This is a genomic window from Campylobacter concisus, from assembly GCF_002913745.1.
In the GTDB taxonomy this organism is placed as follows: domain Bacteria; phylum Campylobacterota; class Campylobacteria; order Campylobacterales; family Campylobacteraceae; genus Campylobacter_A; species Campylobacter_A concisus_R.
Window position 1 is genome coordinate 1 of record NZ_PPCG01000031.1, and the last position, 43,121, is coordinate 43,121.

A 43,121-nucleotide genomic window follows, 5' to 3' on the forward strand; every position below is an offset into this window, starting at 1 on the left:
ATTTTTAGCTTCACATTCACCCTTTAAAACTTTAGAAATTTTTAATTATTTTATTTACAAATCGCTTTTAAATAGATAAAACAAGAGATAGTTTTCAAAATATCACTATTTTTTCTCTTTTTAGAATTTCGCAAACGAATTTTGGCTAAAATCAAGCAAAATTTTAAAACTAACGAGGATAAAAATGCAAAATTTAGATATAAGAAAGGCATATCTTGATTTTTTTAAATCAAAAGGTCACGAAGTAGTAGCTTCTGCACCACTCGTGCCAAACGATGCAACACTACTTTTCACAAATGCTGGTATGGTGCCATTTAAAAGCATTTTCACAGGCGAAGTGCCACGCCCAACACCACCTATCCGCACTAGCTGTCAGACCTGCATAAGAGCTGGCGGTAAGCACAACGACCTTGATAACGTAGGCTACACAGCGCGTCACCACACATTTTTTGAGATGCTTGGCAACTTTAGCTTTGGCGAATACTTCAAAAAAGAGGCGATCGCTTACGCTTGGGAATTTGTCACAGAGGTGCTAAAACTACCAAAAGATAAGCTTTATGTAACCGTTCACGAAAGCGATGATGAGGCATTTGAAATTTGGAGCACTCACATCGCAAAAGAGAGAATTTACCGCTTTGGCGACCATGATAACTTCTGGCAGATGGGCGATACTGGACCATGTGGCCCTTGCAGTGAAATTTTTTACGATCAAGGCGCTGAACACTTTAACACGCCTGAAGACTACATGGGCGGCGATGGAGATAGGTTTTTAGAGATATGGAACCTTGTCTTCATGCAGTATGAAAGAAGCGCAGATGGCAAACTAAGCCCACTACCAAAGCCAAGCATCGATACTGGCATGGGGCTAGAGCGCGTTACTGCTATCTTGCAGGGTAAATTTAGCAACTACGACAGCACACTTTTTATGCCACTCATTAACGAAGTAGCAAAGCTTTGCGGCAAGCCATACGTCTATGAAAGTGGCGCTAGCTACCGCGTCATAAGCGACCACATCCGCTCAGTCACATTTTTGCTAGCTCAAGGCACGACATTTGACAAAGAAGGTCGTGGCTACGTGCTTCGCCGTATCTTACGCCGCGCGATCCGCCATGGATACTTGCTAGGCATAAAAGAGCCATTTATGTATAAGCTTGTCGATAAAGTTTGTGAGCTTATGGGCGGACACTACACCTATCTAAACGATAAAAAAGCAGCCGTAAAAGAGCAGATCAAGCTTGAAGAAGAGAGATTTTTAGCGACTATCGCTAGTGGTTTAGAGCTATTTGAGAGTGAGCTTAAAAATACAAAAGAAATTTTTAGCGGAGAGGCTGCGTTTAAGCTCTATGATACATTTGGCTTCCCACTTGATCTAACGGCTGATATGCTTAGAGAAAAGGGCTTAAAGGTCGATGAGGCAAGGTTTGATGAGCTTATGAGTGAGCAAAAAGCACGTGCAAAAGCTGCTTGGAAAGGCAGTGGCGACAAGAGTGCGAAGGGCGACTTTAAAGAGCTACTTGAGAAATTTGGCGAGAATAAATTTATAGGCTATGAAGAGCTTAAGAGTAAAAGTAAAATTCTAGCCTTGCTTGATGAGGAATTTAAAAATATAGATAGCCTAGATGCTGGCAAAGAGGGCTGGGTGATGTTTGATATCACTCCATTTTACGCTCAAAGTGGCGGTCAGTGCGGCGATGGCGGTAAGATAGCAGGCAAAGCAAATGTGCTTGATACGCAAAAATTTCATGGGCTAAATTTATCTTTAGTAAAAACTAGCGCGGCGCTAAAAGTTGGCGACGAAGTTGAGCTTGAAGTGGGCAGCGATAGAGCAGAAACTGCACGTCATCACAGCGCTACACACTTGCTTCACGCAGCCCTTAGAAGCGTGCTTGGCACACATATCGCTCAAGCTGGCTCAAACGTCGAGGCAGATAGGCTAAGGTTTGACTTCTCTCATCCAAAGGCGCTTACTAGCGAAGAAATTTCAAAGGTCGAAAACCTTGTAAATGAGTGGATATTAACTGGTGCAAATGCAAAAACGCAGGTTATGGAGCTTGAAGAGGCCAAAAAAAGCGGAGCGATCGCGCTATTTAATGAAAAATATGCCGACAAGGTAAGAGTTGTGAGCTTTGGCGATGTCAGCAAAGAGCTTTGCGGCGGCACACACGTAAAAAATATAGATGAGATCGGATCGTTTTTCATCACAAAAGAGAGCGGCGTAAGTGCTGGAGTTAGGCGTATAGAAGCTGTTTGCTCAAGAGCTGCGCTAAATTTAGCAAGGTCATTTAGAGCTGAGCTTGAAGAGCTAAAAGATGAGCTAAAAAGCGCCGAGCCACTAAATGCTGTTAAAAAGCTAAAAGGCGAGATAAAAGGCTTAAAAGATAAGCTAAAAAATGCTAAAAGCTCTGAGGAGCTAGCCTTTATAAATATAAATGATACCAAGCTTTGTGTGGCACACATCGATGGTGGCGACATAAAAACTTTGATAGATGAGTTTAAAAACGGGCACGAAAAGGCTGCTATTTTACTGATCCAAACAGATGAAGAGGGTAAAATTTCTCTTGCAGCTGGCGTGAAAAATGCTCCACTAAAAGCTGGCGCTTGGGTTAAATTTGCGGCGCAAATTCTAGGCGGCAATGGCGGTGGAAAAGACGACTTTGCAACAGCTGGCGGCAAAAACGCTCTAGCCATCGAAGACGCCATAAAAAGCTCACTTGAGTATGCAAAACAAGCTTTAGAAAAATGATTCATCAAGAGATCGCTTTTTTTAAATTTGATCAACTAATCATCTTCTTGCACATTAGTTTCGTAGCTCTTTTTATAGGGCTACAAGCTGGTTTGGTGCTTACTGGAAGCTATTTTATAAAAAATAAATTTGAAGATAAAGAGCGCTATCACATCTTGCTTCACATCATAAGACGCTTTGGACTAGCCATCTTTGCGCTAGTTCTTGGCATCGCGCTAACTAGCCTGATAATGATCTTTTGCTTTGATGATGGCAAAATGCAAAATCCGATGGCAAGTGCCATAGTAGCGACCAAATGGGCGATAGAGCTATTTTTACTCTTAAATTTAAGCTACATCTTTTATAGATACAAAAAGGCTTTAAAAACACTAAGATCACACGAGATGATCGAGCTAAACGAGAGCCTAATCGTCATCATCTACTACTTCACGCCTCTAAATTTACTAGCCTCGCTTGCGGCTGTCTATCTTGGCGTGAGCTATATGGGCTTTTTATGATCACACTTGCTTCTAGCTCGCCAACAAGGGCAAATTTACTAAAAAACGCCGGGATAGAATTTAAACAAATTTCTTGCAGCTTTGATGAGAGCATGATAGCAAAAGAGCTAAAACCTGAAATTTACGTCCAAAACGTCGTAAAAGCTAAAAAAGAGCAGTTTTTAAAGGCAAATGGCAAGCTTACAAATTTACTCTTTGCAGATAGCTGCGTGGCTTGTGGGGATAAAATTTTAGGCAAGGCAAAGGATGAAAACGAGGCACTTGCTATGCTAAATTTACAAAGCGGCAATGAGTGTAGCGTCTATACGGCGATGATATTTTTAGGCAAATTTGAGCTTATAAATGTGAGCAGAACCACATATAAATTTACTAAATTTGGCGAGCAAGAGCTAAAAAGCTACCTAGAAAGTGGCGAGTGGCGAGGCAAGGCTGGAGCCATGACAATAGAAAATTTTAATAAAAAATACATCATCTCCCAGCACGGCGAAACAAGCACGGCAATGGGGCTAAATTTAAAAATATTAAAGGCATTTTTATGAAATATATCTTGGCATTTATCTTTGTAGTTGCCATCGCACTTGGTGGAGCGTTTTTATACTTTTATTCGCAGGTGAGATTTGACGCTTATACCATCATCGACTACAAGCCAAAGCTTGCGACACAAATTTTTGATAGAAATAACGAGCTTATCGCAAATATCTTTGAAGAAAATAGAATTTACGTAAAATATAACGATATCCCGCCACGTGTCATCGAAGCGCTCGTGGCTATCGAGGATACGAGCTACTTTGAGCATGGTGGTATCAACGTAGAAGCCATGGCAAGAGCAGCGATAAAGGATATCAAAGCTAGAAAGCTGGTAGAAGGCGCATCTACGCTAACTCAGCAGCTCATAAAAAACCTAGCCTTAAGCCGCGAGAAGAAATTTACAAGGAAGATAAAAGAGGTTGTGCTCGCTATGAAGCTTGAAAGCGAGCTTAGCAAAGAGGACATCATCGAAAGATACCTAAATCACGTATATTTTGGGCATGGCTACTACGGCATCAAAACGGCTGCAGAGGGGTACTTTAGAAAAGAGCTAAATGAGCTAAGTATAAAAGAGATAGCGATGCTAGTTGGCATGCCAAAAGCGCCAAGTACTTATGATCCTACAAAGCACCTTGACCTCTCGCTTAGCCGCGCAAACAGGGTTCTTGAGAGGATGTATAGCATCGGCTGGATAAACGAAGACGAGTACCGAAAGGGCGTGCTTGAAGAGCCAGCAGTCTTTGACGATACGCTCACACGCAACAAAGCCCCTTACGTGGTCGATGAGATCATAAAAGAGGCTTCAAAGAAATTTGACGATATAAAAACTGGCGGCTACAAGATACAAAGCACAGTCGATCTAAACGTGCAAAAGATCGCTCAGGACGCTTTAGTCTATGGCTACAATGAAATTTTAAAAAGAGATAAAAAGGCAAATCCAGAGATGCTAAATGGCGCTATCGTCGTCACTCATCCACAAAGCGGACAAATTTTAGCACTCATCGGAGGCATCGACTACGCAAAAAGTAGCTACAACAGAGCGACACAAAGCAAGCGCCAGCCAGGATCTAGCTTTAAGCCATTTATCTATCAAATAGCCCTTGATAGCGGCTACTCAGTCGTCTCTCAAGTAGCTGATATCGCTAGGACGTTTGACATGGGCAATGGCAAAGAATGGACGCCAAAAAACTATAGCGGTGGTTTTCAAGGCTACATCACGATAAAATCAGCCTTAACCCAGTCTCGCAACCTCGCAACCATAAATTTACTAAACGATCTTGGTCTTAGCTCAGTTCGCAAACAGCTTACGGATATGGGCTTTAACGACATCCCTGAAAATTTATCAATCGCACTTGGTAGCTTTGGGATTTCGCCACTTGACTTTGCGAAATTTTACTCGATGTTTCCAAACGATGGCGAAGTGGTCGAGCCTACACTCATTAAGCATATAGAAAATAGCTTTGGCGCGTCGATGGACTATGAGCCTCAAAAGAAGCAGGTGCTAAAACCTGAGCAGGCATTTTTGATGACTACCTTGCTTCAAAATGTCGTAAATAACGGCACAGGACGCAACGCAAAGGTAAATGGCATCCAGATCGCTGGCAAGACTGGCACGACAAATAACAACATCGATGCTTGGTTTTGCGGCTATTCGCCTGATATCGAGGCCATCATCTGGTACGGAAACGACGATAACAGCCCTATGAAAAAGGTCGAGGGTGGCGGCAGGACAGCTGCACCGGTCTTTAAGAAATTTATGGAGGGCTACATCAAGCTCTACCCTACCCTAAGACGCGCGTTTGAGCAGCCTGATGGCGTCTATAAAGGATACTATAACGGCGCTGATGAGTACTACACAAACGACTCACCGTTGCCGCAAAATACGCCAACAAACGACATCATTCAAGATCAAGAAAACGATGGATTATTATTTTAGGAGATAAGATGAAAAAATTAAAAATTTTACTTTGTCTAGCGCTTGCAAGCCTTGCATACGGCGCTGATCTAAACACAGCTAGTAAGAGCGAGCTAATGAGCCTTGGGCTAAACAAAAACCAGGCACTAAACGTCATAAAATATAGAAAAGCTCATAAATTTACAAGTGTCGAGGAGCTTGAGAAGGTTCAAGGCATCGGCTTTAACGACATGCAAAAGGTCAAAGAAAAGCTTAGTGTAAAAGATAGCCAAAAGGCGAAAAAGGCTGAGCCTGAAAAGAAGTCAAAAAGCAAGAAAAAGAAAAAATAGTTTTTCTCTTCTAAATTTCTAGCCATTTACATTTTAGCTCTATCATTACGCCCCTGAAAGAAGGTGGCTAGAAATGCTAAACATCGACAAAATAAGACATATAAGCTTTGTTAAATTTTTAATTTTATTTGTAGCTTATATGTTTTTCATAAACTACATATTTTTATTTAAGGGTGTATTTTTAGGATTTTTATCGGGCGACACTTTGTCTTTTTCTATACTGCTTTTGCTCTACTTAGCATATTTTTTCTTTTGCTCTTTGCTGGAGTTTTTTGCATTTTGCTTGTGCCATTTTTGCTAAAACCTCTTGCTATCTTTCTCATCATGATTAGCAGCATCTCTGCTTACTTTATGCAAACTTATGGCGTCATTATAGATAAAAGCATACTATTAAACGTCTTGCACACTGACACAAGAGAGGCATTTAGCTATTTTAATGCCAGCTTAGCTATTTGGCTTATTTTTGTAACCATCCTGCCTTGCATATATGTAGCGCTTGTAAAGATTAGCTATGGCGGTTTTAAAAATGCGCTTAGATCAAGGGTAAAAATAGCCCTTTGCACTTTAGCAAGTGCAGCTATAATCTTTACTCTCATGTCTAAAATTTTTATACCATTTTTTAAAGAGCCACAACGCCTCAACCATAAGCGTTTTACTCCCATACTATCCTATCTACTCTAGCATAAGATTAGCAAAGTCTTTGGCACAAAAACCGCTCCCTTTTACCTACGTGGCAGATGACGCAACGCTCACAAATGATAAAAAGAAAATTTTAGTTTTGATAGTTGGCGAGACACAAAGGAGCAAAAACTACTCGCTAAATGGCTACGCTAAAAACGATACAAACAAATTTACCAAGCAAAAAGATGTGGTAAGTTTTACAAATTTCTACTCATGTGGGACTGCTACAGAGACTAGTGTGCCTTGCCTATTTTCAGACTTAAAGCGAGAAAATTTTAGCAACCGCGAAGCTAAAGCTCGTGAAAATTTAGTTGATATCATCAATAAACTTGGCATAAAAACATACTTTTTTAGCAACAATAGCGGCGGATGCGAAAAAAATAGGAGTAGTGGTTTGCGACAAGCTTGATCAAAACCACACTTCAGAGCACAGAGCAGAAGGTTTTGATGAAGTGATATTTGATGAGGCAAAAAAGGTCATAAAAGATGCAAATTCCACTACCTTTATCGTGCTACATTTGCAAGGCTCACATGGCCCTATCTACTACAAAGGCTACCCAAGTAAATTTAAAGAATTTACCCCAATGCGACACTGCCGAGCTAAACAAATACATGCCAGATGAGATAGCAAACACCTATGACAACACCATTTTATATGAGGACTATCTGCAAAGCGAGCTGATAAACGCCCTTGAAGCAAGAAAAGATAAATTTGAGGTTGCCATGTTCTTTTTCTCAGATCACGGAGAGAGTCTAGGCGAAAATGGCATATATTTACACGGCCTGCCTTACTCCATCGCTCCAGATGAGCAAAAACACATCCCAGCCATCATCTTTTCAAGCGATAGCGAGCTTTTAAAAAGGCTAAAAACTAGAAAAGACGAAAGTCTTTCGCATGATTTTATCTTTAGCTCAGTTCTTGGATATTTTGGGGTAAAAACTAAGGCTTACGAGCCAGAATTTGATATTTTTAGGGAGTAAATTTAAAAGCCAGCCTAGGCAAAGCCCAAAGCTGGCGCAAATTTAAAAGCTGATCTCTTTTATATCAGCTACTTTTAGTATCTCGCTATAAATTTGACCGATGATTGCGACGCGGTTATTTCGCACTTTCTCGTTTTCAACGTTTATCATAACTTTGTCAAAAAACTCATCTATATGCGGCTTTAGTGCAAATAGCGCTTTTAGCCTTGGCTCGTATGCCAAGCTCTTATCAACCGCCTTAAATGCGTCATTTAAGGCCTTTTCAGCATCTATCTCAAAGAGGCTCTCATCGACCTTGCTAAATTTATCATCTTTTATGATGTTTGCAAGGCGCTTAAATGTCGAGAAATTCTCCCTAAAATTTGGCTCACTTGAAATTTTAGCAAGTGCCTCTATTATCTTAGTTAGCTCCAAGATGTCCTTTTCGCCGCTTTTTATGCAAGCTTTTACAATAGAAGCGTTTGCATCAAAGAAGGTGTAGAGCCTATCAAGGATGAAATTTATAAGCACTTCAACGTCAAATTTCTTATACTCTTTTGCGATATCTTCTAAAATTTCTTTTACGTTAAATTTCAAATTATGCGCCAAAATGATCTTTATAACGCCATTTGCCGCGCGCCTTAGAGCGTATGGGTCTTTCGTGCCGCTTGGGATTTTGCCGATGCTAAAGAGCCCCATTAGCGTATCAAGCTTATTTGAAAGCGCTACAACCGAGCTAAAGACCTTGCTTGGGCACTGCGCCTCCTCGCCGTCTGGCAGATACTGCTCTTTAATGGCTAAAACGACGTTTTCGTCCTCATTTTTAGCCTTTGCGTAGTAAGCGCCCATAATGCCTTGAAGCTCGGTAAATTCATAAACCATCTGCGTTGTAAGATCAGCCTTACTTAGCATCACAGCTCGCTCTAGCTTAGCCCCGTACTCACCAGCTTCTTTTTTAAGTAGCTCATCATAGTTGCTAGCTAGTTTTTTAGCCACTTTTAGCTCTCTAAGCTCTTTTTCATAGATACTTCCAAGCTCTTTTAGGTAGGTTATATTTTTTAGTTTTTCTGGGCTAAATTCGGCCTTAAGGTCGCTTTGCCAAAAGAACATCGCGTCACTTAGTCTTGCTCTTAGCACCTTTTCGTTGCCTTTAATAATGAGTGAGTAATCTTGCGTTATGGCGTTACTAACGACAACAAAGCCATTTGCGAGCTTGCCATCTTTAAAGACTGGGAAATAGCGCTGATTTTCTTTCATAGAAGTGATGATGACCTCGCTTGGCACCTCCAAAAACTCCTCTTCAAACGAGCCAAGAAGCGCTGTTGGATACTCAGTGATCGCCACTACTTCAGCTAGCAAGTCTTTATCGATCTCGATCTTTAGCCCGCTTTTTTGGCTGATCTTTTCAAATTCATCAAGGATTATCTTTTCTCTTTCGTCTGCCTCAAGCACGACGCCACGGCTCTTTGAGCCATCAAAATACTCTTTTATATTTGAAATTTTTATCTTGTCGTAGCTGATGCTTCTATGAGGATAGGTAGAGTTGCTACTCTCTACGCCAAATTTGTTAAATTTAATGACCTCATCGCCCAGCAAACACAAAAACGATCTTATCGGACGTATAAACTCAAATTCGCCGTTGCCCCAGCGCATAGACTTGCCAAAGCTAAGGCTCTTTAAAAACTCCTCGACCATGTCGCCCATTATCTTAGCAACCGGCTCGCCCTTCACCTCTTTTTCGTAGTAAAGCACCTCTTTGCCGTCTATCTCTTTAAATTTAAGCTCACTCTCGCTTATGCCACATTTATTTGCAAAGCTAAGCGCTGCCTTTGTAAAAGCTCCGTCTTTTAGCGCTACTTGCTTTGGCGCGCCAACGAAGCTAGCCACACTATCTGGCTGAGCTAATGGGAATTTCTCATGGAAAAAGACCAAACGGCGCGGCGTGTAGTAAAATTTAAACTCGCTTTTGATGTTATATTTTTCAAGCACAGCCTGCCATTTAGCGTTGATGTTTGGCAGCTCCCTTAAAAATGGTATCGCTGGGAGCTCCTCGACTCCGATCTCTAGTAATAGTTCTTTCATATCTCACTCTTTTTATTAAAATTTTCTCTTTTTTCTCTTATCATCTCTCTTGCTTTCTCCTTCTCTTGCGCCTGCAAAATGACGCCTCTTATCATAAATATCACAAACAAAACAAACGCTGCGATCATAAAAATATCTAAAATTTGCACCATCTACTCCACAACGATCTCTTTTTCGTTTTTATAAATTTTCACCCTCGCTCGCTCAAAGCTATACTCGCCATCTTTTAGCCTTTTTTTGCTATAAACCCTGATCTTACCATGTGGTGTATGCAAGTAGCCACTCTCCAGCTTGCCTGAAATTTTAGCGATCACGTCGCCACTTCTAGCCTCACTTAGTTTTGAGCTATCAAGTAAATTTTCACTCACATCTTTTGTGCCATGCTCATTTATGATCTCATAAGAGCTCACTTCAAGCGCCTCTTTGTAAAATTTCACTCGCCTAATCAAAATGTCAAGCTCATCGCCCACGCCGACACTATTTTTAGGATCAAAAACGTAAATTCCACGGCGATTTTTCGAGACGATAAAGCCATGTTTATCTTTTAAGATGACAACGGCTCTTTCAACTAGCGCTGGCACATCCTCAGGATTTGCAAAAATCGCGTCAATGTCAGCTTTTTTATAGTTTTGATCCTCTACTTTTTTAGCTTCTTTTTTCAAATTTTCATTCGCAAGCATACCACTTTTAGCGGGACTTGGTTTGGTTGAGATTTTAAATTTAAGCGCAAAGTGATCTGAGTAAAGATCGCTATTTGCAAAGCCATGCTCATCAACCACAAAGCTTGGCTTAAAGACCTCAAAACTGCCATCAATGTAGCTTAGATCGCCGTTTGCCATAAAGCTAGGCGAGAGCAAAACGTGATCAATGGCTCGCTTTTTGCCATGAACTGCATGAGAGTATCTATCTTTTGGAGCTAAAAAGCTATAAAGATCGTAAAAACCACGAGTTGCGATGATACCATTAAGGATAGATTTTTGTCCATAAGGTGAGTTAAAATCGCCCAAAACAATAGCATTTTGCTCATCGCCAAGAGCAACCCTTAGCGTTCTTTCAGCCTTTTTTTGCATATTTATGCCGTTTTTATAAGCTGGGAAGTGATTAACAAAAACGCTAAATTTCTTACCCTCCACCTCAAAAACGACCTTTAAAATGTTTCTAGTTTTTACATTTGGCACTTCAAAAATTTCACTGCCACTTGGCTTTATCTTTGACACAAGAGCCAGCCCAACTGGAGAGTTTTTTGCCTTGCTAAAGGCTATAAATTTATACTCACCGCCATCAACCAAAGCCCTTAAAACCTGCTCGTTTTCAACCTCTTCAAGTGCGATGATGTCGGTATCTATGGCATCTATAACCTGTCTTGTCCTTTTTAGTTTTGAGCTAGCCGCCTCGCAGTCCCACTTTGAAGTGCCAGATTTAAAGTCAGGATATTCGCTGCCATCATCCTTGCAGTCAAATAAATTTTGCACGTTATAAGTTGCGATGCTTATCTCACTTGCAAACGCTATCAAAACGGCGAAAACTAATGCAAAGAGCGCTCTCAAACCTCACTCCTAAAGTCAAATTTAGAGATGTTTTGTCTGATCGCCTCATACGCGATGATGCCAGCACTCATGGCTAAATTTAAGCTCCTGCCCTCTTTTCCCATCGGGATCGTTATGGCATTTTTAAAATTTATATCCATAAATTCTCTTGGCAGTCCCGTGCTCTCTCCGCCAAAAAATATAAAATCCCCTGGCTCAAATTTAGCGTCATAGTAAAGCTTATTTGTTTTTGTCGTAGCAAAGAAAAATCGCTCTTTGTGGCTTAAATTTGCCACCAAAAACTCGTCTAGGCTTCCCCAAATTTTTGGATCTAAAATTTTCCAATAATCAAGCCCTGCCCGTCTAACCGCCTTTTCGCTCAGGTCAAAGACCGTTGGCTTAACGATGTGCAGCTTTAAATTTGCATTTACGCACATTCTGCCGATAGCTCCGGTGTTTTGCGGTATCTGAGGATGGACTAGGACTATGTTAAACATAAATTTATTTTTGCCTTAAAAAGTGTTATAAACTAGCTCATTTTAGCCAAAATGGGCTTTTAAGAGTTTTAAAGATTAAGATTTCCTAAATTTGCGCTTGCTAAGATATCTTGAAATTTCAAGCTCCTGAGCACGTTTTATCTCAGCGGAGATCAACTCATTTTTAAAGCCAGCCGATAAAATCTTACTCACATCGACCTTTGCGTCAAATTTAGCCTCATAAACTCCAAGCTCTTTTGCACGCTCTATGCGCTCTTTATTATAAGCTCCAAGCCATGATTTTAAAGGCATATTTAGCGCGATTTGCATCATCTCTGCGTCACTTGGCATATCTTTAAAATATGGCTCTTTTAAGATAGAAAAATAACTCTTTGGCAGGCGCATTTTCTCTAAAATTTCCTTTGCGTCAAGCTCAAATTCTCCAAAAAGCATATACAAAAACAACCTCTCGTCATCTACAAATTTCCTAGCACTCTTTAGCTCAGCCAAAAAGTCATCACTTTCGCAAATCTCCACGCCAAAGATTTCTTTAAAAAGCTCAAGCACAAAAAGATAAAACGCCCCTTTTTCAAGCTCTTTTGCCCTAAAAAATTTAATGAGCTCTGTATTTATCCTATCACGGCTTAGATGCGCTAAATCAAGCGTTTTCATAAGCTCTAGCGTCTCGTTAGCTATGCTAAAACCAAGCCTAGCGCTAAACTGCACGCCTCTAAGCACCCTTAGCGGATCTTCTTTAAATTTCTCACTATCGATGTGCCTTAGCGTCTTGCTCGCAAGGTCCTTTTTGCCACCGTGAAAATCTAAAATTTCGCCGTTAAAGATATTCATCATCATGGCATTTACCGTAAAATCACGCCTAAGACTTGCAAGACTTGGATCATTTATGTAGCTTACGGCAAAGTCTTTGTGCGAATTTCCGGTCTTGCTCTCGCTTCGTGGCAAGCCAAGATCGTAGTTTTTGTATTTGTAGATGAAGTAGCTTTTGCCAACGCCACTAGCCTTTATGCTAGCCATCAGCTCGTCAAATTTAGCAGGCTCTATATCATAAACTTCGATGTCATAATCATAAATTTCTCGTCCCAAAAGCGCGTCTCTTACGCAGCCTCCGACTAGATAGACACGCTTGCCAAAAGGGGCAAATAGCGACCTAAAAAAGTCTAGCTCGCTATTTTTGTAAATGCTTGTACCAGTTTTTGCCTCAAATTTATTATTTTGAGAGATTTTGGAGTCTATTTTCGATGTTTGCAAGGGTAAATTCTAAAAATTTAGTCGTTAGCTCGAGCCTTTGGCTAAGCTCTTGCTCGCTAGTTTGCTTAAGCCCTTCAAAAAGCACCTCTATACGTTCAGCAAGGTTTGCCAAGAAAATTTCCTCCTCGCTTATCTCCCTGCTATTTGGCGAAATTTGCGCCACCTTTAGCTCTGGCTCGCTTTGCAAATTTACCTCTATCTCTGGCTCATCGGCCGTCTCTTGCTCCCTAGCCTCCATAGCCAAAAGCTCTTTTTTTAAATTTTCTCGCTCAAGCTCTTCTTGCTTTTTACTTTGTAACGCCTCTATCTTCTCAAGCTCGGCACTAACCTCACTAATAGCCATCCTAGCGATATCATCAAGCTTCATAATCTTATCAACCACCTTTTAAATTCATTTATCTCTTCGTCACTTTTCATCCTGATAAAAAACTCTTTCATCTGCTCATTTTTTATCGCGCGCTCTTTGCGAAGTCCGCTAAGGCGGTTTATCGCGCTAAGGGCGTCCTTGTTTGACGGGTCTTGTTTTAAGATGTTCTTGTAAATTTCAAGCGCATCGTCTTTTAGCCCTTGAGCCTCGTAGATCAGTGCTTCAGTGATTGTGTTTTTCATTTTTGATAAATCCTGCTATCACGTCGCCTATCTCGCTTGTTGAGCAAACCTCAACTGCGTTAAAAGCGGCGATATCTTTTGTTCTATATCCCTTTGCAAGAGCTGTTTTTACGGCATTTTCTATAGCATTTGCCGCCTCACTCTCGCCAAATGCGTATCTTAGCATCATCGCTGCGCTTAAAATGGTCGCGATCGGATTTGCTATGCCCTGCCCTGCGATGTCTGGAGCTGAGCCATGAATAGGCTCATAAATTCCCACTTTGCCGCCCATGCTAGCGCTTGGTAAAAGTCCTATCGAGCCACAAACCATGCTCGCTTCGTCACTTAAAATGTCGCCAAATAAATTTTCAGTCAGTATGACGTCAAAATTTGCTGGCGCCCTTACTAGCTGCATCGCTGCGTTATCGACATACATAAAGCTAAGCTCTACTTCAGGATAGCCCTTTGCCACCTCGCTAGTCACCTCGCGCCAAAGCTGGCTTGTCTCAAGGACATTTGCCTTATCGACCATGCAGACCTTTTTCTTGCGAAGCATAGCCGTCTCAAAGGCGATCTTTGCGATGCGCTCGATCTCAAATTTAGAATAAACCATCGTATTAAACGCTCTATCTTCGCCTTTTTCTCTAGGCTGTCCAAAATAAAGCCCACCAGTTAGCTCGCGAACCACGACAAAATCAACGCCCTTTAAAACCTCTGGCTTTAGCGTGCTAGCATCCACTAGCTCGTCAAAGATGATGGCTGGGCGTAAATTTGCATAAGCTTCTAGCTCTTTTCTGATCTTTAAAAGCCCGCTCTCTGGCCTTAGGTGTCTTGGTAGGCTGTCCCATTTCTCGCCGCCGATCGCTCCAAAAAGCACAGCGTCGCTACTAAGTGCTGAGCTTAGCGTCTCATCTGGCAGTGGCTCGCCAAAAACGTCGCAGGCTGCGCCGCCCATAAGCTTGTAGTCATACTCAAATTTGATACCAAACTCGGCACTTACGACATCTAAAACCTTTATCGCCTCGTCGATGATCTCAGGACCGATACCATCGCCTTTTATAACGCAAATTTTATAGTTTTTCATCGCCGCTCCTTAGTTCATCTTCGCTTTTGCGTACTCAATAAGGCCGCCAGCGTTTAAAAGCTCTTGCATAAATGGCGGGATAGCGTTAAATTTATACTCTTTTTTTGTGCTTTCATCTACGATGACACCGTTATCTACGTCGATCTTTAGCGTGTCGCCCTCGTTTATCTCATCAGTTTCTTTTATCTCAAGTATCAAAAGCCCTGTGTTAAAGCTATTTCTATAAAAAATCCTCGCAAAGCTTTTAGCCACAACAGCTGCTATGCCAGCCTCTTTTAGCGCTAATGGGGCGTGCTCTCTTGAGCTGCCGCAGCCAAAATTTTCGCCAGCTACGATGATGTCGCCTTTTGCTATTTTTGAGCTAAATTTAGGATCAGCGTCTTCCATGATGTGTTTTGCTAGTTCTTTTTCGTCTGAAGTATTTAAATATCTTGCGGCGATGATGATATCAGTGTCGATATTATCGCCAAATTTCCAAACTTTGCCTTGTTTCATTTTTAACCTTTAGTTTTGTAAATTTGGGCTGATTTTAACCAAAAGAAGCTAAATAAATAATCAAAACTCGGCAGCTATCGGTTAGTGTGGGTAAATTTAAGGTATTTTAAACGATGTGCATGAGCTAAGAATTTAAGTCTTACTAAATTTAGCGGCAAAATGGCTAAAAAGCAAAAATAAAAACATGCACCGCCTAGTTTAGCAGTTTAATGTCTATGCTCAGTTTTATCAAGCCAGCTAGCCTCCGCCAGCAGGATTGTAAATTTAAGAGCGGTTATTTTATTCGTAGTATTCGTAGCTGATTTGTAGCTTTTTGTATAGGCCGATCTCTGTTATGTCGCCGTTTTCGTAGTATTTGTCCGCTGGCTTAAATTTGACCGAGGTTTTATGCGTCAAATTTCCCCGCCCGTCCCTGCTTATATCCTTAAACTGCAAGATTTGCCAGATTTTTGCCTCAGAGCCGAAGTAATTTACCGACGTATACTCCATTTCATCGCCATTTGCGGCGTAGTAATAAACCCATTTTGAGTTCGGAGTTTGCGTGATTTTTTCGTATTCGCCGTTTGGCTTGCGCTCGAAGCTTATCTCTATGCCGTGCCGCGGCTCCATATTATCTTCTATCCGCGTTAAAGTGCCCTTTTCGTCGTAGACGTAGCTATCGTCTATCACTAGTTCCCTGCCCGAATACACAGCCCGAGCGATCATTTTGCCGTCCTTGCCGTAAGTAGTTTTCTCCGTGCGCGGGTAAAATCTATCCTCGATATACTGCTCTTTAGCCGTCGCGACTAAATTTTCGCCGTCAAATTCGTATTCGTAGAGATAAACGGCGCTATCTTGATATTTTTTGCGCACTAGTCCGTCTTTGCCATACTCAAACAAAACCGAGCTATTTGGTACGCCGTTTATATGCTCGGTTTCTTGCACTATATAGCCGTTTTCGTTAAACTCCGTCCGCTTCACGCGCGTATTTTCTAGCGTGCCAGAGCCGTCTATAGAGTATTCGTACTCCGTAGCCGTCATGCTTTTGACCTTGCCTTTTAGATCCTTTTTGCTCCAGTCGCTTTGCGGTAAAATGGCCGAATTTAGAAAGCAAATCGCTGATGCCGCCACTAAAATAGCCTTTAAAATTTTCATTTTTATCCTTTTTAAACCATGCGTATCATACTCAAAAAGCGGCATAGTCAGTAAAATTCTGGCTTTTATGAGCTTAAAAATGCACTTAAACTGGCTTAAGTTTTAAGCAAGTCTGAGGTGAATTTACATTTTTTGGGGTTTAATAAATTTAAGCCTTGGCCTTTTGTAAAATCTCTTTCATCTCATCTTCACTAAGTGGCTCAACAAGCACGTTTGCAGCGTCAATGAAGCGGTATTTCTCTTTTGGTAAATTTGCCATGAAAGCTCCATATTCGCACTCATCAAGCACGTGCGCGTCACTATCATCCACGCCCACAACTAGCGTAAGCACCCAGCGCGAGACCTTGCGATCTCCAAGCGCCTCTTGTGCCTGCCACGACGGAGATGGAGCATAAGGCAAAATGGTCGGTAAATTTTCACTAAGCGTATATGTGCCAAGAATTTCGTTGCCGTCTTTGTCTTGATAGAGGTGCTCTTTTGCGCTATATGCGTCAAGATACTGCACCTGCCTCATCATCTCATCAAATTTAGCCGCAGGGCTGGCACTAGCAAAAATTTCATCTACCATAACCGCATCAAACGCCACGTCTCGCTCAACGCCAGAGATATAAAGCGTTTGATTTTTCTCTTTTGCATCTTTTAACGCCTCAAGCCCCCACATGATGTCAGCCTCGTAGTCAAATTTTAAAATTTGCTCACTATCATAAATTTTTTCGTTGTCGCACTCTATTTTTGAGCCAGTTTGGGCTGAAAGTTTTGACAGTAGCTCAAGTGCGATCTGCCAGTCTCCGACGCCACTTGGAGTATAAACTCGCACGATATACTCGCCATCTTCGTAGTTTAGCTCAAAGCCACGAGCACTCTTTTGCCACACGCCTGCTATCATCACGTCAGCACCCAGTTCACTTGCCCTTGGCTCCTCTTGCTCACTGTTAAAAAAGAAAAGTCCCTCAACAAGAGCTGAAATTTCACGCTCACTTAGCGCCTTTGCGTATCCGCCAAGCAGCTTCTTTTTATTTTTTACACTAAATGTCAAACTCATAAATTCTCCTTTTTGCTCTAAAATGTCATCACCTGATCGCACTCTCTCACCCACTCGGACAAGATATCCATGCTGCCTTTCACCTCAGCCTCAAAATAAGGCTCTCCCACATGCAAACCGCACCTTGTTTGGCAGCTACCACAAACCTTAAGCATCGCGCCACCAGCGTATAGCTCTTTTAGCATCGCTACTAGATCAACGTCGTAGTTTTCTGGCTTTTTGGTGCTATTTCGCGCAAGATCGACTGCGTCGTTCATGAGAAAGATCCTAACATCTTCGCCCTTTTCTTTTAGCGCTCTAGCCAGCCTTAGTGCGTTGTAAGCGTTATCCGTACCGCTATATGGCTGATTTGTAAATATAAATAGAAATTTTTTCATCTATTATCCTTTTGCTAAAAATGTAGTGCAAACTGGACAAATTTTAGCCAAGCTAGGTAAAAAGGGGATAAATTTATCTAAAAAGCAAGAGCATGCCGATCGTGCAGACGATGATGGCAGTGCAAATTTCAAGTAGCCTTAGGTGTATTTGTAAAAATTTCTTTAGCATAGCTCCGCCAAGTGCGTAGATATTTAGCGCGCAAAACTCGATGAAAACGAGCGTTACGGTGATAACGCACATGCGAGTGAGACTAAAAGGGTCATCTTTATCCAAAAATGTAGGCAGCAAGGCTGAGAAAAATATCCACGCCTTTGGGTTTGAGACGCTAACGATGAGGCCATTTATAAACATCTGCTTTTTGCTTGGCAAATTTGAGACATTTGTGATGCTAAGTTCGCCCTTGCCAAAAAAGAGCATCACACCAAGATAGAGCATATAAAGGCCTGCGATGATATTTAGCGCCTTAAATGCGTATTCAAAATGATGCAGCACCGCTCCCACGCCAAGCATGCAGCTAAACGAGACAAACGTGATCGCTAAAAGCTGCCCAGCCATCACGAAAAACGAGTGCTTGTAGCCAAAGCTCATACCAACGCTCATCGCATAAGTCATGTTGATGCCTGGCATCAGAGAGATAGGTGCAAGGGTGATAAAAAATAGCAGGAAATTCATGAGATGCCTTGAAATTTTAGTCAAATGCTAAATCAAAATCTATAAATTTATGATAAAAGAAGGCTTTATTAGCAAATTTAGCTTGCTTTTGGACGTGAGAAATTTGGCTTTAGAGCTAGGACATTTTTATCTAGAAAATTTAATAAATTTAGTGCAAAAACAAAGGCGATTTTGTATCTGTTTCGCAACCTAGATGGCAAATTTATCTTTTGCCACGTAGGCACTCTATAAATTTAATTGCCTTTAAAGCTGGCTAAATTTAAACCACAAAATAGCCCACTAAAAATTTAGAAATTTAGGCTATTACTGTTATCACGCCAAGCCCTTTGTCGGCGGCATTTTGATAAAAATTTAAAAGCCCAGCGAAGTGCTCTCTTAAGCTCGCCATTATATCTTCAAATTCGCTCTCGCTCCCAAAGATATCAGGATAAGTGTTTGAACTAGCAAATTCTTTTAAATTTATATTTGCTAAAAGTGCGCTAATCTCAACATTTTTCATCGCCCTAGCTACCTCTTTTACATCCGAAACGTTAGTATAAGAGATCATCTCGCTTAGCTCTTCGTTTAAGGCACTTCGCCCAAAAATTGCCCAGCTAAAAGGCTCATTTGAGCTAAAAATATCGCCAGTCTTAAGCCTCTGCTTGAAATTTTTACCAGTTAGCATCTTACACATCGCGTCCCAAAAATTATTCAAGTCGTATTCGTCCAAAAGCTCTCCGCCGCCGCCATTTTTGATCTTTTCTATATCATCTTGCAAGTAGGCGTAGTAGTGCGCGCTGATACCCATTTTAGAGCCTTAAATTTTAGTGTGAATTTTAAAAAAGAGAGGGCGGAGCTATAAATTTAACAGCTCCGCACAATAAAAAGCGGATATCGTGAGATGATTTTAAATATTACGCGTAATTTTTCTACCAAATGAGAAAAATCAAAGCTCACTTAAAAGCACTCGCGATATCTCCGCTAAAATTAAGCTTAGTGAGTTAAGAAAAACTCTTGAATTTTAGCTTTGTCGCTTGTTTTTGTAAGAGCAAGCATCAAAAGCACCCTAGCTTTTTGAGCGTTTAGGTTGTCGCTTGTTAAAAAGCCGTATTTTGCGTCATCAACTTCGCCATTCATAGTTGTCTCGCCGCTTCCCACACGTGAGTCACGAACTACCACTACGCCAGCTTTTGAAGCCTCGCCAAGTGCGTCAAGTACGCTAAAGTAAGGGTTGCCGTTGCCAAGACCAGCGCTAACGATACCTTTTGCGCCGTTTTTAACAGCCACATTTACAAAGTCAGGGTTGTCATTTGCGTGAGAGTAGATGATATCAACCTTTGGAAGCTCTTTTACGCCAGTTAGATCAAAAGCTGAGCTTGCTGTGTGTTTTCTGATCGGATTCATATAGTATTTTACGTTGCCGTAAAAGACTGTGCCTATTTTGCCGCTGTTTGGTGATTTAAATGTATCAACGCCTGTAGTGTTAGTTTTTGTCACCTCACGAGCCGCGTGAATTTCGTCATTCATAACAACTACAACGCCCTTACCTACGCTATCTTTGCTGATAGCAACGTTTACAGCGTTAAATAAATTTAGCGGGCCATCTGCGCTTAGTGAGCCACTATTTCTCATCGCACCTACAAGCACAACTGGTTTGTCGCTTTTGACGACTAAATTTAGAAAGTAAGCTGTCTCCTCCATAGTGTCTGTGCCGTGAGTAACGACGATACCATCGGCTTTGCCGCTGTTTAGAAGCTCATTTATTCTATTTGCAAGCTTAAGCCAAACTTCGTTGTTCATATCTTGTGAGCCGATATTTGAAATTTGCTCGCCTTTTATGGTAGCGATCTTGTTGATATCTGGCACGGCTGCGATAAGTTTATCAACCGTAACAGTTCCAGAAGTATAGCTAGAGTCAAGCGAGCCTGAGCCGCTTCCTGCTATCGTTCCACCAGTAGCTAGGATGTAGATGGTTGGCTTAGCAACCGCTAAAGTAGCACCTAAAATCATGAGTAACACCGCCTTAAAAATTAAACGCATTTTAGCTCCTTTGCATTAAAATTTGCTAGAGCATTATAACGTCATATATTTAAAAAATTTATTAATTTTCAAAATTTATATTTATTTAAAAAATTCTTATCAAAAGCATATAAATTCCAGTCGAAACGACTATGCTAAGAAGGGCATTTTTGAATTTCAAATGCACCAAAACAGCCGTAAAAACCGCCACTATCTCGCTTAAGCCATATGGAAACTCACTAAATTTCGTATCTTTTAGCCCGTAACAGACCAAAACGACCATTATCATCATACCCATGTGCTTCTCAATGGCGTCTAAATAAGGGTTTGGCTTATAGTTTCTTAACGCATAAAACGGCGTCGCCCTCGTTATAAAAGTAGCCAAGGCGCTTAAAAGCACCGCTACAAAAAGCACCATCTCGCTTGAACTTACACTTATCAAATTTTATCCTTAAACAAAAGCAAAAATACAAAACAAAGCGCCATCGAGCCAACCAGCACAAATTTAGCTGGAAACAGGCTCACTCCAAGCACGCCAAAAAAGGCTGCTGCAAAGAGCACGCGGTAGTTTTTATCACTTTTAAACATCTCGATGACGACCACTATAAAAAGCGAGGTCAAACTAAACTCAAGTCCCCTTGTATCGGTCTTTATAAAATCGCCAAGTATCGCACCAAGTAGCGTTCCAGCCGCCCAGTATGACCAAGATAAAAGATTTAGCCAGGTAAAGACAAAACTTCGATCACTTGCATCTTTTAGCCCCAAATTTTTAAATATCGCAAAGGTCTCATCTGTTAGCAAAGCGATGTTTAAAAGCCTAAATTTAATCCCGCTATACTCTTTTAAAAGTGAAATTCCATAAAAAGTGTGACGCAAATTTACAAGATAGCTCACGATAAAGACCTCAACATAGCTCGTGCCCACACTAAAGAGCGAGAGCATCATAAACTGCGCTGCTCCGCCGTATCCAAGCATGCTAAGCGCCATGGCGATAAATACGCTCACTCCCATGCTCTTTGCCAGCACGCCAAAGGCGACACCAAGCGGAAAATAGCCCATAAAGATAGGAATGGATAGTTTAAAAACGTAGTTAAATGTCAAATTTTACCTTCATAAAAAGCCAAAATATTAGCAAAAATTTAAAAATTTAAATTTAAAGAGGCGTTTTTGCTTTTATAAATTTAACTAATTACTCGCATTTTAAAACTAAATTTTATAAAATAACAACAAAATTTATAAAGAAAATTTCTATGAAAAAGATAGTTTTACTAATATTTTTAACACTAAATTTAATAGCCTTAACAACAAATCCAAAGATCAAAATCCCTCAAGCAAATAGCTGTAATATCGAGGATAACTGCATTGATTTTAGTCGCAGATACAGCGATGATGAGTATAAAAGGCTATTTGGAATTTACAAAAGTGAGTGCGAGGTTAAAAATTTAGACGCATGCATCTATCTGGCTGAGTTTTATAAAAACGGACTTGGCGTAAAAAAAGACGCGACAAAATCACTAGAAATTCTTAACAAAGCTTGCGATGAGAGCAATAAATTTGCCTGCCACAACCTTGGTGTTGAGTATCAAGAGATGAAAGAATACAAAATGGCTTTAGATGCTTTTAAAAAGGGCTGCGATCTTACGCTTGTTCAAAGCTGTTTTAACATCGCAGTTTTATATAATAACGGCAGCGGAGTAAAAATAGACTACAAAAAGGCTGCTAAAATTTACAAAGAAGTTTGCGAGCAAAATTTCTATGAAGGGTGCTACAACCTAGCGGTTTTATACCACAACACCCCTGGCGTAAAGCGCGACTACAAAGAAGCGATAAAACTTTACAAAAAGGCTTGTGATAGCGACTTTAGCATCTCTTGCTACAACCTAGCGAGCTTATATCAAGAGCAAAAAGAGTATGAAAAGGCCAGTAAGCTCTATTTTAAAGCTTGCAAGCTTGACTTTGCCGATGCTTGCAATAACCTAGCCAGCCTTTACGACGACGCACTTGGCGTAGAAAAAGATGATGAAGTGGCGTTTAGATACTACAACAAAGCGTGCAGGCTAGATAGCGCAAGTGGGTGCAAACATCTTGCATACTTTTGCTATCATGGCATAGGCACAAAAAAGGATAAAAAGTTGGCAGAAAAAGAGCTTAAAAAAGCTTGCAAACTAGGCCTTAAAGAGGCTTGCGAGATCGTTAGATATTTTCACTAAAGAGCGTTTATGAAAAATTTGATTTTGTTTTTATCCCTCATTATGCTTTTAAATGCAGAAAATTTAGACGAGATGTGCCAAAGCGAGGGCGATATAAGAGCAAATTTAACGAGCTGTTACAAGGCCGCTGTAAAAATTTATAACTCATCAAGCAATGATAAAGATTTTAAAAAGCTACAAAAGATATTTTTACTAGCTTGCGAAAATGATATAAAAGAGGGTTGTTACAGCGCTGCGCTCATCTATCTAAATGGTTACAACGACGTGGGTAGCGAGCTTAATCAAACTATCATATTAAATAGATATGCAAGATTTTTAAACTACGCGCTTTTAGATAACGGCAAAAAAGAGGACAAAACGACTGCCAAAAGCTACTTTCAAAGATCATGCGAGTTAGGCTTTAAAAAGGGCTGTGATATGAGAAATTTACTAGATAAGCTTGGGTATTAAATTTGATATTTACTATAAATTTAAAGCTTTTTATCTAAACTTATTTAAATTTTTAAAAAGGCAAGCAATGAAAAAGGTCGTTTTATTTTTAGCCTCTGCGGTGCTTTTGTGGGGCGTAAATTTAGAGACAAAAACGCTTGAGTCTAGGTGCGAAAACAACGACGCTAAAAGCTGCTTTGAGCTTGGTAATAAATTTCAAGAGGGCAAAAACTACCAAAAAGCGGGCGAGTTTTACAAAAAAGCTTGCGAGCTAAAACACGCAGGCGCTTGCAGTAGCGTAGGCGTGCTATACGACATGGACTACATAAAAGATGTGAATAACAAAAATGCAGCCAAATTTTACCAAAAGGGCTGCGAGCTAAACGACGGCTTTGGCTGCGCAAGGCTTGGCTTTGTCTATACGCTAGATAAAAACTATCAAAAATCAAAAGAGCTATTTTTAAGAGCTTGCGAGCTAAAAGATGGCGACGGATACTACGGCCTTGGGCTTTTATACTATGACGGAAATGGCGTAGAGCAAGATGCCAAAAAGGCAAAAGAGCTTTTTGAAAAAAGCTGCGATCTGGGCCACCCTGCTGGCTGCAATAGCCTTGGTATGATGCTTCATAGCGGAAAATACGTAGAAAAAGATCAAAAAAGAGCTAGCAAACTCTTTGCAAAAGCTTGCGAAATGGGCTTTGCAGATGCTTGCCACAACCTTGGGGTTATCTATTTTGAAGCAAAAGGCGATAAAAATTTAGCCAAAAAGTACTTTGGCAAGTCCTGCGAGCTAGGCAACGACGAAGACTGCCAAATTTACAATGCTCTATAAATTTAATGCACCTGACTTTTGGGGCCCTTGCCCTTTGGGGTCTTATGTGAAAAGTAAAAAACATCAAGCGTAAAAGCAACGAGTATAAGTCCAACAATAGCCAAAGTCGCGTCCATATCACCTACCTTTTAAGTCCATTTACTATCTCTAACATCGAATCGCTCGTAGTTATCGCCTTTGAGTTCGCCTCGTATGCGCGCTGACCGGTGATGAGATCAGTCATCTCTTCAACAAGCTGCACGTTACTCATCTCGACAAAGCCCTGTCTAATGGTGCCAAGTCCGTCAAGACCTGCTACACCTACCACCACGTCGCCGCTAGCGCTTGTTTGAAGGTAGTTGTTATCGCCCATCGAGTGAAGACCGGCTGGGTTTATGAAATTTGCTAGCTCGATCTGACCTATCTGAGCCATATCGGTTTCGCCAGCTTGAAGCACTGAGACGGTGCCGTCTGTGCCTATTGAAATTTGCGTCGCATTTGCAGGGACTGTGATCTGAGGGATGAGCTGGTAGCCGTCGCTATTTACGATCGTGCCATTTGCGTCAAGCTTAAATGCGCCATTTCTAGTGTAAGCCGTCGTGCCATCAGGGAGTTGAATTTGAAAAAAGCCGTTGCCAGCTATGACCATATCTAGGTTGTTGCTAGTCTCTTTAAAATAGCCCTGAGAGAAAATTTTATTTATCGCTGTTGGGCGCACGCCAAGGCCTACTTCGATGCCTGTCGGGCTTGTAGTAGTTTGGCTAGTAGCCGTGCCTGCGTACTCCATGACTTGATACATAAGGTCAGCAAATTCAGCTCTATTTTTCTTATATCCATAGGTATTTACGTTTGCGATATTGTGTGAGGTTACGTCTATCTGCGTCTGCTCGGCGATCATGCCAGTGGCCGCAGTGTAAAGTGATCTCATCATAGTTTTATCCTTTTATTAAGCTTTTAGGGCTAGTTTTTGAACAGCATCTTGGTTAAGGTCAGTCATGTGGCTTGTCATAACCTTTTGATACATATCAACTAAGCGCTGGGTTTCTATTAGACCCACCATTTCTAAGACTGGATTTACGTTTGACATTTGAGCATATCCTTGCATCACGCTGTCAGCCTCGTCAAGCTCGGTTATGTCGTCAAAATTTCTACTCTCAAAGAGATTGTCGCCGACCTTTTTAAGGTCTCTTATCTCTCTTGGCTGAGCGATGTAAAATTTAGAAAATTGATTGTTATTTGAGTATAAATTTCCATTTTTATCAACAGTTAGCACCTCGCCTTGTGGCACTTGGATGCCTCTTTGACCTGGATTTTGCGCTTCATAGCCACTTGGCAGCACCCTGTAACCCTCTTTTGTGACGATATATCCGTCCGCGTCAAGGCTAAAAGAGCCATTTTTGCTAAGTTTTACGCCATTTGGAGTATCGACTAAGAAAAATGCGTCCTCTCTTTTTATCGCAAAGTCAAGCGTGTTTGAGCTATATTTAAAGCCACCAGCGCTAAAGTCAGTATATTCTTCGCTCACTTGTGGTACGCGGTCAAGCGTTCTATTTAGAAATTTAGCTCCGTCTTTTGTGTGATTTTTAAGCGGAAGCTCATCTTGCGTCTCTTTAAAAATTCTCGCAAAGTCGCCGATAACTACGTCGTTTCGCTTGTAGCCGATCGTATTTACATTTGCAAGGTTGTTTGAGATGACATTTAGTCTGTTAAACTGCGTTACCATGCCAGCAGTGGCTTGATAATAACCATTTTGCATAAATTTTCCTAATCAAAATTTGATTTTTTAGAATTACTAAGCAATCATCGTTCCAACTTTCTTTTTATACACTTTTAAAAAATTTTGGGTATAATCCACTTTCTTTTAACCAACGCTTAAATCACAATGATACGATTTGAAAGGAAATTTATGAGCGCCGCAAAAGACTCTTTTTCTCAGATAGAAGAGCTTTTTGTTGAAAATGCAAAAGGCTTTTTGACATACGAAAAATTAGTAAAATTATTAGACAAAGCTCCGACGGCTACGGTAGTAAAAAAGATAGAACAACTAGCAAAAACAAACAAAGTCCAGCTCATCACGTCTGCTGAGGCTGCAAAACTTAGAAATTTAGCTGATGCTAAAAAACGTCAAGAAAATGCTCAAAGAAGCGACCAAGATATCGACGAAGATCTCGATCTTTCAGGTGAGAGCGACCTTTTAGAGTGGTCAAGATCAGATAGTCCAGTAAGGATGTATCTACGAGAGATGGGTCAGATCGCACTTCTTACAAAAGAAGAAGAGGTCGAGATCAGCAAGAGGATCGAGCTTGGCGAAGATATCATTATCGATGCATTTTGTTCGGTGCCATTTTTGATCGATTTCATACTTGATTACAAAGAGCCACTTATCAATAGAGAGCGCCGCGTAAAAGAGCTTTTCAAAAGCTTTGAAGACGAGAGCGAAAATGAAGATGGCGAAGAGGATATAGACGAAGAGGATGAAGAGAACGAAGAGAACGAAACTCCTAAAAAATCAGCCAAAAACGACAAACGCGCAGAAAAAGTTATAGAGAGCTTTAAAGCCCTTGAAAAGGCTAAAAAAGAGTGGTTAAAGACCGCAAACAAGCAAGATAAAGTAGAAAGCGACGACACAGCTTCAAAGATGACGCTTGCGTTTAAAAAGAAAATTTTAAAAGAGAAGCTAATGGATCTTGGTCCAACAAGCAAACTCATCAGCGAGATCGTAAAATCAATGGAGACGGCTCTGAAAAGCGATGATGAATTTGACAGAGAGCTAAAACGCTTGGAGTATCGCTTGCCGATGTTTAGTGACGAGCTAAAGAAAAATCACAAAAGCATCTTAAAAGATATCATCAAGCTTAGCAAAGAAGAGATCGCAGCTCGCGTGCCTGAGGCTACGATGGTCTCAACTTACGTCGAGATCAAGAAGCTTTTTACGACAAAAGAGGCGAGCAAACAAGGCTTTGACCTTGAGCCAGCAAGACTAAAAGAAATTTTAGAGCAGATCAAACGCGGAAAGAAAATTTCAGACGAAGCAAAAGCTAGAATGGCCAAGTCAAACCTCCGTCTAGTCGTAAGTATCGCAAAACGCTACACAAACAGGGGCTTGCCGTTTCTTGACCTCATTCAAGAGGGTAACATAGGCCTTATGAAGGCGGTTGATAAATTTGAGTACCGAAAGGGCTATAAATTTTCAACCTACGCCACATGGTGGATCCGCCAGGCTATCTCGCGCGCGATCGCCGATCAGGCAAGGACGATCAGGATACCTATCCACATGATAGAGACGATAAACCGTATCAACAAAATCAACCGAAAATACCTCCAAGAAGAGGGAAAAGAGCCTGACGTAAGCGTCATCGCAAAAGAGGTCGGACTAAGCGTTGATAAGGTAAAACAGGTGATAAAGATCACAAAAGAGCCTATCAGCCTTGAAGCTCCTATCGCAAACGAAGAGGATGGTAAATTTGGAGATTTTGTTGAAGACAAAACTTCACTATCACCGATAGATCAAATTTTAAAAAGTGACCTTAGAGAGCAGATTGACGATGTGCTTTCACAGCTAAATGAGCGCGAAAAAGCGGTTATTTCGATGAGATTTGGTCTGCTTGAAGATGAGAGTGACCGCACACTTGAAGAGATCGGCAAAGCGCTAAACGTCACTCGTGAGCGCGTCCGCCAGATAGAAAGCTCGGCTATTAAAAAACTAAAACACCCAAAAGTTGGTAGAAAACTCAAAAACTACATAGAGGGCTAATAAGCCCTGTCCTTTTTGGGCGTCCGCATCTAAACTATGCAAATTTCTGAAATTTACTTTCTAGTCTATAATTAAGTTATTTTTGCGACCCAAGTGTTGTGAAAAAGGCTGGTAAGGAATTTAATGTTTTTGTATGTGTCTATACCCTATTTTGGCATATATATGCTCTTTGTTTGGATGGCTTTTTATCTTTGAGAAATTTGTTAGCGTCTATACCCTTTAAAGGACTTTCTCTTTGAAAAATTTATAGCATCTGTACCCAAAAATTGTTTTAAACATTACATATGGCTATCATCTTAAAACATAATTAATTTAACCTTCGTTTTGAGGGTACACTTGCTATAAAAATAGATAAAAAAGGGTGCACTTGCTACAAAATTTCAATCAATTTCCAAAAACAATAACCAAAAATTTTAATTTACAAATATGTTTTATAAGTTAAAAAAGTAGAAATAAAAAAAAGAGAGAGTTTTACCGGCCAAAGACCGGTAAAAATTTATTCGCCTAGAAGTTTATCTAGTTTTGCAGCCAAGCTCGTAGTGTCGTGAGCTTTAGCTAAAGAGGCAGCATGTAGCTTTAAATTTGCTTGTAAATTTTCTTCCAAGCTCTTTGCGATGTCGCTGCTATCAAGATTCTCTACGCTATTAGCATTTGCTACGCTTCTAGCAGCTAGAGCGTTCATACCTCTAAATACAGCATTTTGTGTTGAGCCGATCTCTGAGCGAAGTGAATTTATATTTTTCAAAATTTCACCTGAATTTGAGCCGTCCTCTTTCACGTCTAAAAGAGCATTTGTGCTTAAATTTATATTTTTTGTACTCTCGCCTGTGAAAAATCCAAGCTCAGCGTCAAAAACGTTTTTACCGTTAAATTTAGCCTCTTTTACGCTGTCGCTCATCGCATTTTTTAGCGCATTTATCTCGCCTCTTATGCCCTTTTGCTCGTTAGCTGAAAGAGCTGGGTTTGAAAGCTTGCTTGATAACTCACCGATCTTATCCGCACTCTCGCTTAAATTTAAAAGCGTTGAGTCAGCGATCTGGAGCATGCCGATCATATCGTTTGCATTTGCCATGCCCTCGTTTAGGACATTTGTTTGCGAAAGTAAGCTCTCTGCGATTTGCAAATTTGCACCTGATGCTTTGATCTCGCTATTTGCAGAGATGGCGTTTAGCGCCTTTTTCTCGCTATTTTTAGCTTGATCTAAATAATAGTTTCCTGAAGCCTGGTTTGCAGTATAAGTTCCTAACTTCATATCAACTCCTTTTTTAGTAGTTTCGTGATGGATTTTACTATAAATTTCATAAAAAGTTGCAAAAATATTTCTTAAAGCAAAAAATATTATAAAAAGAATTTAGAAAAAAGCCATTTTTCCTAAATTCTTTCCCCTTTTTAGTCTTCTAGTCTCACTGCGATTGATTTTTTGTGGGCTGTTAGTCCTTCGGCTTCAGCTAGCTGCATGCATGGTTTGCCAAGGTGCATGATGCCTTTTCTGCTAACTGAGATGATAGAGCTTCGCTTCATGAAATTTTCAACTCCAAGCGGTGAGTAAAATCTCGCACTTCCGCCAGTTGGCAAGGTGTGGTTTGGTCCAGCTAAATAGTCGCCCATCGCTTCAGGCGTGAAGTGTCCAAAAAATATCGCTCCAGCGTGTTTTACCTCGTCCATATAGCTCAAAGCGTCGTTTGTAGCGATCTCTAGGTGCTCCACAGCAAGCTCGTTCATCAGTTTAAAGCACTCCTGCAAATCTTTTGCAACGATGATAGCGGCTTTGTTTCTCATGCTAGCACTTGCGATAGGCTCACGTTTTAGTGTTTTTAGCTCGTCCTCTATATGTCCTTGCACTGCCCTTGCAAAGGCCTCCACTGGTGTTATCAAAAAAGCACTTGCGATCTCGTCGTGCTCGGCTTGTGAGAGCAGATCAATCGCTATGTGGCGAGGGTTCGCGCTATCATCAGCGATCACGCCTATCTCGCTTGGGCCTGCGATCATATCGATATTTACGTCGCCATAAACTAGCTTTTTAGCAGTCGCTACATAGATATTGCCAGGTCCTGTGATGACATCCACCTTTGTCACGGTTGCTGTGCCGTAAGCCATCGCTGCGATCGCACTTGCGCCGCCTATTTTAAAGGCTGTTTTGATGCCACATAGATGCATCGCAGCAAGAAGTAGAGGATTTACCTTGCCCTCTGGCGCTGGAGTGCAAACTACGATCTCTTTTACGCCTGCAACGATTGCTGGGATAGCGTTCATGAGAAGCGAGCTAGGATATGCTGCCTTGCCGCCTGGGATATAAAGGCCAGCGCGATCAACTGGAGTGTATTTAGCGCCTAGCAAGATGTCGTGCTCGTCTTTGTAAGTCCAATCGCTTGGCTTTGTGCGCTCGTGATAGCTTTTTATCCTGTCGTGGGCTAAATTTAGAGCCACCCTTAGGGCGTTATCTAGCGAGTTATAGGCTGTTTCCATCTCTTTTACGTCGATTATTATGTCGTTTTTGCTTGTGACATTAAATTTATCAAATTTGGTTATCTGCGAAAAAAGCGCGCTATCGCCATCTTTTTTTATCTCGTCTATGATGCCTGCAACCACTGGCATCACGGCACTCATGTCATTGTCGCTTCGTCTAACAAGCTGCGAAAATCTACTCTCAAAGTCAGCGTCGCTGCTGTGTAAAAATTTCATTTATGATCCTTTATTTTTAGTTTTCTCTCATATCTTTGTTTTTGTGTAATGTTACCCAAAATTCCGCCTTGGTGGATATATAAAATTTCGCTCCCAAGCTTATCTAAATTTGCAAAAAGCGTCATAAAGCCCACTGGGTCGTAAATCAGCTCAAATTCAACACCACTTTTGCACACTTCAAGCCAAATTTCATAAAGCTCTTTGTATAAATTTCCAAAATGATACTTCTTTGGGGGATTTAAAATTTGCACTTTGCTGTTTTTATCTAGCTCATAAATTTGCTTTTTGAGATAGTCGCTGTCTCCTACACAAGGAGCTGTAAAAACCCTAAGATCAGTGTGCTTTGCTAGGTAGCATGCGCTTGTGCCTGTTCCTGAGGGCAAGAAAATATCAGGACTTATGCCATTTTTTTTGCTCCACTCATTGATCTCATTTGCTTGCGTGATAAAACCAAGCTCAGCCTCACTCTGCGCCACGCCCTCGTTTATAAAGAGCGCATTTTCGCTCTTTGCTAGCTCTTTAGCAAATTTCTCACGCTCCTCTTTTACAAAAATTTCCATGCCATTTTCAAGTGCAAATTTGAAATTCCCAACTGGATCTTGCTCTAAATTTGAGCTTAGATGAGAGATGGCGTAGTAAAATTTAAGCCCTTTTAGCTTGGCAAAAAGACTTAGGCTATACATGGCATTTGACTGGCTTGAGCCGTGAGATACGATGGCTTTGACGCCGCTAAGATCGACCTTTAAAAAATACTCCAGCTTTCTTGCTTTATTGCCGTTAAACTCGCCTAGCAGATCATCTCTTAAAAGCCAAAATTCTCGCTCTCTTAAGCGAATTTTATCAATCACCCTTAAACTCCAAAAATTTCTCTATCTCGTTGATAGCCTCTTTGTTTGAGAGTGAAAATTTGATCTCTATGCGCCTTGAAGCGTCCTTGTCCTCGGCTCCGTCTTTAAAAACTAGCTCGTTGTAGCTTCGGCCACTTGCGACAAGCAACTTTCTAAGGCGCGCATCATCGCTAAATGAGTTTATAAACTCCATCACCGCGTAGGCTCTTTTTTGTGAAAGCTCTAGGTTGTAAATGTAGCTTCCGTCACTATCTGTAAAGCCCTCTATGACGATCTGATCGATGTTTGAGGCGATCTCCTTATCATTTAGAAGCACATCAAAATACTTACTAAGCGTGGCCTTTAGCTCCTCTTTGACCTCTTCTTTTAAGACCGCACTTGCCTTATCAAAAAGCACTGAGGAGCTAAGCTTTAGCGCGCCTGAGTTTGGGTCGATCTCGATGCTATTTCCTAGCCTATCTTTTAAGGCGGAGATCACTTTTACCCTTATGCCAGTTATGTTTTTGACCCTGTCACGAGTGACGTTTAAGTCCCTTAAAAGCTCGTCATATCTAGCCTCTCTTTGGCTTACTTGCTCGATTAAAAAGGCGATCTTGGCTAAATTTTTCTCGCCGCTTGCATTTGCGTCGCTAAGCGCTCTATCTTTTGATGAAATTTCATCATTTAGCACGATCATCTTTTGATTTAGATCAAAAATGCTCGCATTTAGCTCTTTTATGCTCGCATTTGCGTCCTTGTTTTCCTCTATGAGCTGGGCTAGTTTTTCTTTTAGGGCGTCTATTTGTATGACAAAAATTTCATTTGATTTTTTTAAATTTATGTTTTCGTCGCTTATCTTTGAAAGCTCGCTTTTTAGGGCGTCATTTAGCTCTTCAAGGGTGAAATTCTTGCCCTGAGCGTCTTTTAAATTTGCTAAAGCTGCGATGATGGCTTGCTCTTTATTTTCAAGGGTGTTTTGAGTTAGGACGTATTTTACGACGACAGCGCCTATTAGCAGCATAAAAACAAAGAGCAGACCCGCCATCAAGTCTGCGTACGAAACCCAAAAGCTCGATTGATCCTCGTTATTTTTGTTTATTTTCATTGCACTAGATTTTCGATTTTTTCTATTACAGAATTTGCTTCTTTATCGATCTCGTCTATGTTCTTCTTAAGCTCAGCAATGAGGCTCTCGCGCTCTTTTTCACGCTCCAAGCTCCTGCCCTCTTGCTCGTAGGCTGCCTTAAATATCGTCGCACTCTCTACAAGCGAGGCTCTAAATGCCTTTAACACCTCGTTTTGCTCTTTCATCAAAGAGAGAGAAAATTCTTTTAAAATAGCATCAAAACTCTTTATAGTCTGCTCAAATTTAAGCTGGCTCTCTTTTGTAGCGTTTAAATTTCTGCTAAAAATTTCGCCAAGTTTTGCATGCTCGGTTAAAAGCTTAACCTCCATATCTTTAAAAGCGTTAGAAAACGCGCCAACTGCCTTTAGTATATCGGAGTGGATTTTTACAAATTCATCTTGTTTTAGCCCAGATTCATTTAGCATTTTTAAACTTGCGCTAAGCTCGGCTTTGCTTTGGTTTATGATATTTTTCTCGACCTCGCAAAGCTCTTTTAGGCTGTTAAATTTCTCATTTACCTGCTCGTTTAAATTTCTTATAAATTTATCGTCAAGCACCATTTTAAAGGCATCGTGACTATCTTTAAAGTAGCCAACACTTGCTTTCATGAAATTTGCATTTAGCTCATTTCCCTGCCAGAAAAACTCACGACTAAGCTCTTTTTGCTCGCTATAAAATTTCTCAAATTTACTAATGCCGATCTTTTCAAAAAACATCCACCAAAGCGCTAAAAATATACCATAAATCGATACATAAAACGCCGTAGCTACGCCGTTTAGCAGTATAGCGATCTCTTTTTCAAGTCCGTTTGCAGTGCTTGAGCTAAAGCTTGGCATGGAGATAGCGATACTGATAAATGTGCCTAAAATTCCAAGCATAGGAAAGACTGCTTGGCCGATGTTTGCTAGGTTGTCATTTCTAAAATTTCTTGTATAGCTCTCGAAAAAGTCTTCAAATTTAGCGTTTGCCTTTTTAACGCCTGAAATTTCAAAGAGATGAGAGATGATAAATTCTTTTAGTCTTATCTTGTAGTCTTTGGCATTTGCTAAGAAATTTGAGTAAGCGACCAAGGCGCTGTGGCGTGAAAATATAAAAGCGACGAAGAGTATAATACCCATCATCACGATGGTGTGAAGCTTCATCTGAAAATTTATAACGCCAAGATACGCTAGTATTGCCAAGATGTAAATAGCTAAAGGGATAAAGATAACTTTAAAAAAGACAAAGAAAGAGTGAGCTTGGCGCTCTTTTGGCACGCTTAGCTCACTAAAATCATTTTGATTTTGCATAGGATTAGTTCCTATTTAGGCAGTTTAAGTCGCTAAAAGCAGTCTGAAGACGCTTAACCATGCTCTCCTCGCCACTTCTTAGCCATTTCCTTGGATCGTAGTATTTTTTATTTGGCTTATCATCGCCCTCTGGGTTGCCGATCTGACCTTGCAAGTATGCTCTATTTTTAGCCTCATACTCGCGTACGCCGTCCCAAAATGCCCACTGCGTATCGGTGTCAATGTTCATCTTGATAACGCCGTAGCTTACAGCATTTTTGATATCTTTTAGCTCACTGCCACTTCCGCCGTGAAATACAAAATTTACAGGCTTGTCGCTTTTTGTATTAAATTTCTTAGCGACGTAAGCTTGTGAGTTTTTAAGAATTTCTGGTCTTAGCACAACATTGCCCGGTTTATAAACGCCATGAACGTTACCAAAGCTAGCTGCGATGCTAAATTTATCGCTTATCTTACTTAGTCTTTCATAAGCAAGCGCGACGTCCTCTGGCTGGGTGTAGAGAAGCGCGTTATCAACGCTTGTGTTATCTACGCCATCTTCTTCGCCACCAGTGACGCCAAGCTCGATCTCTAGGCTGATACCAAGCTCGCTAAGCTCTTTTAGATACTTCTCGCATGTGCTTAAATTTTCGTTGATATTCTCTTCGCTAAGATCAAGCATATGAGAGCTAAAAAGTGGCACGCCGTGAGTTTTTTTATACTCATGGCTTGCTTTTACTAGCTCATCTATCCAAGGCAAAAGCTTTCTAGCGGCATGGTCAGTGTGTAAGATGACTGGCACGCCGTAAGCCTTGGCAAGCAGATGAACGTGCTTTGCTCCAGCGATCGCACCAAGAACGGCTGCGTTTTCGCAGGCTTTACCAGCGTAAAAACCTGCACCGCCATTACTAAACTGAACGATAACAGGCGAATTAGCAACCTTTGCCGCTTCTAAAACAGCATTTACTGAGTCGCTGCCTACGACATTTACAGCAGGTATTGCAAAACCTTGCTCTTTGGCATAAGCATAAAGTTTTGTTACATCATCTCCGCTTAAAACACCAGGTTTTACGATATCTAAAACGCCCATTTTATCCTCCAAATTTTATTTGTATTCTATCTTTGCTTTTTGGCGTAGAGCTTCACTTTTTTGTCTAACAGCAGCTTGGAATTTCTCCATTTTTACAGCTTGCTCGATCTCTGGTTTTGCTTGCTCAAAGCTTACAGTACCAGCAGCTTTACCATCTTCTTTTAAGATAACATGGTAGCCAAACTGAGTTTTAACTGGCTTAGTTGAAACTGTGCCATTAGCCATTGAAAATGCTGCGTCCGCAAAAGGTTTTACCATTTGGCTTTGACCAAACCAACCAAGCTCGCCACCGTGTGCTGCTGAGCCTTTGTCGATTGATTTTTGGCTTGCTAGCTCTGCAAATTTCTTAGTTAGAGCCTCACCTTTTAAATTTTTAAGTTGAGCGATGATGTCATTTGCTGTTTTTTCATCTTCAACTAAGATATGTCTTGCTCTTGCTTGAGCTGGTTGGTTCATGCTAGCTTTGTTTTTGTTATAAAAATCTCTTAAATCGCTATCACTTACTTTTATACCGTCAAATAGTTTTCTCATATAAAGCTCAACTGCGATGCCCTCTTGTGCAGCTTTTACAGCCTTGATGTAATCAACATCTTTTTCAATGCCTGTCGCTTTTGCGTCTTTTAAAAGAAGTTTTCTGTTGATTAGATCGTCGATTATACGTTTTTTCTCATTTGGTTGAAGCTTGCTAGCGTCAAATCCTGGCATAGCTGCTGATAAAAGTGCTGAGATATCGCTATCATTTATAGCATCGCCATCAACTGTTGCAACTACTGCTGCGTTTAGAGTGACAGCTGCAGCTAAACTTAAAACTGCTGGAAACAAAAATTTTTTCATATAAATCCTTTAAAAAATTGATTTTATGGGCAAGATTATATCAAATAATGCGGTAACTTTTCGTTTAACTTGTAATTTTAGGTAAAATAACCAAATGAGAACAAAAAAAGATATTTTAGAGATAAAAAGAAGACTTTTAGACGAGTTTAAGGACGCAAAAAGCGAGCTTAAATTTAGAAATTTATATGAACTTCTTGTTTGTGTCATGCTCTCAGCCCAGTGCACCGACAAAAGGGTAAATTTGATCACACCTGCCCTATTTGAGGCATATAAAGATGTTTTTGAGCTAGCAAGTGCAAATTTAGCCAGTTTAAAACTCATGATAAACTCATGCAGCTTTTTTAACAACAAGGCTCTAAATTTGATCAAGATGGCAAACAGCGTGGTTGAGCTTTATAACGGAGAAATTCCACTTGACGAAGAGAAGCTAAAAGCCCTTGCTGGAGTTGGGCAAAAGACCGCTCACGTCGTGCTTTTAGAGGCTACAAATGCAAATGTAATGGCTGTTGATACCCATGTTTTTAGAGTATCACATAGACTTGGTTTAAGCAGTGCAAAGACGCCAGAAGCGACTGAAGATGATCTAAGTCTTGCCTTTAAAACCGACCTTGGCAAGCTTCATCAAGGCATGGTGCTCTTTGGACGCTACACCTGCAAGGCTAAAAAACCGCTTTGTTTTGAGTGTATACTAAGCGATCTTTGTAAGAGCAAGGATAAGGCTATTTAGATTTTCTCAAGCTTTGCTATGAAATTTTTAGCATTTATAAAGCCGATCGTTCTAAGTGTTTTTTGCTCTTCGCCGTTTTTAAAAAGTAGAAGTGCAGGCGGATCGATGAGCCCAAAATTTCTTAACATCTCATCATTTTGCGCTCCGCCACTTGTTACGTCGATGCGAATAAGCGTAAAATTTGCTAAAGCATTTTTCACGCCAGCGTCTTTAAAAGTGATATGCTCTATCTCTTTGCAGCTTGCGCACCACTCAGCGTAAAAATCCACCAGCACTGGCTTGCTTGAGCTTTTTATCATCTCGTTTAGCTCGTTTAAATTTCTGGCTTGTTTGAAATTTAGCTCGCTCTCGTTTTTGGCTAAATTTAGCCCAGAAAGCGGCGAAAAGGCATCTTTTGAGCCCAAAAATGCGCCAATTATTAGCATGAGCGAGTAGATAAAAACTAGCACGCAAAGCGCTTTTTTAAATTTAGCCCAGCCGCTATTTGCTGCCTCAAACGCTCCAAGATAAATGGCCGCAAAGACACCTATGACGCCATAACCAAGCAGCTCAAAAAATGCTCCAAGCACGCGTGCTAAGATCCAGACAGCCATGATGAGCATCAAAAAGCCAAAGAGTTTTTTAACTTCATCCATCCAGCCACCAGGCTTTGGCAGGAGCTTGCCAGAGCTTAGCCCTATCACAAGAAGCGGCGCGCCCATGCCTAGCCCCATGACAAAGAGCATGATGCCCCCATAAATGGCATCTCCGCTTTGCGCGATGTAAAGAAGTGCGCCTGCTAGCGGTGCTGCCACGCAAGGCGAGACGATGAGCGCTGAGGCAAAGCCCATGATGAAAACGCCGATTAGGCCTGAGCTGTTTTGTGACTTTTTGCTGATTAAGTTTTCAAATTTTGACGGCAGTTTGATGTCGTAAAAGCCAAACATACTAAAACTTAAGATGACAAAAATGGCCGCAAATGCGCCAAGTACGTAGATGTTTTGCAAGGCCCCTGCAATGCCAAAGCCAAGCAGACTTGCCCCAACGCCAGCAAGCGCGTAGGCAAGGCTCATCGCGACGACATAGACTAGCGAGAGCAAGAAGCCTTTTTTGGCATTTAGGCTGCCGCCCTTTGAGACGATGATGCTTGATAAGATCGGTATCATCGGAAAGACGCAAGGCGTGAGCGAGAGTAGGAGGCCGTAGCCAAAAAATGTCGCAATCGAGATAAAAAAGTTTTTGCTGCTTAGCTCGTTTGCGATGCTTTGATCTTCTGAAAGCTCGGTAAATTCAGGATTGGTTTCATCTTTTTGCTCTTTTTCAAAGGCTATGATGCTAAATTTGCCAAATTTCTCAAAGATGTCATAAATTTTAGTTTGCGGGCGGTAACAGATGCCATTTTTAGCGCAACCTTGATAGTTTAAATTTAGCCTAGCATTGCCGTTTTTAAGATGCTCTTTTACTAAATTTAACGGGATAAATAGCGAAAAATCTTTTGGGTAAATTTCATATTCGCCGGTGTTTTCACTTTTTGGCATATTTAAGAGGCTGTTTATCTTCTCTTCGCCAAGTTTAACCTCAAAGCTATCTTTGTAAAGGTAGATATTTTCGCCAAATTTAAACTTGATCTCAACGCCTTGTTCGTCGATACTTGGGCTTAAAACAAATGCCTTGCTAACATCTAAAACCTCGGCAAAAAGTGAACTTGCAAACAAAATAAGAGAAAAAATAAATTTAAAAAACATGCTAATCCTTGCTAAATCAAAAGAGATGATTTTAGTCTAAATTCTTAAATTTATTCTATTTTATAGTAAAATCTTGAAAATTTTAGAAGGAGAGAAGATGTCAAAGGATAAAAAACACCAAAAAAGCGATAAACTTGGCTACGAAGAAGAGCTAAGACTGCTTCAGATAGAACTTTTAAAATTCCAAAATCATGTCAAAGACAAGGGACTTAGAGTGCTTATGCTAATGGAGGGGCGAGACGCAGCCGGCAAGGGCGGCACGATAAAGCGCCTAACAGAGCATTTAAATCCACGTGGTTGCCGTATCGTGGCGCTTACAAAACCAAGTGATGTCGAGAAGACGCAGTGGTACTTTCAAAGATATGTGACGCATCTGCCAAGCGCTGGCGAGATCGTCATCTTTGATAGAAGCTGGTACAACAGAGCTGGGGTTGAGCCAGTGATGGGTTTTTGCACGCAGGCTGAGCATAAGGAATTTTTGCGCGAAGTGCCAAAATTTGAAGAGATGATCATAAACTCAGGCATCATTTTTTTTAAAATTTACCTCTCGATCACAAAAGAGGAGCAAAAAAAGCGCTTTAAAGAGCGTCTAAACGACCCGCTAAAGCAGTTTAAGATCTCTCCAGTAGATCAAAAAGCACAAGAACTTTGGGATCAGTACTCCATCGCCAAATACTCGATGCTGCTAGCCTCTCACAATAGCATCTCGCCGTGGGTGATCGTCTCAAGTGACAATAAAAAAGAGGCGAGGTTAAATGTCTTTAAATTTATCCTAACTCACGTCGAATATCCAAAAAAGATAGATGAGTATCTAAAATACGACAAAAGCGTCGTAAGAGATGGAAGCGAGGAGATCAAGCGCATAGAAGAGGGGCTTAATAAAGATAAGCTAAAAAGTATCGACTGAAAATTAGACTTGGCTGCAAATTTGGGTTTAAATTTACAGCCAAATTTTACTGCTAAACCCACCACATAAATTTAGCCAAAACGACCATTATCAGACAAAGTACAAGGGCTATAAGGTGTGAAAATTTATCAAATGGATCTGGCTTTTTTAAGATAGTGACATTAAAAACGGAGATGAAAGTGATAAGACACATAAGAAGCAAAACTGCGATCTTTGCTAGCAATAGCTTTTGAAAGTCGCTTTGCCACCAACCATGCTCGCCTCCAAGATAGTCCTTTGCCATATATGCCCCACTTATCAAAAGTAGTAAAAATGCCGTGCCAAAAACCTTTGCACTACCTTTTGTATAGGCTTTTTTGACAGCTTCAAGAGTTTGTGGACTTATCGTTTTTTTGGCAAATGGATATATACAAACATCAAAAAATACATATCCTATAAAGATAATGGCGCAAACTAAATGCGTAATGAGAGAAAAAAGATACATTTTTTGCCTTTTTTGTTTGGCATTATATAGATTTTATTTAAAATGATTACTGACATAAATTAAGGCATGGATGTGAGAAATTTAAAGAGCAAGGTTGACTGCCTTGCTCTAGGAGTTTTACTCGACTTCAGCGTCTATTACGTCGTCGTCTTTTTTGTTGTTGCCGCCGTTTGCGCCAGCATTTTCATCTTTTTTATACATAGCTTCTGCAAGTTTGTGGCTAGCTTTGCTTAGAGCTTCTACTTTTGCATCGATCTGCTCTTTTGAAGAGTTTTCGTCTTTTAGAACCTCTTTTAGATCATTTAGCGCAGCTTCGATGTTGCTTCTATCATCAGCTGGGACTTTCTCGCCAAGCTCGCTCATGCTCTTTTCAGTTTGATGAACTAGTGCATCGGCTTGGTTTCTAGCTTCAACTGCATCTTTGCGTTTTTTATCCTCTTCTTTGTGAAGCTCAGCGTCTTTTACCATGCTATTTATCTCATCTTCGCTAAGACCGCTTGATCCTGAGATAGTGATATTTTGGGCTTTGCCAGTCGCTTTATCTTTTGCTGAAACGGTTAAAATTCCGTTTGCGTCGATGTCAAATTCGACTTCGATTTGAGGCACGCCTCTTGGAGCTGCTGGGATGCCCTCTAAGTTGAAGTTACCAAGTGATTTGTTATCCCTTGCAAACTCACGCTCACCTTGTAAAACCATGATAGTAACGGCACTTTGGTTATCTTCTGCAGTTGAGAAAACTTGACTTTTCTTAGTTGGTATAGTTGTGCCTTTTTCGATGATCTTAGTCATCACGCCGCCAAGTGTCTCGATACCAAGGCTAAGTGGAGTAACGTCAAGAAGTAGCACGTCTTTTACGTCGCCTTTTATAACCGCACCTTGGATCGCAGCACCGATAGCTACGACTTCATCTGGATTTACGCTCTTATTTAGCTCTTTGCCAAATGCTTTTTTAACCTCTTCTTGAACAAGTGGCACACGAGTTGAACCACCGACCATTACGACCTCTTTGATGTCGCCCTTGCTTAGACCTGCATCTTTGATGACTTCATTTATCTTAGTGATAGTCTCGCCCACAAGTGAGTCGATCATGCCTTCAAATTTAGCACGAGTTAGCTTTTTGACAAGGTGTTTTGGACCAGTCGCATCAGCTGTGATAAATGGTAAATTTATCTCAGTCTCTTGAGCTGAGCTTAGCTCTTTTTTAGCATTTTCAGCGGCTTCTTTTAAGCGTTGAAGTGCCATGATATCGCCTTTTAGATCGATACCAGTTTCGTTTTTAAACTCACTTACTAGCCAGTCGATGATCTTGTTATCAAAGTCATCGCCACCTAAGAATGCGTTACCGCCAGTTGCCAAAACCTCAACGATATTATCGCCAGTTTCTAGGACTGTAACGTCAAATGTACCGCCACCTAGGTCATAAACTAAAATTTTCTCAGCCTCTTTTTTATCAAGACCATAGGCAAGTGCCGCAGCTGTCGGCTCGTTGATGATACGAAGTACGTTTAGACCAGCGATTGTTCCAGCTTCTTTTGTAGCCTTTCTTTGGCTATCGTTAAAGTATGCAGGCACAGTGATAACCGCGTCTGTCACGCTCTCGCCAAGATATGCTTCAGCATCTTCTTTTAGTTTGATAAGAATTTTTGCTGAAATTTCTTGCGGAGTATAGACCTTGCCAGCTATCTCAACCGCGCAAGCGCCATTTCTATCTACAACATGATATGGCAAGCGAGCCTTTGCCTCTTCAGCATTTTTTTCATTGCTCATCAAACCCATGATACGTTTGATAGAATATATCGTTTTTTCAGGGTTTGTAACTGCTTGACGTTTTGCAACATCACCTACTAAAATTTCACCTTTGTCTGTAAAAGCAACAACAGATGGAGTTGTGTTTTTACCCTCTTTGTTTGGGATAACCTTGCTCTCGCCGCGCTCAAAAACGCTCACACAAGAGTTTGTTGTACCTAAGTCTATACCTATAACTTTTGACATATTTTTCCTTTATTAGATTTATTTTTTAAATTTAGTTTGCCACACTGACCATGGCTGGGCGCAAAACCCTACCATTTATCATATAGCCTTTTTGTAAAGCTTGCACGATCTGACCGCTTTGCTTCTCCTCGCTATCAACCCTTAAAACGGCATTATGCACATTTGGATCAAACTCGGCATCAGTTTCGATCTCACTCACACCATGCTTTTCAAAACATTTCTTAAACTGATTTATCGTTATCAAAATGCCCTCTTTGATCTTTTTAGCAAATTCATCATCCTCTGGGTCAAAATTTGCAGCGATCTCGAGCGCATCGATGACTGGTAGCAAGTCCCTTGCAAATTTCTCATTTGCATAGCTTGCAACATCTGCTTTCTCTTTTTCATAACGCTTTTTAATATTTTCAAACTCAGCATTTGCTCTGTAATATTTATCAGTGATCTCGCCAAGCTCTTTTTCGAGCTTCTCAACTTTTGAGATATCGCCAAGTACGTCTAAATTTACGCTATCGCTAGCTGCCTCTTGCACTGGCTCGACCTCAGGTAGATTTTGCTCTTTTACTTCTTCGCTCACGCGGCCTCCTTTATTAGATTTATAAATTTCACATAATCAGTATAAACACTGCCAGCACAGATCATCTGCGCCTCGCTACCAAGGTAGTTTGCTTTAAATTTAAGCCCCATGTAATTTTCATCAAACATAGGAGAAAATGTAAGTTCTTCATCCATCTGCAAGCTAAAACTTGGGTCAAAAACCATCTTAAAGCGTCTATCCTTAAACATATCAAAGGCTAAAATTTCATTTTCTTGGAAGTAAATTTTAGTCCTTTTAAGCTCTCTTATCTTGTTTTTTAGTTCGCTTAAGCCAACTTGAGAGCAGATAAGCTCAAGCTTGTCTAAACTAACTCCAATAAGGTTGTTTAAAAATTTATACATCCTAGCATCAAACTTGATGACGATCTCATCGCCACTAAAATTTAAAACCAGATATCTATCATTTAAATTTAAAATTTCTAGCAACTCCTTGTCGATCGTGCCAAAAATCATACAATAAAGCTCAAATTCATCACAGAGCATCTTTAAGCTTCTTGGATCATTTATCTCTAAATTTATGTCGTTTTCAGTAAAAATTTCACTCCAATATCTCCTCATCGCAGCGATAGTTGGGATCCTACCGCCACTGATGTGAAGCTTTGTGATCTCGCCCTCATCTGAAAGCTTTTTGAAATAAACACGTATCGTAGACGCCGGTATCGCCATACTCATGCGAGAGCCAAGCTCGTTTGAGCCAATAGGCATATTGTTCTGCAAATAGGCTTCAATGATAGAATTTAGTATCAAATCGCGTTTATTTGTTTTACTCACTTTTAGCACTCTTTCTTTTTAATTGCTAAGCGGATTATACAACTTTAGTTTATCAATGTCAAGTATATAAGTTAAAAAAATTTATTTATATATATTTAGCCTATATAACTAAAGTTTTCTAATGCCTATAATATAAGCTTTGCGTAAAAAGAAATAAAATTTAAAACAAAATAAGAAATTTAACTTCAACATAAAAACCCGAAATTTCTAATTTTATTCAAAAATTTAAAAAATTTTTATACGTTATAACGTATATTATAAATAATTTTTAGTATATTTAATACTATAATTTGATATTTATATACTATTTTACATTATTTATATAATATTTTAGGTATATTTAATGAAATAAAACGTATAATTCTTCAATGATTGAAACAAGTGACATATTTAATTTACTTCACAATGCAGTTGAAGCAAAAAATATCGGGAAAAAAATTTCACAAGCAAAGATGGCAGAGGATCTTGGCGTGCCGATGAGGACATATCAGGAC

Annotated in this window: 45 protein-coding genes and 2 pseudogenes; 15 read left to right on the forward strand and 32 right to left on the reverse strand. The window is 40.5% G+C overall.

Going from position 1 to position 43,121, the window contains the following annotated elements:
• Positions 1-184: 184 nt before the first annotated feature.
• From alaS to CYO90_RS04135, 5 genes are read left to right on the forward strand one after another with little or no spacing between them, the layout of a single operon-like run.
• Positions 185-2,743: an alanine--tRNA ligase gene (alaS, locus tag CYO90_RS04115; RefSeq protein WP_103578557.1), complete on the forward strand. Its 2,559-nt coding sequence runs from the start codon at positions 185-187 to the stop codon at positions 2,741-2,743.
• Entirely contained in the window at positions 2,740-3,240 is a 501-nt protein-coding gene (locus CYO90_RS04120; RefSeq protein WP_103578558.1) for a 3-isopropylmalate dehydratase, read from the forward strand. Before alaS ends, CYO90_RS04120 begins: the two co-directional genes overlap by 4 nt.
• Complete coding sequence (gene maf, locus CYO90_RS04125; protein ID WP_103578559.1) at positions 3,237-3,779, forward strand: septum formation inhibitor Maf; 543 nt, start codon at positions 3,237-3,239, stop codon at positions 3,777-3,779. Before CYO90_RS04120 ends, maf begins: the two co-directional genes overlap by 4 nt.
• Positions 3,776-5,704 (forward strand): transglycosylase domain-containing protein, encoded by a 1,929-nt coding sequence (locus CYO90_RS04130; protein WP_021087919.1) that lies wholly within the window; start codon positions 3,776-3,778, stop codon positions 5,702-5,704. The genes maf and CYO90_RS04130 overlap by 4 nt, the downstream gene beginning before the upstream one ends.
• Before the next feature lie 8 nt (positions 5,705-5,712).
• On the forward strand, positions 5,713-6,012 hold the full coding sequence (locus CYO90_RS04135; RefSeq protein WP_103578560.1) for a helix-hairpin-helix domain-containing protein: 300 nt from the start codon (positions 5,713-5,715) through the stop codon (positions 6,010-6,012).
• A 215-nt stretch (positions 6,013-6,227) separates the two neighbouring features.
• Here the strand turns inward: CYO90_RS04135 and CYO90_RS10460 are convergent, their stop codons facing one another.
• A complete protein-coding gene (locus tag CYO90_RS10460) occupies positions 6,228-6,350 on the reverse strand; it encodes a hypothetical protein (RefSeq protein ID WP_258030652.1) in 123 nt (40 codons plus the stop codon).
• Here CYO90_RS10460 and CYO90_RS10465 point away from each other — a divergent pair.
• The 3 genes and pseudogenes from CYO90_RS10465 to CYO90_RS10475 all read left to right on the forward strand — a co-directional run bounded on the left by CYO90_RS10465 (position 6,298) and on the right by CYO90_RS10475 (position 7,674).
• The gene (locus tag CYO90_RS10465) at positions 6,298-6,693 is read left to right on the forward strand and encodes a DUF1705 domain-containing protein (protein WP_258030651.1); all 396 of its coding nucleotides are present in this window, start codon (positions 6,298-6,300) and stop codon (positions 6,691-6,693) included. The genes CYO90_RS10460 and CYO90_RS10465 overlap by 53 nt on opposite strands.
• Before the next feature lie 19 nt (positions 6,694-6,712).
• On the forward strand, positions 6,713-7,102 hold the full coding sequence (locus tag CYO90_RS10470) for a sulfatase-like hydrolase/transferase (protein WP_258030648.1): 390 nt from the start codon (positions 6,713-6,715) through the stop codon (positions 7,100-7,102).
• 43 nt (positions 7,103-7,145) lie between these two features.
• A pseudogene (locus CYO90_RS10475) lies at positions 7,146-7,674 on the forward strand (sulfatase-like hydrolase/transferase).
• A gap of 42 nt (positions 7,675-7,716) precedes the next feature.
• Here CYO90_RS10475 and glyS read toward each other — a convergent pair.
• From glyS to CYO90_RS04220, 17 genes are all read right to left on the reverse strand, one after another.
• Positions 7,717-9,735: a glycine--tRNA ligase subunit beta gene (gene glyS / locus CYO90_RS04145; protein WP_103578561.1), complete on the reverse strand. Its 2,019-nt coding sequence runs from the start codon at positions 9,733-9,735 to the stop codon at positions 7,717-7,719.
• Entirely contained in the window at positions 9,732-9,884 is a 153-nt protein-coding gene (locus CYO90_RS10195; protein ID WP_162141910.1) for a hypothetical protein, read from the reverse strand. Before CYO90_RS10195 ends, glyS begins: the two co-directional genes overlap by 4 nt.
• 3 nt (positions 9,885-9,887) lie before the next feature.
• The gene (locus CYO90_RS04150) at positions 9,888-11,282 is read right to left on the reverse strand and encodes an endonuclease/exonuclease/phosphatase family protein (protein ID WP_103578562.1); all 1,395 of its coding nucleotides are present in this window, start codon (positions 11,280-11,282) and stop codon (positions 9,888-9,890) included.
• Positions 11,279-11,758 carry a tRNA (cytidine(34)-2'-O)-methyltransferase gene (locus tag CYO90_RS04155; protein ID WP_103578563.1) on the reverse strand — a complete coding sequence of 160 codons (480 nt, stop codon included), beginning with the start codon at positions 11,756-11,758 and terminating at the stop codon, positions 11,279-11,281. Before CYO90_RS04155 ends, CYO90_RS04150 begins: the two co-directional genes overlap by 4 nt.
• 75 nt (positions 11,759-11,833) lie before the next feature.
• Positions 11,834-13,006, reverse strand: coding sequence for a CCA tRNA nucleotidyltransferase (locus tag CYO90_RS04160; RefSeq protein WP_103578564.1), 1,173 nt, complete (start codon positions 13,004-13,006; stop codon positions 11,834-11,836).
• Complete coding sequence (locus CYO90_RS04165) at positions 12,966-13,388, reverse strand: CiaD-like domain-containing protein (protein WP_258030650.1); 423 nt, start codon at positions 13,386-13,388, stop codon at positions 12,966-12,968. Before CYO90_RS04165 ends, CYO90_RS04160 begins: the two co-directional genes overlap by 41 nt.
• Entirely contained in the window at positions 13,370-13,615 is a 246-nt protein-coding gene (locus tag CYO90_RS04170; protein ID WP_021089560.1) for a hypothetical protein, read from the reverse strand. Before CYO90_RS04170 ends, CYO90_RS04165 begins: the two co-directional genes overlap by 19 nt.
• Positions 13,596-14,678, reverse strand: coding sequence for a 3-isopropylmalate dehydrogenase (gene leuB, locus CYO90_RS04175; RefSeq protein ID WP_103578566.1), 1,083 nt, complete (start codon positions 14,676-14,678; stop codon positions 13,596-13,598). Before leuB ends, CYO90_RS04170 begins: the two co-directional genes overlap by 20 nt.
• A gap of 9 nt (positions 14,679-14,687) precedes the next feature.
• A complete protein-coding gene (locus CYO90_RS04180; protein ID WP_021092243.1) occupies positions 14,688-15,173 on the reverse strand; it encodes a 3-isopropylmalate dehydratase small subunit in 486 nt (161 codons plus the stop codon).
• A gap of 279 nt (positions 15,174-15,452) precedes the next feature.
• Entirely contained in the window at positions 15,453-16,307 is an 855-nt protein-coding gene (locus CYO90_RS04185; RefSeq protein WP_103578567.1) for a hypothetical protein, read from the reverse strand.
• A gap of 148 nt (positions 16,308-16,455) precedes the next feature.
• On the reverse strand, positions 16,456-17,349 hold the full coding sequence (locus CYO90_RS04190) for a DUF4299 family protein (RefSeq protein ID WP_103578568.1): 894 nt from the start codon (positions 17,347-17,349) through the stop codon (positions 16,456-16,458).
• Positions 17,350-17,366: 17 nt separating this feature from the next.
• Positions 17,367-17,726, reverse strand: coding sequence for a DsrE/DsrF/TusD sulfur relay family protein (locus tag CYO90_RS04195; RefSeq protein WP_103578569.1), 360 nt, complete (start codon positions 17,724-17,726; stop codon positions 17,367-17,369).
• 73 nt (positions 17,727-17,799) lie between these two features.
• A complete protein-coding gene (locus CYO90_RS04200) occupies positions 17,800-18,399 on the reverse strand; it encodes a LysE family translocator (RefSeq protein ID WP_103578570.1) in 600 nt (199 codons plus the stop codon).
• Positions 18,400-18,694: 295 nt separating this feature from the next.
• Positions 18,695-19,186 carry a DUF1877 family protein gene (locus tag CYO90_RS04205; RefSeq protein WP_103578571.1) on the reverse strand — a complete coding sequence of 164 codons (492 nt, stop codon included), beginning with the start codon at positions 19,184-19,186 and terminating at the stop codon, positions 18,695-18,697.
• A gap of 185 nt (positions 19,187-19,371) precedes the next feature.
• Positions 19,372-20,418: a type II asparaginase gene (locus CYO90_RS04210; protein WP_103578572.1), complete on the reverse strand. Its 1,047-nt coding sequence runs from the start codon at positions 20,416-20,418 to the stop codon at positions 19,372-19,374.
• Between the two features lie 85 nt (positions 20,419-20,503).
• Complete coding sequence (locus CYO90_RS04215) at positions 20,504-20,839, reverse strand: branched-chain amino acid transporter permease (RefSeq protein WP_002942137.1); 336 nt, start codon at positions 20,837-20,839, stop codon at positions 20,504-20,506.
• Positions 20,836-21,498, reverse strand: a complete 663-nt coding sequence (locus CYO90_RS04220) for an AzlC family ABC transporter permease (RefSeq protein ID WP_103578573.1) — start codon at positions 21,496-21,498, stop codon at positions 20,836-20,838. Before CYO90_RS04220 ends, CYO90_RS04215 begins: the two co-directional genes overlap by 4 nt.
• 149 nt (positions 21,499-21,647) lie before the next feature.
• Between CYO90_RS04220 and CYO90_RS04225 the strand changes: the two genes are divergently transcribed.
• The 3 genes from CYO90_RS04225 to CYO90_RS04235 all read left to right on the forward strand — a co-directional run bounded on the left by CYO90_RS04225 (position 21,648) and on the right by CYO90_RS04235 (position 23,868).
• Complete coding sequence (locus tag CYO90_RS04225; RefSeq protein WP_103578574.1) at positions 21,648-22,607, forward strand: SEL1-like repeat protein; 960 nt, start codon at positions 21,648-21,650, stop codon at positions 22,605-22,607.
• Positions 22,608-22,616: 9 nt separating this feature from the next.
• Positions 22,617-23,057 (forward strand): sel1 repeat family protein, encoded by a 441-nt coding sequence (locus CYO90_RS04230; protein ID WP_103578575.1) that lies wholly within the window; start codon positions 22,617-22,619, stop codon positions 23,055-23,057.
• Between the two features lie 67 nt (positions 23,058-23,124).
• Entirely contained in the window at positions 23,125-23,868 is a 744-nt protein-coding gene (locus CYO90_RS04235; RefSeq protein WP_141090536.1) for a tetratricopeptide repeat protein, read from the forward strand.
• A gap of 121 nt (positions 23,869-23,989) precedes the next feature.
• Here CYO90_RS04235 and flgG read toward each other — a convergent pair whose 3' ends face one another.
• Positions 23,990-24,778: a flagellar basal-body rod protein FlgG gene (gene flgG, locus CYO90_RS04245; protein WP_002942100.1), complete on the reverse strand. Its 789-nt coding sequence runs from the start codon at positions 24,776-24,778 to the stop codon at positions 23,990-23,992.
• A gap of 15 nt (positions 24,779-24,793) precedes the next feature.
• Positions 24,794-25,603 (reverse strand): flagellar hook-basal body protein, encoded by an 810-nt coding sequence (locus CYO90_RS04250; RefSeq protein WP_103578578.1) that lies wholly within the window; start codon positions 25,601-25,603, stop codon positions 24,794-24,796.
• Between the two features lie 150 nt (positions 25,604-25,753).
• Between CYO90_RS04250 and rpoD the strand changes: the two genes are divergently transcribed.
• The gene (gene rpoD, locus CYO90_RS04255; protein WP_103578579.1) at positions 25,754-27,601 is read left to right on the forward strand and encodes an RNA polymerase sigma factor RpoD; all 1,848 of its coding nucleotides are present in this window, start codon (positions 25,754-25,756) and stop codon (positions 27,599-27,601) included.
• A 496-nt stretch (positions 27,602-28,097) separates the two neighbouring features.
• Here the strand turns inward: rpoD and CYO90_RS04260 are convergent, their stop codons facing one another.
• From CYO90_RS04260 to CYO90_RS04290, 7 genes are all read right to left on the reverse strand, one after another.
• Entirely contained in the window at positions 28,098-28,853 is a 756-nt protein-coding gene (locus tag CYO90_RS04260) for a flagellin (RefSeq protein WP_181000207.1), read from the reverse strand.
• A 137-nt stretch (positions 28,854-28,990) separates the two neighbouring features.
• Entirely contained in the window at positions 28,991-30,283 is a 1,293-nt protein-coding gene (gene hisD / locus CYO90_RS04265) for a histidinol dehydrogenase (protein ID WP_103578581.1), read from the reverse strand.
• Positions 30,280-31,131 carry a pyridoxal-phosphate dependent enzyme gene (locus CYO90_RS04270; RefSeq protein ID WP_103578582.1) on the reverse strand — a complete coding sequence of 284 codons (852 nt, stop codon included), beginning with the start codon at positions 31,129-31,131 and terminating at the stop codon, positions 30,280-30,282. The genes hisD and CYO90_RS04270 overlap by 4 nt, the downstream gene beginning before the upstream one ends.
• Positions 31,124-32,215, reverse strand: coding sequence for an OmpA family protein (locus tag CYO90_RS04275; protein WP_103578583.1), 1,092 nt, complete (start codon positions 32,213-32,215; stop codon positions 31,124-31,126). Before CYO90_RS04275 ends, CYO90_RS04270 begins: the two co-directional genes overlap by 8 nt.
• Positions 32,212-33,525 carry a MotA/TolQ/ExbB proton channel family protein gene (locus tag CYO90_RS04280; RefSeq protein WP_103578584.1) on the reverse strand — a complete coding sequence of 438 codons (1,314 nt, stop codon included), beginning with the start codon at positions 33,523-33,525 and terminating at the stop codon, positions 32,212-32,214. Before CYO90_RS04280 ends, CYO90_RS04275 begins: the two co-directional genes overlap by 4 nt.
• A gap of 4 nt (positions 33,526-33,529) precedes the next feature.
• Positions 33,530-34,594 (reverse strand): class II fructose-bisphosphate aldolase, encoded by a 1,065-nt coding sequence (gene fbaA / locus CYO90_RS04285; RefSeq protein WP_009294115.1) that lies wholly within the window; start codon positions 34,592-34,594, stop codon positions 33,530-33,532.
• Positions 34,595-34,609: 15 nt separating this feature from the next.
• Positions 34,610-35,428: a peptidylprolyl isomerase gene (locus tag CYO90_RS04290; protein WP_009294116.1), complete on the reverse strand. Its 819-nt coding sequence runs from the start codon at positions 35,426-35,428 to the stop codon at positions 34,610-34,612.
• A 94-nt stretch (positions 35,429-35,522) separates the two neighbouring features.
• Here CYO90_RS04290 and nth point away from each other — a divergent pair, with 94 nt between their 5' ends.
• Positions 35,523-36,155, forward strand: a complete 633-nt coding sequence (gene nth, locus CYO90_RS04295) for an endonuclease III (protein WP_103578585.1) — start codon at positions 35,523-35,525, stop codon at positions 36,153-36,155.
• On the opposite strand, the gene dsbD is transcribed toward nth, so the two are convergent.
• Complete coding sequence (dsbD, locus tag CYO90_RS04300) at positions 36,152-37,879, reverse strand: protein-disulfide reductase DsbD (protein WP_103578586.1); 1,728 nt, start codon at positions 37,877-37,879, stop codon at positions 36,152-36,154. The genes nth and dsbD overlap by 4 nt on opposite strands.
• A gap of 97 nt (positions 37,880-37,976) precedes the next feature.
• Here dsbD and ppk2 point away from each other — a divergent pair, with 97 nt between their 5' ends.
• Positions 37,977-38,786 (forward strand): polyphosphate kinase 2, encoded by an 810-nt coding sequence (gene ppk2, locus CYO90_RS04305; RefSeq protein ID WP_002942696.1) that lies wholly within the window; start codon positions 37,977-37,979, stop codon positions 38,784-38,786.
• Positions 38,787-38,838: 52 nt separating this feature from the next.
• Here the strand turns inward: ppk2 and CYO90_RS04310 are convergent, their stop codons facing one another.
• The 4 genes from CYO90_RS04310 to CYO90_RS04325 all read right to left on the reverse strand — a co-directional run bounded on the left by CYO90_RS04310 (position 38,839) and on the right by CYO90_RS04325 (position 42,627).
• Positions 38,839-39,270 carry a trehalose-6-phosphate synthase gene (locus CYO90_RS04310; protein ID WP_103578587.1) on the reverse strand — a complete coding sequence of 144 codons (432 nt, stop codon included), beginning with the start codon at positions 39,268-39,270 and terminating at the stop codon, positions 38,839-38,841.
• 117 nt (positions 39,271-39,387) lie between these two features.
• Entirely contained in the window at positions 39,388-41,262 is a 1,875-nt protein-coding gene (gene dnaK, locus CYO90_RS04315; RefSeq protein WP_103567949.1) for a molecular chaperone DnaK, read from the reverse strand.
• Between the two features lie 31 nt (positions 41,263-41,293).
• Positions 41,294-41,836: a nucleotide exchange factor GrpE gene (gene grpE / locus CYO90_RS04320; protein ID WP_103578588.1), complete on the reverse strand. Its 543-nt coding sequence runs from the start codon at positions 41,834-41,836 to the stop codon at positions 41,294-41,296.
• Positions 41,833-42,627: an HrcA family transcriptional regulator gene (locus CYO90_RS04325; RefSeq protein WP_103578589.1), complete on the reverse strand. Its 795-nt coding sequence runs from the start codon at positions 42,625-42,627 to the stop codon at positions 41,833-41,835. The genes grpE and CYO90_RS04325 overlap by 4 nt, the downstream gene beginning before the upstream one ends.
• A 368-nt stretch (positions 42,628-42,995) precedes the next feature.
• Between CYO90_RS04325 and CYO90_RS10480 the strand changes: the two are divergent.
• Positions 42,996-43,121, forward strand: a pseudogene (locus CYO90_RS10480) (XRE family transcriptional regulator); the annotation flags it as partial.

What these genes read in the sequence shown, in the direction of transcription:
- alaS (WP_103578557.1), top strand. Translation starts at nt 185, where the DNA reads ATGCAAAATTTAGATATAAGAAAGGCATATCTTGATTTTTTTAAATCA.
- CYO90_RS04120 (WP_103578558.1), top strand. Translation starts at nt 2,740, where the DNA reads ATGATTCATCAAGAGATCGCTTTTTTTAAATTTGATCAACTAATCATC.
- maf (WP_103578559.1), top strand. Translation starts at nt 3,237, where the DNA reads ATGATCACACTTGCTTCTAGCTCGCCAACAAGGGCAAATTTACTAAAA.
- CYO90_RS04130 (WP_021087919.1), top strand. Translation starts at nt 3,776, where the DNA reads ATGAAATATATCTTGGCATTTATCTTTGTAGTTGCCATCGCACTTGGT.
- CYO90_RS04135 (WP_103578560.1), top strand. Translation starts at nt 5,713, where the DNA reads ATGAAAAAATTAAAAATTTTACTTTGTCTAGCGCTTGCAAGCCTTGCA.
- CYO90_RS10460 (WP_258030652.1), bottom strand. Translation starts at nt 6,350, where the DNA reads ATGCTGCTAATCATGATGAGAAAGATAGCAAGAGGTTTTAGCAAAAAT.
- glyS (WP_103578561.1), bottom strand. Translation starts at nt 9,735, where the DNA reads ATGAAAGAACTATTACTAGAGATCGGAGTCGAGGAGCTCCCAGCGATA.
- CYO90_RS04155 (WP_103578563.1), bottom strand. Translation starts at nt 11,758, where the DNA reads ATGTTTAACATAGTCCTAGTCCATCCTCAGATACCGCAAAACACCGGA.
- CYO90_RS04170 (WP_021089560.1), bottom strand. Translation starts at nt 13,615, where the DNA reads ATGAAAAACACAATCACTGAAGCACTGATCTACGAGGCTCAAGGGCTA.
- leuB (WP_103578566.1), bottom strand. Translation starts at nt 14,678, where the DNA reads ATGAAAAACTATAAAATTTGCGTTATAAAAGGCGATGGTATCGGTCCT.
- CYO90_RS04180 (WP_021092243.1), bottom strand. Translation starts at nt 15,173, where the DNA reads ATGAAACAAGGCAAAGTTTGGAAATTTGGCGATAATATCGACACTGAT.
- CYO90_RS04185 (WP_103578567.1), bottom strand. Translation starts at nt 16,307, where the DNA reads ATGAAAATTTTAAAGGCTATTTTAGTGGCGGCATCAGCGATTTGCTTT.
- CYO90_RS04190 (WP_103578568.1), bottom strand. Translation starts at nt 17,349, where the DNA reads ATGAGTTTGACATTTAGTGTAAAAAATAAAAAGAAGCTGCTTGGCGGA.
- CYO90_RS04195 (WP_103578569.1), bottom strand. Translation starts at nt 17,726, where the DNA reads ATGAAAAAATTTCTATTTATATTTACAAATCAGCCATATAGCGGTACG.
- CYO90_RS04200 (WP_103578570.1), bottom strand. Translation starts at nt 18,399, where the DNA reads ATGAATTTCCTGCTATTTTTTATCACCCTTGCACCTATCTCTCTGATG.
- CYO90_RS04205 (WP_103578571.1), bottom strand. Translation starts at nt 19,186, where the DNA reads ATGGGTATCAGCGCGCACTACTACGCCTACTTGCAAGATGATATAGAA.
- CYO90_RS04210 (WP_103578572.1), bottom strand. Translation starts at nt 20,418, where the DNA reads ATGCGTTTAATTTTTAAGGCGGTGTTACTCATGATTTTAGGTGCTACT.
- CYO90_RS04225 (WP_103578574.1), top strand. Translation starts at nt 21,648, where the DNA reads ATGAAAAAGATAGTTTTACTAATATTTTTAACACTAAATTTAATAGCC.
- CYO90_RS04230 (WP_103578575.1), top strand. Translation starts at nt 22,617, where the DNA reads ATGAAAAATTTGATTTTGTTTTTATCCCTCATTATGCTTTTAAATGCA.
- CYO90_RS04235 (WP_141090536.1), top strand. Translation starts at nt 23,125, where the DNA reads ATGAAAAAGGTCGTTTTATTTTTAGCCTCTGCGGTGCTTTTGTGGGGC.
- flgG (WP_002942100.1), bottom strand. Translation starts at nt 24,778, where the DNA reads ATGATGAGATCACTTTACACTGCGGCCACTGGCATGATCGCCGAGCAG.
- CYO90_RS04250 (WP_103578578.1), bottom strand. Translation starts at nt 25,603, where the DNA reads ATGCAAAATGGTTATTATCAAGCCACTGCTGGCATGGTAACGCAGTTT.
- rpoD (WP_103578579.1), top strand. Translation starts at nt 25,754, where the DNA reads ATGAGCGCCGCAAAAGACTCTTTTTCTCAGATAGAAGAGCTTTTTGTT.
- CYO90_RS04260 (WP_181000207.1), bottom strand. Translation starts at nt 28,853, where the DNA reads ATGAAGTTAGGAACTTATACTGCAAACCAGGCTTCAGGAAACTATTAT.
- hisD (WP_103578581.1), bottom strand. Translation starts at nt 30,283, where the DNA reads ATGAAATTTTTACACAGCAGCGACGCTGACTTTGAGAGTAGATTTTCG.
- CYO90_RS04275 (WP_103578583.1), bottom strand. Translation starts at nt 32,215, where the DNA reads ATGAAAATAAACAAAAATAACGAGGATCAATCGAGCTTTTGGGTTTCG.
- CYO90_RS04280 (WP_103578584.1), bottom strand. Translation starts at nt 33,525, where the DNA reads ATGCAAAATCAAAATGATTTTAGTGAGCTAAGCGTGCCAAAAGAGCGC.
- fbaA (WP_009294115.1), bottom strand. Translation starts at nt 34,594, where the DNA reads ATGGGCGTTTTAGATATCGTAAAACCTGGTGTTTTAAGCGGAGATGAT.
- CYO90_RS04290 (WP_009294116.1), bottom strand. Translation starts at nt 35,428, where the DNA reads ATGAAAAAATTTTTGTTTCCAGCAGTTTTAAGTTTAGCTGCAGCTGTC.
- nth (WP_103578585.1), top strand. Translation starts at nt 35,523, where the DNA reads ATGAGAACAAAAAAAGATATTTTAGAGATAAAAAGAAGACTTTTAGAC.
- dsbD (WP_103578586.1), bottom strand. Translation starts at nt 37,879, where the DNA reads ATGTTTTTTAAATTTATTTTTTCTCTTATTTTGTTTGCAAGTTCACTT.
- ppk2 (WP_002942696.1), top strand. Translation starts at nt 37,977, where the DNA reads ATGTCAAAGGATAAAAAACACCAAAAAAGCGATAAACTTGGCTACGAA.
- CYO90_RS04310 (WP_103578587.1), bottom strand. Translation starts at nt 39,270, where the DNA reads ATGTATCTTTTTTCTCTCATTACGCATTTAGTTTGCGCCATTATCTTT.
- dnaK (WP_103567949.1), bottom strand. Translation starts at nt 41,262, where the DNA reads ATGTCAAAAGTTATAGGTATAGACTTAGGTACAACAAACTCTTGTGTG.